39 protein-coding genes, 6 tRNA genes and 1 pseudogene are annotated in these 47,959 nt (G+C 35.4%); 22 read left to right on the forward strand and 24 right to left on the reverse strand.

What is annotated here, in order from left to right:
- Positions 1 to 11: 11 nt before the first annotated feature.
- The 6 genes from HMPREF1052_RS08000 to HMPREF1052_RS11395 all read right to left on the reverse strand — a co-directional run bounded on the left by HMPREF1052_RS08000 (position 12) and on the right by HMPREF1052_RS11395 (position 5,182).
- Positions 12 to 88 (reverse strand) — tRNA-Pro (locus HMPREF1052_RS08000).
- 23 nt (positions 89 to 111) lie between these two features.
- Positions 112 to 187 (reverse strand) — tRNA-His (locus HMPREF1052_RS08005).
- Positions 188 to 219: 32 nt separating this feature from the next.
- Positions 220 to 296: transfer RNA gene (locus HMPREF1052_RS08010), tRNA-Arg, on the reverse strand.
- Between the two features lie 129 nt (positions 297 to 425).
- Positions 426 to 2,369 carry an ABC transporter ATP-binding protein gene (locus tag HMPREF1052_RS08015; protein WP_005761204.1) on the reverse strand — a complete coding sequence of 648 codons (1,944 nt, stop codon included), beginning with the start codon at positions 2,367 to 2,369 and terminating at the stop codon, positions 426 to 428.
- Positions 2,370 to 2,475: 106 nt separating this feature from the next.
- Positions 2,476 to 4,680 (reverse strand): copper-translocating P-type ATPase, encoded by a 2,205-nt coding sequence (locus tag HMPREF1052_RS08020; RefSeq protein ID WP_005761197.1) that lies wholly within the window; start codon positions 4,678 to 4,680, stop codon positions 2,476 to 2,478.
- A gap of 103 nt (positions 4,681 to 4,783) precedes the next feature.
- Positions 4,784 to 5,182 carry a cation transporter gene (locus HMPREF1052_RS11395; protein WP_005761194.1) on the reverse strand — a complete coding sequence of 133 codons (399 nt, stop codon included), beginning with the start codon at positions 5,180 to 5,182 and terminating at the stop codon, positions 4,784 to 4,786.
- A 116-nt stretch (positions 5,183 to 5,298) separates the two neighbouring features.
- On the opposite strand from HMPREF1052_RS11395, the gene cueR reads away from it, so the two are divergent.
- Both cueR and HMPREF1052_RS08035 read left to right on the forward strand, forming a co-directional pair.
- Positions 5,299 to 5,703, forward strand: a complete 405-nt coding sequence (gene cueR / locus HMPREF1052_RS08030; protein WP_040596467.1) for a Cu(I)-responsive transcriptional regulator — start codon at positions 5,299 to 5,301, stop codon at positions 5,701 to 5,703.
- 8 nt (positions 5,704 to 5,711) lie between these two features.
- On the forward strand, positions 5,712 to 6,563 hold the full coding sequence (locus HMPREF1052_RS08035) for a DMT family transporter (protein ID WP_005761229.1): 852 nt from the start codon (positions 5,712 to 5,714) through the stop codon (positions 6,561 to 6,563).
- Between the two features lie 98 nt (positions 6,564 to 6,661).
- Here HMPREF1052_RS08035 and HMPREF1052_RS08040 read toward each other — a convergent pair whose 3' ends face one another.
- The 3 genes from HMPREF1052_RS08040 to map all read right to left on the reverse strand — a co-directional run bounded on the left by HMPREF1052_RS08040 (position 6,662) and on the right by map (position 10,801).
- Positions 6,662 to 7,225 carry a hypothetical protein gene (locus tag HMPREF1052_RS08040; protein ID WP_005761233.1) on the reverse strand — a complete coding sequence of 188 codons (564 nt, stop codon included), beginning with the start codon at positions 7,223 to 7,225 and terminating at the stop codon, positions 6,662 to 6,664.
- 65 nt (positions 7,226 to 7,290) lie between these two features.
- Positions 7,291 to 9,867 (reverse strand): bifunctional uridylyltransferase/uridylyl-removing protein GlnD, encoded by a 2,577-nt coding sequence (glnD, locus tag HMPREF1052_RS08045; RefSeq protein WP_005761239.1) that lies wholly within the window; start codon positions 9,865 to 9,867, stop codon positions 7,291 to 7,293.
- Between the two features lie 130 nt (positions 9,868 to 9,997).
- Positions 9,998 to 10,801: a type I methionyl aminopeptidase gene (gene map / locus HMPREF1052_RS08050; RefSeq protein WP_005761225.1), complete on the reverse strand. Its 804-nt coding sequence runs from the start codon at positions 10,799 to 10,801 to the stop codon at positions 9,998 to 10,000.
- Positions 10,802 to 11,002: 201 nt separating this feature from the next.
- On the opposite strand from map, the gene erpA reads away from it, so the two are divergent.
- The 5 genes from erpA (at position 11,003) to mrcB (ending at position 17,298) form a co-directional block, all read left to right on the forward strand.
- The gene (erpA, locus tag HMPREF1052_RS08055; RefSeq protein ID WP_005761246.1) at positions 11,003 to 11,344 is read left to right on the forward strand and encodes an iron-sulfur cluster insertion protein ErpA; all 342 of its coding nucleotides are present in this window, start codon (positions 11,003 to 11,005) and stop codon (positions 11,342 to 11,344) included.
- A 9-nt stretch (positions 11,345 to 11,353) separates the two neighbouring features.
- Entirely contained in the window at positions 11,354 to 11,740 is a 387-nt protein-coding gene (locus tag HMPREF1052_RS08060) for a YacL family protein (protein ID WP_005761245.1), read from the forward strand.
- A 278-nt stretch (positions 11,741 to 12,018) separates the two neighbouring features.
- The gene (locus HMPREF1052_RS08065) at positions 12,019 to 13,269 is read left to right on the forward strand and encodes an HAAAP family serine/threonine permease (protein WP_005761199.1); all 1,251 of its coding nucleotides are present in this window, start codon (positions 12,019 to 12,021) and stop codon (positions 13,267 to 13,269) included.
- Between the two features lie 90 nt (positions 13,270 to 13,359).
- Complete coding sequence (locus tag HMPREF1052_RS08070) at positions 13,360 to 14,724, forward strand: L-serine ammonia-lyase (protein WP_005761241.1); 1,365 nt, start codon at positions 13,360 to 13,362, stop codon at positions 14,722 to 14,724.
- 162 nt (positions 14,725 to 14,886) lie between these two features.
- Positions 14,887 to 17,298, forward strand: a complete 2,412-nt coding sequence (gene mrcB, locus HMPREF1052_RS08075) for a penicillin-binding protein 1B (protein WP_005761219.1) — start codon at positions 14,887 to 14,889, stop codon at positions 17,296 to 17,298.
- A 55-nt stretch (positions 17,299 to 17,353) separates the two neighbouring features.
- Here mrcB and HMPREF1052_RS08080 read toward each other — a convergent pair whose 3' ends face one another.
- Positions 17,354 to 17,965, reverse strand: coding sequence for a riboflavin synthase (locus tag HMPREF1052_RS08080; RefSeq protein ID WP_005761227.1), 612 nt, complete (start codon positions 17,963 to 17,965; stop codon positions 17,354 to 17,356).
- Positions 17,966 to 18,043: 78 nt separating this feature from the next.
- On the opposite strand from HMPREF1052_RS08080, the gene HMPREF1052_RS08085 reads away from it, so the two are divergent.
- Positions 18,044 to 19,441 (forward strand): MATE family efflux transporter, encoded by a 1,398-nt coding sequence (locus tag HMPREF1052_RS08085; RefSeq protein WP_005761213.1) that lies wholly within the window; start codon positions 18,044 to 18,046, stop codon positions 19,439 to 19,441.
- Positions 19,442 to 19,585: 144 nt separating this feature from the next.
- Here HMPREF1052_RS08085 and pyk read toward each other — a convergent pair whose 3' ends face one another.
- A complete protein-coding gene (gene pyk / locus HMPREF1052_RS08090; protein ID WP_040596463.1) occupies positions 19,586 to 21,025 on the reverse strand; it encodes a pyruvate kinase in 1,440 nt (479 codons plus the stop codon).
- A 206-nt stretch (positions 21,026 to 21,231) separates the two neighbouring features.
- Between pyk and sixA the strand changes: the two genes are divergently transcribed.
- Positions 21,232 to 21,699: a phosphohistidine phosphatase SixA gene (gene sixA, locus HMPREF1052_RS08095; protein ID WP_005761208.1), complete on the forward strand. Its 468-nt coding sequence runs from the start codon at positions 21,232 to 21,234 to the stop codon at positions 21,697 to 21,699.
- 86 nt (positions 21,700 to 21,785) lie between these two features.
- Positions 21,786 to 21,862 (forward strand) — tRNA-Val (locus tag HMPREF1052_RS08100).
- Between the two features lie 140 nt (positions 21,863 to 22,002).
- Here the strand turns inward: HMPREF1052_RS08100 and glmM are convergent.
- The 4 genes from glmM to rlmE all read right to left on the reverse strand — a co-directional run bounded on the left by glmM (position 22,003) and on the right by rlmE (position 26,985).
- Entirely contained in the window at positions 22,003 to 23,337 is a 1,335-nt protein-coding gene (glmM, locus tag HMPREF1052_RS08105) for a phosphoglucosamine mutase (protein ID WP_005761216.1), read from the reverse strand.
- A 20-nt stretch (positions 23,338 to 23,357) separates the two neighbouring features.
- On the reverse strand, positions 23,358 to 24,185 hold the full coding sequence (gene folP, locus HMPREF1052_RS08110; RefSeq protein ID WP_005761217.1) for a dihydropteroate synthase: 828 nt from the start codon (positions 24,183 to 24,185) through the stop codon (positions 23,358 to 23,360).
- Between the two features lie 121 nt (positions 24,186 to 24,306).
- Positions 24,307 to 26,214, reverse strand: a complete 1,908-nt coding sequence (ftsH, locus tag HMPREF1052_RS08115; RefSeq protein ID WP_005761196.1) for an ATP-dependent zinc metalloprotease FtsH — start codon at positions 26,212 to 26,214, stop codon at positions 24,307 to 24,309.
- A 144-nt stretch (positions 26,215 to 26,358) separates the two neighbouring features.
- Positions 26,359 to 26,985, reverse strand: a complete 627-nt coding sequence (gene rlmE, locus HMPREF1052_RS08120; protein ID WP_005761242.1) for a 23S rRNA (uridine(2552)-2'-O)-methyltransferase RlmE — start codon at positions 26,983 to 26,985, stop codon at positions 26,359 to 26,361.
- 118 nt (positions 26,986 to 27,103) lie between these two features.
- Here rlmE and yhbY point away from each other — a divergent pair, with 118 nt between their 5' ends.
- Positions 27,104 to 27,406, forward strand: a complete 303-nt coding sequence (gene yhbY / locus HMPREF1052_RS08125) for a ribosome assembly RNA-binding protein YhbY (RefSeq protein WP_005761230.1) — start codon at positions 27,104 to 27,106, stop codon at positions 27,404 to 27,406.
- A 68-nt stretch (positions 27,407 to 27,474) separates the two neighbouring features.
- On the opposite strand, the gene greA is transcribed toward yhbY, so the two are convergent.
- Positions 27,475 to 27,951, reverse strand: a complete 477-nt coding sequence (gene greA, locus HMPREF1052_RS08130; RefSeq protein WP_005761214.1) for a transcription elongation factor GreA — start codon at positions 27,949 to 27,951, stop codon at positions 27,475 to 27,477.
- A gap of 169 nt (positions 27,952 to 28,120) precedes the next feature.
- Between greA and dacB the strand changes: the two genes are divergently transcribed.
- From dacB to HMPREF1052_RS08150, 4 genes are all read left to right on the forward strand, one after another.
- Entirely contained in the window at positions 28,121 to 29,548 is a 1,428-nt protein-coding gene (gene dacB / locus HMPREF1052_RS08135) for a serine-type D-Ala-D-Ala carboxypeptidase (RefSeq protein ID WP_005761210.1), read from the forward strand.
- A 159-nt stretch (positions 29,549 to 29,707) separates the two neighbouring features.
- Positions 29,708 to 30,265 (forward strand): CDP-diacylglycerol--glycerol-3-phosphate 3-phosphatidyltransferase, encoded by a 558-nt coding sequence (gene pgsA, locus HMPREF1052_RS08140; RefSeq protein WP_005761200.1) that lies wholly within the window; start codon positions 29,708 to 29,710, stop codon positions 30,263 to 30,265.
- Between the two features lie 180 nt (positions 30,266 to 30,445).
- A tRNA-Gly gene (locus HMPREF1052_RS08145) sits at positions 30,446 to 30,521 on the forward strand.
- A gap of 11 nt (positions 30,522 to 30,532) precedes the next feature.
- A tRNA-Leu gene (locus tag HMPREF1052_RS08150) sits at positions 30,533 to 30,619 on the forward strand.
- Positions 30,620 to 30,797: 178 nt separating this feature from the next.
- Here the strand turns inward: HMPREF1052_RS08150 and uvrC are convergent.
- The 7 genes and pseudogenes from uvrC to HMPREF1052_RS11260 form a co-directional block, all read right to left on the reverse strand.
- Positions 30,798 to 32,624 (reverse strand): excinuclease ABC subunit UvrC, encoded by a 1,827-nt coding sequence (gene uvrC, locus HMPREF1052_RS08155; protein WP_005761203.1) that lies wholly within the window; start codon positions 32,622 to 32,624, stop codon positions 30,798 to 30,800.
- Positions 32,625 to 32,724: 100 nt separating this feature from the next.
- Positions 32,725 to 33,354: a YidB family protein gene (locus HMPREF1052_RS10965; RefSeq protein ID WP_081484409.1), complete on the reverse strand. Its 630-nt coding sequence runs from the start codon at positions 33,352 to 33,354 to the stop codon at positions 32,725 to 32,727.
- A gap of 83 nt (positions 33,355 to 33,437) precedes the next feature.
- Positions 33,438 to 34,211 (reverse strand): 3-deoxy-manno-octulosonate cytidylyltransferase, encoded by a 774-nt coding sequence (kdsB, locus tag HMPREF1052_RS08165; protein WP_005761202.1) that lies wholly within the window; start codon positions 34,209 to 34,211, stop codon positions 33,438 to 33,440.
- The gene (locus HMPREF1052_RS08170) at positions 34,208 to 34,402 is read right to left on the reverse strand and encodes a Trm112 family protein (RefSeq protein ID WP_005761243.1); all 195 of its coding nucleotides are present in this window, start codon (positions 34,400 to 34,402) and stop codon (positions 34,208 to 34,210) included. The genes kdsB and HMPREF1052_RS08170 overlap by 4 nt, the downstream gene beginning before the upstream one ends.
- Positions 34,392 to 35,369: a tetraacyldisaccharide 4'-kinase gene (lpxK, locus tag HMPREF1052_RS08175; protein WP_005761209.1), complete on the reverse strand. Its 978-nt coding sequence runs from the start codon at positions 35,367 to 35,369 to the stop codon at positions 34,392 to 34,394. The genes HMPREF1052_RS08170 and lpxK overlap by 11 nt, the downstream gene beginning before the upstream one ends.
- An 81-nt stretch (positions 35,370 to 35,450) precedes the next feature.
- A complete protein-coding gene (msbA, locus tag HMPREF1052_RS08180; protein WP_370446576.1) occupies positions 35,451 to 37,199 on the reverse strand; it encodes a lipid A ABC transporter ATP-binding protein/permease MsbA in 1,749 nt (582 codons plus the stop codon).
- Between the two features lie 75 nt (positions 37,200 to 37,274).
- Positions 37,275 to 39,665, reverse strand: a pseudogene (locus HMPREF1052_RS11260) (DNA internalization-related competence protein ComEC/Rec2).
- A gap of 300 nt (positions 39,666 to 39,965) precedes the next feature.
- Here HMPREF1052_RS11260 and dksA point away from each other — a divergent pair.
- The 3 genes from dksA (at position 39,966) to folK (ending at position 42,554) form a co-directional block, all read left to right on the forward strand.
- Positions 39,966 to 40,415, forward strand: a complete 450-nt coding sequence (dksA, locus tag HMPREF1052_RS08190) for an RNA polymerase-binding protein DksA (protein ID WP_005761238.1) — start codon at positions 39,966 to 39,968, stop codon at positions 40,413 to 40,415.
- A gap of 301 nt (positions 40,416 to 40,716) precedes the next feature.
- Entirely contained in the window at positions 40,717 to 42,069 is a 1,353-nt protein-coding gene (gene pcnB / locus HMPREF1052_RS08195) for a polynucleotide adenylyltransferase PcnB (protein ID WP_005761226.1), read from the forward strand.
- Positions 42,069 to 42,554: a 2-amino-4-hydroxy-6-hydroxymethyldihydropteridine diphosphokinase gene (gene folK / locus HMPREF1052_RS08200; RefSeq protein ID WP_040596472.1), complete on the forward strand. Its 486-nt coding sequence runs from the start codon at positions 42,069 to 42,071 to the stop codon at positions 42,552 to 42,554. The genes pcnB and folK overlap by 1 nt, the downstream gene beginning before the upstream one ends.
- A gap of 184 nt (positions 42,555 to 42,738) precedes the next feature.
- Here folK and metX read toward each other — a convergent pair whose 3' ends face one another.
- A complete protein-coding gene (gene metX, locus HMPREF1052_RS08205; RefSeq protein WP_040596465.1) occupies positions 42,739 to 43,818 on the reverse strand; it encodes a homoserine O-acetyltransferase MetX in 1,080 nt (359 codons plus the stop codon).
- A gap of 193 nt (positions 43,819 to 44,011) precedes the next feature.
- Between metX and HMPREF1052_RS08210 the strand changes: the two genes are divergently transcribed.
- The 4 genes from HMPREF1052_RS08210 (at position 44,012) to rsxC (ending at position 47,958) form a co-directional block, all read left to right on the forward strand.
- Complete coding sequence (locus tag HMPREF1052_RS08210) at positions 44,012 to 44,710, forward strand: SanA/YdcF family protein (protein ID WP_005761198.1); 699 nt, start codon at positions 44,012 to 44,014, stop codon at positions 44,708 to 44,710.
- 124 nt (positions 44,711 to 44,834) lie between these two features.
- The gene (rsxA, locus tag HMPREF1052_RS08215) at positions 44,835 to 45,416 is read left to right on the forward strand and encodes an electron transport complex subunit RsxA (protein ID WP_005761212.1); all 582 of its coding nucleotides are present in this window, start codon (positions 44,835 to 44,837) and stop codon (positions 45,414 to 45,416) included.
- A gap of 13 nt (positions 45,417 to 45,429) precedes the next feature.
- The gene (rsxB, locus tag HMPREF1052_RS08220; RefSeq protein ID WP_005761195.1) at positions 45,430 to 46,020 is read left to right on the forward strand and encodes an electron transport complex subunit RsxB; all 591 of its coding nucleotides are present in this window, start codon (positions 45,430 to 45,432) and stop codon (positions 46,018 to 46,020) included.
- A gap of 3 nt (positions 46,021 to 46,023) precedes the next feature.
- A complete protein-coding gene (gene rsxC, locus HMPREF1052_RS08225; protein ID WP_005761218.1) occupies positions 46,024 to 47,958 on the forward strand; it encodes an electron transport complex subunit RsxC in 1,935 nt (644 codons plus the stop codon).
- Position 47,959 lies beyond the last annotated feature (1 nt).

The raw sequence follows: 47,959 nt of genomic DNA on the forward strand, positions 1-47,959 counted from the left end.
AAAAAATAAATTGGTCGGCGAGATAGGATTTGAACCTACGACCCACTGGTCCCAAACCAGTTGCGCTACCAAGCTGCGCTACTCGCCGATACTTACCTTACGGTAGAAGGTTGGGGTGGCTAATGAGGCTCGAACTCACGACAACTGGAATCACAATCCAGGGCTCTACCAACTGAGCTATAGCCACCACTGTTTAAATCAGTTGCAATTACGCTGACCTGGCGCGCTCGACAAGATTTGAACTTGCGACCTTTGGCTCCGGAGGCCAACGCTCTATCCAACTGAGCTACGAGCGCTCATCGCGTCGTTGCGGGGCGTATATTAATGGGTTAAGCAATACTTGTCTAGTCTTTTTTTTAAAAATTTTATTGTTAGAATGTAAAATATACAAATTGAGTGATTTTCACTATTATTTTGCTTGATTTTTAATTAACTCTCCCATTTTTCTTTTCTTCTAATTCTTCCCATCTTATAAATACATTCTCTAACTCCATCTCTTTATCAGCTAATTCTTGTAATTTTGTTGCAGTATATTGATGAGGTTGTTGAAAAAATTCTGGATTAGCTACTTCTTCTTGTAGTAAAGAGATAGCTTCTTCTAATTCTTCTAATAATTGTGGTAGCCTTTCTAACTCAAGTTGTTCTTTATAGGATAGCTTTATTGCTCTAGGTTTATTTTGTGCTTTCTCAGAAATTTTTGATTTTTCTACCGCACTTTCGATTACCACTTTTTTTACTTTAGACTGTTCAACTTCAGCTCGATCAGCAAACACATTGGCTTGTTGCTGCTTTGCATCAAAGTAGCCACCAATATATTGGCTTAATTGGCCATTACCTTCAAAGATATAACATTCCGTTGCCACATTATCAATAAATTGACGATCATGGCTAACGATTAATAATGTACCTTGATAATTTGCAAGAATTTCTTCTAATAGCTCTAAGGTTTCTACATCAAGATCATTGGTAGGTTCGTCTAGAATCAATAAATTGTTTGGTTTTAATAGCAATTTTGCTAATAATAAACGGTTACGTTCCCCTCCTGATAATGCTTTAACTGGTGTCATTGCACGTTTAGGTGGAAATAAGAAATCTTGTAAATAGCCTAATACATGACGTTTTACCCCATTTACTTCAATATCCTGTTTACCATCTGCAACATTATCCATTACTGTTTTTTCAAGATCGAGATCAGCTCGATATTGATCGAAGTAAGCAATCTCTAATTTGGTACCACAACGAATGCTTCCTTGGGTTGGTTGAAGTTCATTAAGTAGTAATTTAATGAAAGTCGTTTTGCCACAGCCATTTGGTCCAACTAAAGCAATTTTATCACCACGTAATATTGTGGTACTAAAATTAGATAATAATTGCTTACCTGCAACCGTATAGCTTGCATTTTCTACTTCAAAAATAATTTTGCCTGAACGGCTTGAAGTATCTAATTGCAATTTGACAGTACCTAACACATCACGACGTTGGCGACGTTCTTCACGTAATGCTTTTAATGCACGGACTCGCCCCTCATTTCTTGTACGACGAGCCTTGATGCCTTGACGGATCCAAACTTCCTCTTGAGCTAGTTTTTTATCAAACAAATCATTTTGAAGAGCTTCAACACGTAAGTTTTCTTCTTTCGCTGTCAAATACAAATCATAATTACCTGGGTAAGATACTAATTTACCGCGATCTAAATCCACTATTCTAGTCGCCATTTTACGAATAAATGAACGATCGTGAGAAATGAAAACAATACTTCCACTGAAAGTCATTAAGAATTCTTCTAACCACTCAATAGCATCAACATCTAAATGGTTAGTAGGTTCATCCAATAATAATACATCTGGATTGCATACTAACGCACGTGCTAGTGCGGCTTTGCGTAACCAACCACCAGATAATTCAGATAATAAGGTATTTGGATCTAATTCTAACTTAACCAAAACTTCATTAATTTTGTTTTCAAACTGCCAGCCATTCTCATGTTCTAAACGGCTTTGCACTTGAGATAATTGACTTAATAAGGCTTCGCTATAATCGCTTTCTAATTGAGTAGAAATATGATGATATTCTTTTAATAGCTCGGCTAGATGTTCAATACCCTCAGCCACATAATCAAAAATATTGCCTTCTGCATGACGTGGCGGATCCTGCTCTAAACGGGAAACGATTAAATCTTTTTCATATTGTACTCGACCATCATCCATCGTTACTTCACCTGCTATAATTTTTAGCAACGTGGATTTTCCAGTCCCATTTCTTCCCACCAAACAAACTCGTTCATTAAGTTCAATATGTAAGTCTGCGTGATCTAATAGAGGATGATCGCTAAAAGAAAGATAACCGTTAGTTAAACTAATTAATGCCATTTTTATCTCGAATAGGTTTATATAATAAAAAAGTAGAAGGATTTTAGCAGTTTTAGCTATAAAAGGGAAAAAAGAAAGGCGCTAATTATTAGCGCCTGATATTTGATTAGTCTTCGGGCACAAATCTTAAGAGTCGATTTGCATTAGTCGCCACAGTGATTGATGAGCAAGCCATAGCCGCTCCACCAAACATTGGATTCAATAGAAAACCAAAGGCTGGATATAACACACCTGCTGCAACAGGAATGCAAATGATGTTATACACAAAAGCAAAAAACAGATTCTGTTTCATATTATGTAGTGTAGCTTTAGCCAATGAAAGCGCATCTGCAACAGCATGAATGCTATGACGCATTAAAGTTAATTCAGCAGTTTCAATGGCAATGTCACTGCCACTACCAATAGCAATACTGACATCTGCTTGGGCTAAAGCTGGTGCATCATTGATACCATCCCCAACCATTACAACTTTATGACCTTGCTTTTGCAAGTCTTGAATCACTTGAGCTTTACCTTCAGGTAATACGCCCGCAATGACTTGATCAATACCTAACTCTTTAGCAATCGCTTGTGCAGTTTTTTCTTGATCACCAGTTAACATAATTAGGTGGTAACCTTGTTTATGTAAACGTTTTAGGGCTTCAACAGAATCATCACGCAATGGATCTATAATGGCAAACACCGCTGCAAGTTGGTTATTCACTGATAAGAATACTACCGTCGAACCTTTAGCTGTTTCTAATTGGAAGAACTGTTCTGCTAATTCAGTTTGCACATTATGCTGTTGTAATAAAGTGCGGTTCCCTAACAAGATTTTTTGTGTTCCTAGATTTGCAGTTACGCCAAGACCTTTTAAGGTACAGAAATCTGTCATTTTTTGATTTACTGTGACCTGACTATCCTTAGCAAAATCTAAAACGGCTTTTGCTAATGGGTGATTTGCACCTTGCTCTAACATTGCAGCATATTCAATTGCTTGAGTATCATTAAACTCATTAAAACTTGCCATTACCGTAACCTTAGGTTCTCCTTTAGTTAAGGTACCAGTTTTATCGAAAACTACAGTATCTACATTTGAAGCTTTTTGTAATGCATCGGCATTACGAACTAACGCACCTAATTCTGCTGCTCGTCCCACGCCACCAATAATAGACATTGGTGTTGCTAGACCTAAAGCACAAGGACAAGCAATAATTAATATGGTGGTAAGTACCACTAATGAATAGGAAATTTGAGGTTCAGGCCCAATAAAATACCAAATCAATGCAGCAATAATTGCAATGCTAATTACCACAGGCACAAAAATACCTGCAATTTTATCCGCAAGTTGACCAATTTCAGGTTTACTACTTTGTGCTTGGCGAACTAAACGAATAATATTAGCTAAAGTAGTTTTGTTACCTACTTGTTCTGCTATAAACTGCAAGGTACCGTCTGAGACTAATGTTCCTGCACTGACTTTATCGCCCACTTGTTTTTGTACGGGTATCGGTTCACCAGTAAGCATACTCTCATCAATCCAAGCCGCCCCCTGTAATACTATACCATCCACAGAAACACGATTGCCTGTTTGTAAACGGATAACCATACCTTCTTGTACATTTCTAATTGGTATCTCATGCTCGCCCTGTTGATCAATAATTCGTGTGGTTTTCGGCGTCAAATCTAACAATCGTTCTAAAGCTTGTGATGATCTTTGTTTTGCTTTGGCTTCTAGCATTTTCCCCACATTGATTAACCCAATAATCATCACACTTGATTCAAAATAAAGATGTCTTGAACCCTCAGGAAAAAAATCAGGTTTCAATGAGATAAACATAGAGAACAACCAAGCCACTCCCGTTCCTAAAGCTACAAGGGTATCCATTGTGGCATTTCCTTTTAGTAAATTACGCCATGCACGCTCAAAAAAATGCCATCCCGTCCATAACATAGCTACTAATACAGCTAAGCCAACAACAACCCAATTCCAATGATTTTCTGTGGTTGCAACCATAGTCCCACCGAAAATCCCCCAAAAGAACAAACCAAAACCAACAATTAATGCAACAATTGCTTGCCACTTACGTTGTTTAATTTCATGTCCTGCCTGTGCATTTTGCTTTTCACGTCGAAGATTCTCATCTTCTACGAGTTCCGCTCCATAGCCAGCCTCTACAATAGCTTCTATCATAGTTTTAGGGTCAACCTTACCATACACAAGTGCGGTACGTTCTGCTAAATTAACTTGAGCTTTTGCTACTTCTGGAATATGTAATAAAGCTTTTTCCACTTTACTGACACAAGCAGCACAACTTAACCCTTCTAACATCAAGGTCGTTTGCTGTGTATTCTCATCTACCTTAATATTTTTCTCAGTTTTAGCTTCAATTTCTTTTACAGGTTGAGGAATTTCAACAATTTCAGGTAGAGGATTATTTCCTGGCTAAGCTCGCTTGGAAATCGGCATCAACGACTGCTTTGATTGCAGCTTCTGGATCTGCTGAACCATAAACTTTAGCATGAGTCAGTTCCACATCTACGGCTTCTACATTTTCAACAGAATTTAATGCTTTGATTACAGATTTAATGCAATGACCGCAATTTAAACCAGCTAAATCTAATTCAAAACTTGGTGTGGCTACTTTTGCCTGAAAACCTGCATTAACGATAGCATGAATAAATTCTTGTGGATCTTTGTCGCTATTAATTTTTGCAAAATTTAAAGTCACTTCAGCTGTTTCTGGACCACTAATTGCTTCAATTGCTTTAGTAACTGATTTAATACAGTGACCACATGAAAGATCACCTAATGCTAAAATAATATTTGCCATAATGAACTCCTTTTGTTTTTAACTAGTTTTTGACGATATAAGGATAAAGCTTGACGCAAGGGGAGGGTCAAGCGTAAATTACAAAAATGATTAAAAATAATTCAATAGAAAATAAAATGAATATTAATGAAATTGCTAAACAAACTAATCTCACTGCCAAATCCATTCGTTTTTATGAAAAAAAAGGATTAATCACCTCACCACAACGTGCGGCCAATGGCTATCGTCAATATGGCCAACAACATATCAATGAATTAAATCTTATTCATCAAGCCCGTCTAGTAGGATTTTCTTTACCTGAATGTAAAGAATTAATCGAACTCTATAATAATCCTCATCGGCGCAGTGCAGATGTGAAGGCAAAAACCTTAGCTCGTATTGAGGCAATTAATGAACAAATTGAAAAACTACAACAAATGAAAAATCAATTATTAGATCTTGCTAATCAATGTCCTGGTGATGGTTCTGAGCATTGTCCAATTATTGAAGGTTTGACCTGCCCTAAATGCGCTGCTAACTAGGACATTCAATGCTTAATCAATACAACCTTGCACTTTTTAAAGTTCACTGTGCTGCGGTTTTATTCGGTTTAACAGGTGTTTTAGGGGCTATCATTCAAAGTAGTTCTGAAGTATTAGTCTTTGGCCGAGTACTCATTGCATTTGTAGCCCTTAGCCTCTTCTTATTAGTGAAATCCCAAAGAATAATTAAATTATCAACTAAAGATATGCTAATACAGGCCATATTAGGCACAATGCTGATTTCTCATTGGATCACCTTTTATATTGCGATCAAAGTCGGCGGTGTTGCCGTTGGCACATTAGGTTTTGCGAGCTTTCCAGCCTTTGTCGCATTATTTGAAGTTTTAATCCTTAAAGAAAGTATCAAACGACGTGAAATTATTTTATTAATGGCAATCACCTTAGGATTAGCCTTAATTACACCTAAATATGAATTCAGTAATCAAGCTACTCAAGGTTTATTGTGGGGGATTTTCTCAGGTGCTATTTATGGTGCTTTAGCTATTTTCAATCGCTATAATGCTGAAAAACTCTCAGGTACGCAAGCTAGCTGGTGGCAATATCTCGCTGGAGCACTGGTACTTGCGCCATATTGTCTCACTGAATTACCAAAAGTTACAGCTATAGATTGGTTTTGGATTGGTTGTTTAGGATTATTATGTACTAGCCTTGCTTATACAATATTCATTTCTAGTCTGAATATTATTAAGGCTCGTACCGCAGCCATGATCATTTCATTAGAGCCTGTTTATGCCATCTTAATTGCATGGTTATGGCTAGATCAAGTGCCGACTATAAGAATGATTATTGGAGGTTTAATCATACTAATATCGGTGGCGATTGTGAATTTTAGAAGATAACGCTTCTTATCTTATAAAAGTGCGGTCAGAATTAAAAAAATTTTATCTGTTATAATTTAGTGGCATGTTTCCTCTTTCACATGCCTACTATCATTGTGCTAAATTAAATCAGATATTATTTCATCAATCGTTTTTATTATATCTGGATCTTCACATATATAAGGATCCAAATGACAAATTAACTGCCAATCACCGTTATCCTTACAGACCATAATCGCTTCCCCATCTTCTGAACCTAAATATTGTCTTTCAACCTTAAATCCTTGCTCCTCTAGATGTTGTTTAATTATTCTATAAGTCTTTTCTCTGCGTAAAATATATTCTTTAACATCCTTATTATCGATAATATAAGCATCTACTTTTGTAGTTCCCTCCACCATCCCCGTTCCTTGCGCTGATAAAACAGGCATTTCTTTCCAAAAAATCTCAATTCTTGTTTTTTCAAAAAACATAAATCGAGTAATAGGAACAATATTCCCATTAAAATTAATTTCAAAATAATCTGGCAATTTATCGGGACAGAGATATTCATATAACTCATCATCTTCTTCATCGCAGCTATAAGCGGCTATTTGAGAAATAAACCCTCTACCATCTGAAATACTGTTAAAAATACCTAACTCAATTTTATGATCATCTTGACTCAGTTCTAAAACATACATATTAGATTTCCTATGATTTTTATTTATAATCGCTGATTTAATTTTTCCAAATGTAACACATCTATTTAACTCAATTCAGCTTTCAGTTGTTGACTAAGCAAGAAACGTTGTTGCTCTGTGAGTGCTTTATTCTCAGCATTCGTTAAAATAAAAAAGTCTTCTACCTTTTCACCAACCGTGGTAATTTTCGCATTTTGTATATTCAGATTATGTTCACTAAAAATACGACTGACATCTGCCAGTAACCCTGTTTTATCTAAAGCATACAATTCCATCTCTGTATGCGTATTTTTTATTGTATTTAAAAAGCGAACCTCAGTAGTGACATAGAAATGTTGCAATCGATGATTATTTATACCCTGTAACTTTGGCAAGTCATTCGATTTTAATACTTCAACAATTGACTTTTCCAGTTTTCTTCTTCTATCAAAATTGAGTAACGAACCATCTATTTCTGTCACAATAAAAGTATCAAATGCATAACCATCTAAACTTGTCATAATTTGCGCATCATGAATACTCAATTTTTTATTACTAATCACACAAGCCACTTTATAAAAAAGACTCGGTTGATCTTTACAGTAAATAAAAATACCTGTACCGCCAGAAGAAAAACGATTACTCACTTTAACCACAATTTGAGAATCAACACCTAACAATAAATTTGCATGCCAAGCTAATTCTTGTGGAGTATTTCTCAAAAAATATTCTTCTGGGCAACGAGCCCATAATTCTTGAATATTTTCATTGATGCCTTGATTATGTAATATTTCTAATGCAAGTTTAGCATTATATTGAGCATGCTCTTTACTATCCCGCAAGCTATCCATTCCTTGTTTAAATTGCTCTTTTGTATAATGATACAAACTAGTAAACAATGAACGTTTCCAACTATTCCATAATGCTACATTTGTAGCACAAATATCCGCTACAGTGAGACAAATTAAATAATCTAACCGCACTTGATTCTTTACATCTTCTGCAAAACGCATAATCACTTCTGGATCATGAATATCACGACGCTGAGCGGTTATAGGCATTAATAAATGTTTTTTTACCAACCATTTCATGGTATCAATTTCACGTCCATTAAAACCATGTTGTACAGCAAATTGTGCAACCTCTAGCGCACCTAATTCTGCATGATCACCCCCTCTTCCTTTGGCAATATCATGAAATAATGCTGCGATATAAATTAAACTGCGATCAGGTAATTTTGGAAAGGTATAAGCACAAATAGGATGAGATTCCATGCTACTATCATCAAGAAAACTTTCTAGTTTCGATAATAAACGCATAGTATGTTCGTCCACAGTATAAATATGGAATAAATCAAATTGCATCAGCCCTTCTATACCTTTCCAAGCTGGAATATAAGCTGTTAAAACCCCATATTTATGCATCGGGATTAAAGCTCTTTCTACCGCTTTTGGCTTGGTAAGTATTGCTAAAAACTTTTCACGTGCAGCAGGGATTTCGCAAAGATAACCTGTTAATTGTCCTAATGCTAAATGTAATTGACGTAATGTATTAGAATGAATATCAATTTTAGGATGTTCAATCAAATGAGCAAAAAGATCTAAAATACTTTCAGTTTTTTCCATCAAACAAGTTTGATTATGTAAATATAAGCTATTATTTACTATTTCAAAATGTTCATCTAATACATCACGCTGATGTGTTATCATCGGTTGTAAAAAATGCTCTTTATAATGTTTTGCTAGAATATCACTGGCTAATGAAATAGCTTGAAGGGATTGGAAAAAATCTTTCATCATGGCTTCCACGCCTTGATTACCCTCACCTTGATAACCAAGTAATTGGCTTACTTTTACTTGAAACTCAAATAACAAACGATTGTCATAACGTTTGATAATTAAATGTAATGCAAAACGCACTTTAAATAAAAATTGTTGATGTTTTTCTAGTTCTTCAAATTCTTCTGGATAAATAAAACCTGTTTGAAAAATATCTTCTAAGTTTAAAACATTGAAATGACGCAAAGCGATCCAATAAATGAGATGAAGATCTCGTAAACCGCCTGGGCTATATTTAATATCAGGTTCTAGATTATAACTAGTGTTGTTATAACGTTGATAACGCTCAATTTTCTCTTGTATCTTAGCATTATAAAAATCTTCCTTCTTCCAAAAGTCAGGCGCTTGCAATAAATGACTTAACTCACAATGCAATGATTCATTACCACATAAGAAACGGCTCTCTAGTAAATTAGTCGCAATGGTTATTTCATTACGTCCTTCTACATCACACTCAGCTAATGTTCTGACACTTGCTCCTACTTCAAATCCACAATCCCATAAAAATTGAATATATTCACTTATTTTTTCAGCTAAAACCGTGGGTAATGTATACTTGCTTAAAATCAGAAAATCAATATCTGACAAGGGAAACATCTCTTTACGTCCATACCCACCAACCGCAATTAAAGCTAAATCTTGAATTTGTTCAAAACCAAATTGCTTCCATAATTCAACCAACAACTTATCGTAGGCTAAAGTGCGGTTAGAAATTAGAAAATTTATATCCGATTGAGCAAAATTTTCTAATTCTATCTGCTTAAGTTGTGCCTTCTGTTGTTTCACATTGTCAACTGTCAACGGCATATTAAAAAATTCAAACATAGCCTTACCTAAAATCATTACATTAATAGAAAGTACGTAAATATTATGGCGAAGAACCTAAATTCAATAAAGGAAAATATTTAGCCCAAAAAAGCCCCGTATAAAACGGGGCATTAAAAAATACAACTGATTAGCTATTAATCATAATACGAGTAATGCGACCTTCTCGCTCTTCTTCCTCACGGATGGTCATCACTTCACAGCCCTGTTCTGTCACCACTAACTCATGTTCATATTGCGCTGAATGGCTACGGTCTTTAGTTTTCACCGTCCAACCATCGCCCATTAAACGAACTTCTTTTTTACCTGCATTAACCATAGGTTCAATCGTAAATACCATACCTGGTTTTAAAATAACACCACCATCGTCACCAAAATAATGCAATACTTGTGGTTCCGTATGATATTCATCACCAATCCCATGTCCACAATATTCACGCACTACAGAAAAACCTTGTTTTTCAACATACTGTTGAATAGCTTTACCAATAGTGTTCAAACGAACTCCCGCTTTCACCGCACGGATACCTACATATAATGCTTCTTGTGTAACATCGCATAATAATTTACTTCTTACGCTAGTTTCACCCACAATATACATTTTGGAGTTATCTCCGTAGTAACCATCTTTGATTACCGTAACATCTAAGTTTAAAATATCACCTTTTTTCAAGATCTTATCTTCACTTGGAATGCCATGGCATACTACATCATTTAATGAAATGCAGGTTGCTTTAGGAAAACCATGATAACCAACATTTGCAGGAATGCCTCCTTGAACTTGCTCAATATATTCATGACAAATACGGTCAAGCTCTCCAGTAGAAATACCTTCTTTAATATGAGGTTCAATCATTACTAAAATATCAGATGCTAATTTACAGGCAATACGAATTTTTTCTAATTCTGCCTCTGTTCTTAATGGAATAGCCATTTTTATCTCTCTTATAAAATCGGTTAGACGTTGTCTTCTATATTAAAAATCGTTCGTATATGATAACACTTTTTATTTACATGCTCCACATTCTAAAAATTACTAATATCTGAAGATTTTTTGTTGAACGATTTAGTCGGTTATACGATAATATAAAATTATTTTTCGGAACATTTAGATTAGAAATGTGGGATATAGATTATGACAGATATAGCAGTGCCGCTAACATTTACTGATGCAGCAGCTAATAAAGTAAAAAACCTAATTTCAGAAGAAGAAAATCCAGAATTAAAATTAAGAGTATATATTACTGGTGGTGGTTGCAGTGGCTTCCAATATGGTTTTACTTTTGATGAAAAAGTTAATGATGGAGATTTAACCATCGAAAATGCAGGTGTTCAATTAGTAATTGATCCAATGAGTTTACAATACTTAATTGGTGGAACAGTAGATTATACTGAAGGATTAGAAGGCTCACGTTTCATTGTGCACAATCCTAATGCAACAACAACTTGTGGTTGTGGCTCATCATTCAGCATTTAATATGGTCATATGGATTTTAGATTTACCTATGATTTAGGTTCTGTTATTGCCAAATGTTCCATGGGACATGAAGCAGTAGCTAACTGGTTCAATACAGAAGTGCGGTGTGATTTTCAGAAAATTCATACCGCACTTATTGCTCTTAAACAAGCTAAAATAGGCTTACCACAACATCAAGAAATTCGATTAATTGGTGCCGAATATAGCGTATTTATTCACTCCGATGAAGTATTAATCAAAGCCAATAACCTTGATATTGCTGACAGTAATGAACAAGAGATGGAACAAGATTTTAATTACTATAATGAAGAAAGTATTGCTTTCTGTGGATTAGAAGACTTTGAAAGATTTCTTCTCTCTTATCTCGAATTTATGGATATGCCCTCTTCGACTTAAATATACTTCAAAAGAATCATACGATGTGTTCTAGATAAAAATTTTTCAATTTAACACCGCACTTAATTCGTTTTCCATTAAGAGCATAATTAAGCATAAATATTAATCAACTATTTTCCTTTTCGCACATTTACCGATTAAAAAGCATCCATTTTAAAAAAATTTTTATATGTAGATCACATTTTTACATTTCCCTTTTTGAAATTTTTATTTCATTCTCCTAGTATAGCTGCCACGATTTCACATTAAATTTCAAAATAAAATACTAAGGGGATATTATGTCATTAGACAATAATTCTAAAAAATGGAGCAAGTTCGATATTACTTGGATGTTAAACTTATTCGGTACAGCCGTTGGTGCGGGTGTATTGTTTCTGCCAATTAATGCAGGGATGGGAGGATTCTGGCCGCTTGTATTAATGGCAATATTTGTTGGTCCTATGACCTATTTAGCTCACCAAGGGCTTTCACGCTTTGTACTTTCATCATCAAAACCAGGAAGTGATATTACAGAAGTAGTAGAAGAACACTTTGGTAAAACAGCAGGAAAACTTATTACTTTATTATACTTCTTTGCTATTTTCCCAATCCTATTAATTTATGGTAATGGTATCACGAATACTATTGATTCATTTATTGTGAATCAACTTGGTCTACCTTCACCAAATCGTGTTATTCTTTCTTTTGTTTTAATTGCATCATTAATTTCTGTTATGTTAATGAATGAGAAAGTGATGTTGAAATTAACTGAGCTTTTGGTTTACCCATTAGTATTCATTCTTTTTGCTTTATCAATTTATTTGATTCCTGAATGGAATACCTCAATGCTTAGCCAACTTCCAACCACAGGAGATTTTATCAAGACATTGTGGATCACTATTCCAGTATTAGTCTTTTCCTTCAATCACTCTCCTGCTATTTCTGCATTCTCTCAATCACAACAACGAGAATATCAAGATCCTGAATTAGCCGAAAAACATGCAAGTAAAACCTTAAAAGGTGCTGCAACTATATTATTAGTATTTGTGATGTTCTTTGTTTTCAGTTGTGTACTTACCTTAACACCAGAAGAACTTGTAGCCGCTAAAGCACAAAATATTAGTATTTTATCCTTTTTAGCAAATAAATTTGATAATCCTTATATTTCTTATCTTGGTCCATTGGTTGCATTCTTAGCAATTACCAGTTCATTTTTTGGTCATTACTTAGGTGCACGTGAAGGCTTAGAAGGTTTATACATTAAATTACAAGGTGAAAATGCGAAATCTATTAATCGTAAAAAACTTAATTATGGTGCAGCAATTTTCTTCTTATTCACATTATGGGGAGTGGCTATTATTAACCCAAGTATTTTAGGTTTAATCGAATCACTTGGTGGTCCAATTATTGCGATGATCCTATTTATTATGCCAATGTATGCTATCCGTAATGTTCCAGCAATGAAACGTTATCAAGGTAAATTCAGCAACGTTTTCGTAACTATTATGGGATTAATTGCAATTTCTGCAGTTGTCTATGGACTCTTTTAAAAATTAGTCTAAAATCTCTCAACTTATAAAAATAAAAAATCCCCTTTAATGAACATAGTTAAAGGGGATTATACATATGAGAATAATAATATGATTAGTGTATTTGACATGTTTAAAGTGGGCATTGGTCCATCAAGCTCGCATACTGTTGGGCCAATGAAAGCAGGTAAACAATTTATCGACGATTTAATTGCACAGGGAAATCTAGAAAAAACAACCCATATTCGTGCAGATGTGTATGGTTCACTTTCTATGACGGGACGAGGTCATAGTACTGATATTGCGATTATTATGGGGTTAGCTGGTTATCTTCCTCATAATGTGGATATTGATAATATTCCAGATTTTATCTCTCAAGTAAAACAAACAGCACATTTACCTATTGCAGAGGGAAAAGCTTTAGTTGAATTTGATTTTGATAAAGATATGGTTTTCCATAATACTTTTCTTTCTTTACATGAGAATGGTATGACATTAACTGCGTTTAATGGAGATACCTCCATTTATAACCAAACCTATTATTCAATTGGTGGTGGTTTTATTGTTGATGAAGCACATTTTGGTGAAGTTCAAGAAGAAAGTATAAGCATTCCTTATCCTTATAAAAATGCAGCTGATATTCTTCAACATTGTAATGATTCAGGCTTACCAATTTCTACGGTTATCTACAAAAATGAAATCGCATTACATAGTCAAGAAGATCTTGAACATCATTTAGCCTGGGTATGGCAAACCATGCAAGATTGTATTGCTCATGGCTTAAAAACAGAAGGTTTATTACCAGGGCCTTTAAAAGTCTCTCGTAGAGCACCAGCTTTACATCGTTTATTACAAGCGAATAGCAATTTAAATAATGATCCAATGCAAGTAATAGATTGGATTAATATGTATGCACTGGCTGTGAATGAAGAAAATGCTGCGGGAGGACGAGTTGTTACAGCACCAACCAATGGCGCCTGTGGCATTGTTCCTGCGGTGTTGTCTTATTATGAAAAATTTATTTCACCTTTAACTGCCGAAACTGTACAACGTTATTTATTAACTTGTAGTTTTATTGGTTCACTTTATAAAATGAATGCATCAATCTCTGGAGCGGAAGTCGGTTGTCAAGGCGAAGTTGGTGTTGCTTGTTCCATGGCAGCGGCTGGATTAACTGAAATTCTTGGCGGCACTCCAGAACAGGTCTGTATCGCAGCTGAAATTGCAATGGAACATAATTTAGGATTAACTTGCGATCCTGTCGGAGGTCAAGTACAAGTGCCTTGCATTGAGCGTAATGCAATTGCCTCAGTAAAAGCAATTAATGCGGCTCGCATGGCTGTGCGTCGTAGTACAAACCCTCGTGTAAGCCTAGATAAAGTCATCGAAACAATGTATGAAACGGGTAAGGATATGAATGCAAAATATCGTGAAACCTCACAAGGTGGCTTAGCAATTAAAATAGTATGTAGCTAATTTCCTAGCATATAAAATTTTTCCAGAATGAACCGCACTTTGAGCGATATTCTACTCAAAGTGCGGTTACTTTTTCGTTAATTTACATATATTTTTAAGGTTCTTTACAAATTCTATGATAGAATTTCTCCTGTGATTTTATGAGAATTAGGTCAATAAATAATGTCAAAAGAACAAGATCAAGATGATTTAGCACAGCAAAATGATATTGAGCAAGAAGACGTAAAAAAAAGTAGAAAAAAACGTTTTACACTTTTTATCGCAAAAGTTGGATTTACTGCTGCGTGTCTAATTACCGCTTATGGCATTTATTTAGATGGACAAATTCGTTCTAAAATGGATGGACAAATTTGGCGTTTGCCCGCTGAAGTCTATAGCCGTATCGAAAAAATACGCTTAGAAGATCATTTCTCTTTAGAAAAAATTAAACAAACCTTATTAGAAAATGATTACCGCCAAACCACGATGGTTGCTGCACCTGGTGATTTCAAAATTGAAGACAATACCATGGTACTTATTCGTCGTGCCTTTCCTTTTCCTGAACAACCTGAAGCTCAACGAGTCTTCCGTTTACGTTTTGTGGACAATAAGCTTGATGTCATTGAGGATCTCATTAATTTAAAAGCGATTGATGAATTCAAGCTTGCTCCAAGATTAATTGGGATGCTTCAGTCTGAAAATGAAGAACGTCTTGCTATCCCATTACAAAACTACCCTCGTTTACTTATTGATGCATTACTCTTGACAGAAGATAGAAATTTTTATGAACACGAAGGAATTAGCCCACTTGGAATAGCTCGTGCCATGATCACCAATATTCGTGCAGGTCATACTGTACAAGGCGGAAGTACATTAACTCAGCAACTAGTGAAAAATTTATTTCTTAGTAACAAACGTTCTATTTCTCGTAAAATCAATGAAGCACTAATGGCTGTGCTATTGGATCTTCGCTATGATAAAAATACCATTTTAGAAACCTATTTAAATGAAATCTATTTGGGTCAAAATGGTGATACACAAATTCATGGTTTTGAATTAGCCAGTCATTTCTATTTCGGGCTACCAATACGGGAAGCAAGCCTTGATCAAATTGCACTATTAGTAGGCATGGTAAAAGGACCTTCTCTTTATAATCCATGGCGTAATCCCACTTATGCGTTAGAACGTCGCAATGTAGTATTAAAATTATTATTAGATCATAAAGTTATTGGTAATGAACTTTATGAAATGTTAATTAAACGTCCTCTAAATGTTCAAGAAAAAGGTAAAATTGCTCGTAATTACCCGGCTTTTATTCAAACTTTACAAACAGAACTACGGGATACCTTTGGTGAAGATCGTGAATCAAAACTAATGGGAGCACGTATTTTTACCACACTTGATCCGAAACAACAAAACTATGCGGAACAAGCAGTCGTTAATGCGACCTCTGAGTTACAGCTTAAAACCAAAAATCCTGCATTAGAATCCGCGATGATCGTAGCTGATTACAAGCATGGTGAAATTCGAGCGCTCGTAGGAGGAACACAAATTCAATATGCAGGGTTTAACCGTGCCTCTATGGCAAAACGTCAAATTGGTTCATTAGTAAAACCTTCTGTTTATTTGGCGGCTTTATCCGGTCCTGAAAAATTCCGTCTTAATACACCATTAAATAACCATCCTATTACTATCACAATCAAAGGAAGCCAACCTTGGTCACCTCGTAACTATGATAAAAAGTTTAGTGGTTCTGTGATGGTAATTGATGCATTGTCTCGTTCTTTAAATATACCTACTGTAAATCTAGGAATGAAAACGGGATTAAGCAAAGTTATAGAAACTCAAAAAGCCATGGGATGGGATAAGGTAAACATTCCTAAAGTTCCTTCAATGTTATTAGGTTCTTTACAAGTATCACCTTATGATGTTACGAGATTATTTCAAACTATTGCGAATAATGGCGGAAAAATTCAATTAACAACTATAGATAGCATTACTGATCGTCAAGGAGAAGTTTTATATCAGCATTCAACGCAACCAGAACAAGTTGTTCCTGCCGAAGCCGCTTATCAAACTCTCTATGCTATGCAAGAAGTTGTAGACAGAGGGACTGCTCGTAGCTTAATGAATGATTTCCCTCAATATCATCTTGCAGGTAAAACAGGAACAACTAATGATGCAAGAGATACATGGTATGTTGGAATTGATGGCAAACATTTAGTGACTGTGTGGGTTGGACGTGATGATAATGGTGAAACAGATTTAACGGGTTCAAGTGGTGCATTATATGTTTATAAAGATTATTTGAAACGTACTCCAATTACTAGTTTAAGACTGGATAAACCTAAATCTATCAAATTTGTTGGTATCAATAGCTATGGAAGTTGGGATTGCTATACTCCAACAAAAACCATTCCAGTTTGGATAAATAAAGATCAAAACTTCTGTAATTATTCACCTAAACCTGCGCCAATCATAGATGCTCAACCGTCGGGTTTACCTTTGGTACCTTCTATACCACAACAAGAAAATCCATCTATTAGGCACACTGATCAAGGTGCCACAGTTGAAGAAGCAAAACCTGCGGAGTAGATGAAAAGTGCGGTATATTTTTAAAAAATAGACCGCACTTTTATTATTTTAATAATTAAATTCTGACTGCTAAATATCTTTCAACCGTGTCTACAATAGCTTGTGTTTGAGAATTAACTTCAATATTTACTTTTGAACCCACTATTCGTTCACCGATCAAAGTACGTTGGATGGTTTCTGGAATTAAATTCACACAAAAAGTATTCTGCTCTACTTCGACAACCGTTAAACTAATACCATCGATAGCAATAAAACCTTTAGTTAAAATATATTTCATCGCTTCGGTATTTAATAATTTAAACCACAATCTTAAATTATTCTCAGAAGAAACCTTTTCTACCACCTCAGCCATACAATACACATGACCTGAAAGAATATGTCCTCCAATTTCAGTGCCCATTTTCATAGCTCGTTCAATATTAACAAAGTCTCCTGCTTTTAATTGCCCAAGATTAGTGATATTTAATGTTTCCATCATTAAATCAAAGCTGACTAAATCATCTTCAATAGAAGTAACCGTTAAACAAACCCCATTATTTGCTACAGATGCACCAATTTCTAATCCATCTAATAATTCCTGTGGCATTTTAATTGTCTGTGTTCTAAAATCTTTTTTTGATACAATAGATTGGATTTGAGCAGTACCCTGTACAATTCCTGTAAACATATTTCTCTCCGATAAATGTGTAAATTTCAATATCTATAAAATCATTTTTACTATTATAAATTATAATTACTCATTTTTATGCAAAAAATTACCCACTGGCAAGAATATAAGCAAGAAACAAACACATTAATTAAACTATCTCTTCCAATTTTGTTCGCACAAATTGCACAAAACTCTATGGGGCTAGTGGATACTATTATGTCAGGCCGTGTGAGCGCTGCCGATATGGCTGCCATTTCAATCGGCGCTTCTATTTGGATGCCATTAGTGTTATTTGGACAAGGCTTATTATTAGCATTACCGCCAACAATTTCTTATTTAAATGGCTCAAATCAACGCCATCGTATCGCTCACCAAGTCCGCCAAGGGATTTGGATTATTGCATTATCTATTATTCCTCTCGCATTATTAATTTATCATAGTGATATTATTATTAATCGCATGGGTATGGAAAAGCACTTAGCAAAAATTACTATCGAATATTTACATGCAATGTTATTTGGCCTACCTGCTTATTTATTACTCGTAAACTTTCGTTGTTTGAATGATGGTCTAGCCAAAACCAAACCCGCAATGATCATTACCTTCTTTGGCTTATTATTAAATATTCCTCTTAACTATATTTTTATCTATGGAAAATTAGGATTACCACCTTTTGGAGCCGTTGGTTGTGGAATTGCTACAGCCATTGTTAATTGGGTAATGTGTATAATGATGATCGGTTATAGCAAATCTGCACAAAATCAACTAGATCTTAAAATATTTGAGAAAATTATTGAAAAACCTAATGTAATAACTTTAAAAAAACTGCTCAAACTTGGCTTACCCATTGCTATAGCCTTATGCAGTGAAGTGGCGCTTTTTGCTTTAACGTCATTACTTCTATCACCTTTAGGTACAAATGCAGTTGCAAGCCATCAAATTGCACTCAATACGAGTTCTTTTATTTTTATGTTACCCATGTCTCTTGGTATAGCGACAACCATTCTTGTTGGACAAAGTCTCGGTGAAAAATCCCCATTAAAAGCTAAACATATTAGTTATGTTGCTCTTTTTGTAGGATTAGCAACTGCAACTATTACCGCTTTTATTACTGTTGTTCTGCGTTATGAAATTGCTGGTATTTTCGTTAAAGATCATGAAGTCATTGCCTTAGCCGCATCTTTATTATTACTCAATGCCTTATATCAATTTTCAGATGCGATACAAGCCGTTATAGGTGGAGCGCTAAGAGGCTATAAAGATACCAAAGCAATTTTATATATTACATTATTCTGCTATTGGGGAGTTGGAATGCCTATTGGCTATGCATTAGCTCGCACAGATTTAATAATAACCCATATCGGCCCAACAGGATTTTGGATAGCCTTTGTTGTAAGTCTCACTATAGCCGCCATTCTGTTATATTATCGAATGCACAAAATTCAATCTCAATCAGATGAAGATTTGCTAACTCATCTAGAAAAACTGAAATAATTCAATGAAAGTAAATGTATCTTTGATAATGATTTAATTTTTTTATTTTATACCGCACTTTATTGTGCAAGATATTCTATGGTTTACACAAAAAAAGCGATGCATTAAATAATGCATCGCTTTCTATTTAAATAATATTAATGATTACTCAACAACTAATGTACGGCAGGTATTAGTTGCACCACCATTTAATGGATCGCCTTGAGTAAGAAGCACTAAATCGCCAGCAATTAAATAACCTTTTTCTTTTAAAAGATTAATTGCATCTTTAGCACCTTGTGAATTACGTGTCTGACCATCAAAACGTACTGGTGTTACACCGCGATATAAAGCACATGCATTTAATGTTGATTCATTACGTGATAAAGCAAAAATTGGTAATCCAGAACTGATACGAGACATTAAACGAGCTGTACTACCAGTACTAGTTAACGCAATAATAGCGGCAACCCCTTCCATATGGTTAGCTGAATACATTGCAGATAAAGCAACTGATTCTTCAATCGTTTGGAATTTAACATCCATACGGTGACGAGAAACATTAATACTTGGCATTCTTTCAGCGCCTAATGCCACTTTTGCCATTGCAGCAACTGTTTCAGAAGGATATTGTCCAGCAGCGGTTTCAGCAGAAAGCATTACTGCATCAGTACCATCTAAAACGGCGTTAGCAACGTCCATAACTTCTGCACGAGTTGGCATTGGATTGCTAATCATAGATTCCATCATTTGTGTAGCTGTAATCACAACACGATTTAATTGACGTGAACGACGGATCAATTTTTTCTGAACACCAACCAATTCTGCATCACCGATTTCAACACCTAAGTCACCACGAGCAACCATAATAACATCAGAGGCTAAAATAATATCATCCATCGCTTCTGGTGTTTGAACAGTTTCTGCACGTTCTACTTTAGCAACGATTTGTGCTTTTAAGCCGGCATCACGAGCTAATTGTCGAGCATAGTTTAAATCTGCACTTGAACGTGGGAATGAGACAGCTAAATAGTCAACACCAATACGTGCAGCAGTGATAATATCTGCTTTATCTTTTTCAGTTAATGCATCAGCTGATAAACCACCGCCTAACTTATTGATCCCTTTATTATTAGATAAAGGTCCACCTACTGTTACTTCAGTGAAAACTTTAGCGCCTTCAGCTGATAATACTTTTAATTGCACACGTCCATCATCTAATAATAGGATATCGCCAGGAACAACATCTTGTGGTAATTTTTTATAATCTAAACCCACTGCATCTTGATTACCTTCGCCTTTAGGTAGATCTGCATCTAAAATAAATTTATCGCCGATACTTAAGAAAATTTTGCCTTCTTTAAAAGTAGAAACACGGATTTTTGGACCTTGTAAATCACCTAAAATTGCTACATGCTTGCCTAATTTTTTAGCAATTTCACGCACTTTTTCAGCACGTTGAATATGATCTTCTGGAGAACCATGAGAAAAGTTCATACGCACAACATTAGCGCCTGCTGCAATAATTTTTTCTAGGTTATTGCCTTTATCTGTTGCAGGTCCCATTGTACATACGATTTTGGTTCTTCTTAATTTTCTGGACATTAATTACTCCGTAAATATTTATACCGTTTGATTTTAAAATAATCTTTTTACTCCGATTTAGCTATAAAAATTAGCCACAGAGAAAAAACTGGCGGATATTATACGCTGAATTTCAATTTAAAGCGAGCTTACAAAGTAATAAATTTTTCTTTGACTTTTTTTACGAAATCTTATTAGATAAGATCCTATTTCTTTAAGGAGCAAACATGAAAATTTTTGTAATGCGTCATGGCGAAGCTGAAATGCTAGCCAAATCAGATAAAGCACGAGAATTAACAGAGAAAGGCCGCCAACAATCCTTACAACAAGGTCAATGGTTAAAAGATAATTTCCCAACGCTTGATTACGTGATTGTTAGCCCATATAGTCGAGCACTACAAACCTTAGAGCAAATTGATAAAATTTATGAAGGGCAACTGGCAAATAAAACTGAAATTTGGGATGGTATTACACCTTATGGTGATGCAGAAATTATTTCTGATTATTTACTCGCTTTATATGAACAACACTCAATTGAATCTTTACTCATTATTTCTCACTTACCATTAGTGGGTGAAATTGTGACTGAGCTTTGCCAAAAAAATCCCATTAACTACCAAACATCGACTATTGCTCAAATTGAATGGGACACAGAAATAGGCATCATTGAACAAATTAAATATGCGGACAAATAATTCGTTTAAAAAACAGGCAACCTCATATAAAAGATAAAAAATACCTTGTCGTCACTTCTAAAAATCTATATTATTACAACCAATTTGCGACTATAGCTCAGTTGGTTAGAGCACCACCTTGACATGGTGGGGGTCACTGGTTCGAGTCCAGCTAGTCGCACCATTTCATCCCAAGTTATATAACTTGGGATTTTTTATGAAAAATAACTATTCTCACTAGAAAATTTTTTTAAAATTAACCGCACTTTTCTATAAAACTAAAGCCGAAATAAATTTTCGGCTTCAGATAATCAGTGGAAAGAATTAATTATTCTTTACTACTTCTGCAATTTCCTCTGCATACTGCTGAGCCAAATTACCGTCAGAACATTCTACCATAACACGAATTAAAGGCTCCGTTCCTGATTTACGTAATAAAATGCGACCTATTCTAGCTAAACGCTTTTCAACACTGGCTGAAACGGTTTTTACAGCTTCACTTTCCAATGGGTTTTTACCACCACTAAAACGAACATTTATTAAAACTTGTGGGAATAATTTTACTGCACTGGCTAATTCATTCAATGATAACTTATGGGTTGCCATCGCTGTTAATACAGCTAAAGAAGCAATGATACCATCCCCTGTAGTATTTTTTTCAGCAATGATAATATGACCAGAATTTTCGCCGCCTAATGACCAATTATTTTCTTGCATTTTTTCTAGTACATATCGATCTCCCACATTGGCACGAATGAATGGGATACCTAAGGTCTTAAGTGATAATTCTAAACTCATATTACTCATCAATGTACCAACAACACCGCCTTTTAATTTTCCAGCACGTAAAGCTTCACGAGCAATAATAAATAAAATTTGATCGCCATCAACAGTATGACCTAAATGATCAATCATCATAATACGGTCACCATCACCATCATATGCAAGTCCTAAATCTGCTTTAGTTTCTAGTACTTTAGCTCTTAATGCACTTACATCTGTTGCACCACATTTATCGTTAATATTCATTCCATTTGGAGAAGTTCCAATCTCAATGACTTCTGCACCTAATTCACGCATGACATTAGGTGCAATTTGGTAAGTTGCACCATTTGCACAATCTACGACAATCTTATATCCAGATAGACCGAGATGTGTTGGGAATGTCCCTTTGCAGAATTCAATATAACGCCCTGCTGCGTCATTAATACGACTTGCCCGACCTAACTCAGCAGACTCAACACAATCAATAGGCTGCTCTAACATCGCCTCTATAGCTTCTTCTACTTCATCTGGTAATTTTGTGCCCTGAGCAGAAAAAAACTTAATACCATTATCATAATAAGGATTGTGTGAAGCAGAAATAACGATGCCTGCTTCTGCACGGAAAGTTCGAGTTAAATAGGCGACTGCTGGGGTTGGCATTGGACCAATAAAGGCTGCCGATAATCCAGCTGCAGCAAGTCCCGCTTCAAGTGCTGATTCCAACATATAACCCGAAATACGAGTGTCTTTACCAATTAATACTTGTCGAGAACCTTGTGAAGCAAGCACTTTACCTGCTGCCCAACCAAGTTTTAATGCAAAATCTGGTGTAATAGGAAAGGTACCTACTTTTCCTCGAACACCATCAGTACCAAAATATTTACGTTCTGCCATTTATCATTCCTTATTTAATTCTAGGCTTGTAAGGTTGCTTGCCAAATTTTCAATGCATCAGCAGTTTCATCTACATCGTGAACACGCAAAATTGTTGCACCATTCATTGCAGAAATTAATGCTGCTGTTGCACTACCTACTGTACGTTCTGTAACTGTTTTATTTAATACTGCACCAAGCATAGACTTCCGAGAAAGTCCTGCCAGCACGGGATATCCATGAACAGCAAAACGAGCAAGTTGTTGTAGTAGTTTATAATTGTGTTGGACTGATTTCCCAAATCCAAATCCCATATCCCAAATGATATTTTCTGATTTCATGCCTGCCTGTAGACAAACTGCGGTACGATTTTGTAAAAAATTTAATACATCAGTGACCACATCATCATATTGAGGATTTTGTTGCATGGTTCTTGGCTGCCCTTGCATGTGCATAATACAGGTAGGCAATCCTAATTCGACTGCCACTTCAAGTGCATGAGGTTCTTGTAACGCACGAATATCATTAATCATATCCATTCCTACTTTTGCACTTTCTTTCATAACCGGTGGTTTAGAGGTATCCACAGATATCCAGCAATCAAATCGCTGAGAAATAGCTTCAACTACAGGAACAACACGATCTAACTCTTGTTCTAAGCTAACTTCCTCGGCATTCGGTCTGGTTGATTCCCCCCCCACATCAATAATAGATGCTCCCGCTTTTAGCATTTTTTCTGTCTGTTCTATAGCCTTATCTAATTGATAAAACTTTCCGCTATCAGAAAATGAATCTGGGGTAAAATTCAATATACCCATAATTTGGGGAGTGGACAAATCTAATACTTTATTATTTGCATAAAGTTTCATGAATAAATGATCTCAATAAGTAAGAAGCCATAATAAAAAGTCTGTTTATTATAATCAAAATATAAATAAAAATAAAAAAGCCTTTTTAGTTATTCACTAAAAAGGCTTCGTTGACACATACTTATTGTACAGAAGAATTATCTGAAGTTTGCGTTTCTTCAAATTTATTTTCTTCAGAAGAATTTTCACTCTTCGTTGATGAATTAGTACCTGAATGATCTTCCCAACCTGAAGGAGGTGTAACAGGTTCACGATTCATTAATTGTTTAATCTGCGTTTCTTCAATGGTTTCATATTTTACTAATGCATCTTTCATTGCATGTAAAATATCCATATTATCTATTAATATCTGTCTTGCACGACCATAGTTACGAGATACAATTTCACGAACTTCTTCATCAATAATATGAGCAGTTTCATCAGACATATGTTGTGCTTTAGCCATTGAACGTCCTAAGAAAACTTCGCCATCATCTTCAGTGTATAAAATCGGACCTAATTTATCTGAAAATCCCCATTGGGTCACCATATTACGTGCAATATTAGTTGCTACTTTAATATCATTTGATGCCCCTGTAGATATATTTTCTTCACCATAAATTAAATCTTCAGCTAAACGTCCAGCATAGAGAGTAGATAATTTGCTTTCTAACTGTTTCTGACTAACGCTAATTTGATCGCCTTCTGGTAAGAAGAAAGTAACACCGAGTGCTCGACCACGAGGGATAATAGTCACTTTATGTACAGGATCATGTTCTGGCACTAAATAACCGACAATCGCATGCCCTGCCTCATGATAAGCTGTGGACTCTTTTTGTTTATCCGTCATAATCATTGTACGACGTTCAGGCCCCATATTAATCTTATCTTTTGCCTTTTCAAATTCAAGCATTGTAACAACTCGTTTATTGGTACGAGCGGCAAATAATGCAGCTTCATTGACTAAATTGGCTAAATCAGCACCAGAATAACCAGGTGTTCCACGAGCTAATGTCATAGCATCAACATCAGAAGCAATAGGCACCTTACGCATATGCACTTTTAGAATTTGTTCTCGACCTCGTACATCTGGTAGCCCCACAACAACTTGGCGGTCAAAACGTCCAGGTCGGGTTAGTGCTGGATCTAATACATCAGGACGGTTAGTTGCGGCAATCACAATCACACCTTCATTACCTTCGAAACCATCCATTTCAACAAGCATTTGGTTCAAAGTTTGTTCACGTTCATCATGACCACCGCCAAGGCCAGCACCACGCTGACGACCTACTGCATCAATTTCATCAATAAAAATTAAGCATGGGGCATTTTTCTTAGCCTGTTCAAACATATCACGCACACGAGATGCACCAACCCCAACAAACATTTCAACAAAGTCAGAACCTGAGATACTAAAAAATGGTACTTTTGCTTCGCCAGCAATAGCTTTAGCAATTAAAGTTTTCCCTGTTCCTGGAGGTCCCACCATTAAAATACCTTTAGGAATTTTACCGCCTAATTTTTGAAACTTGCTAGGATCACGTAAGAAATCAACAATTTCGCCCACTTCTTCCTTCGCTTCATCACAGCCTGCGACATCTGCAAATGTGGTTTTAATTTGTTCTTTTGTCAGCATTTTAGCTCGACTTTTACCAAAGCTCATTGCCTTACCGCCACCGCCTTGCATTTGACGCATAAAAAATATCCATACACCAATTAAAAAGAGCATTGGAAACCAAGAAATTAAGATCTGTGATAATAAACCTCTTTTTTCTGGCATAGTGCCTTCTACTTTGACTTTCTTATTTAAAAGATCATTTAAAATTTTATCATCGTAAAGAGGCATTACGGTTGAGTATTTCGTACCATCTGTCTTAGTGACAATAATTTCAGAATCTTCAAAACGTGCTTGTGCCACTTGATTGTTACCTACATCCGTTACGAAAGTAGTATAATCTGTAGCATTGCCATTTGCACTAGAACTAAAACCTTGGTATGCCGTCATCATGACAACTGCAATAACAACCCAAAGTATTATGTTTTTAACCATATCGTTCAAGGTTCGACCTCGTTTTCTCGTTAATAAATTAGTATTAGTATGTAGCTTACTATAATTTTATAATTACATAAAACTATTAGTAAAATAGTCAGACTTAAAAAAATCTAAAATAGTTTAAATTAATGGCTATCATAGTTAACCGCGATAACCAGTTGCCACAATATAGACTTCACGAGAACGATCTCGAGAAGCTTCTGGCTTACGTACTTTTACCGTAGTAAATAAAGAACGAATCTCTTTTAAATATTCATCAAAGCCTTCTCCTTGGAAAACTTTTACTACAAAACTTCCCTTTTGTGCTAAAACTTGCTTACACATATCTAAGGCTAATTCCACAAGATACATTGCTCTTGGAATATCCACAGAAGGTGTACCACTGAAATTAGGTGCCATATCTGACATCACGACATCCACTTGTTCATCACCAACACGCTCTAACAATGCGGCAAGTACATTTTCATCACGGAAATCACCTTGTAAAAAATCTACACCAACAATTGGATCCATATCTAAAATATCACAGGCAATTACCCTTCCTTTATCTCCAATTTGGGTGACCACATATTGCGACCATCCTCCTGGTGCAGCACCAAGATCCACCACTGTCATGCCAGGTTTAAATAGACGATCAGTTTGCTGAATTTCGTCTAATTTAAAATAGGCACGAGAGCGTAATTTCTGCTTATGTGCTTTTTGTACGAAAGGATCTTTAAAATGTTCATTTAACCAACGGCTTGAACTTGCCGAACGTTTTTTTCCCATAATTTTTATAAATCTTTTGGTGTTTCTTGAATATAAGGTTAAAATTCATAAGTTCAAGTGCTTAAATTAGAAATTTTTCATTTTTCTACCGCACTTTTTTATTATTTTAGGATTAAATATGTCAATTACATTATCAACTAAACAAAAACAATTTCTTAAGAGCCTTGCTCATCATTTAAATCCAGTTGTTATGCTCGGTGGCAATGGTTTAACCGAAGGTGTATTGGCTGAAATTGACAATGCATTAGCTCATCATGAATTAATTAAAGTAAAAATTTCAGGCTCTGATCGTGACACAAAACAATTGATCGTTGATGCCATTGTACGAGAAACCCAATCTACCGCTGTGCAACTTATCGGCCATGTACTGATACTTTATCGTCAAAGTGAGAATAATAAAATTATTCTTCCTAAAAAATAATTTATACTATACATGTTACTGGCACCTCAATTGGTGCCAGTTTTTATTGATTAAATTTAATTCAAAAATTAAAGATAATTCACTTCGACAATATCAAATTCCACGGTACCACTTGGTACGGCTATATTCACCGTATCATCCACTTCCTTGCCAATAAGCCCTCGAGCAATAGGTGAATTCACTGAAATTAGCCCTGACTTAATATCCGCTTCATCATCTCCGACAATTTGGTAAGTAACTTCTTCATCAGTCTCCGTATTCACTAATACTACTGTTGCACCGAAAATCACTTTGCCATTATTGGGAATTTTAGTGATGTCAATAATTTGGCAATTTGATAATTTACTTTCAATTTCTTGAATACGTCCCTCACAAAAACCTTGCTGCTCACGAGCAGCATGATATTCTGCATTTTCTTTTAAATCGCCATGCTCACGAGCCTCGGCAATAGCTTTAATAATCTCAGGACGACGCGTATTTTTTAAAAAATCTAACTCTTGCTTTAATAAATCTGCACCACGCACAGTCATTGGGATTTGATTCATAGTTATCCTTTTTTAGTAAAACAAAACCACAATATTGCTAAGCAATATTGTAGTTAAATTAAAAATTTGCTATTTATGAGAAAAAATCATTTACTCAATGTTATTCGAGTTCTATTATTGTTCGTCTAAAAAAAAATAGCAACAATAACGCAATTTTATCTGTATTAATATGCCAAAATTCACTCGAAAATTTCTTATAACTAGCCTCTTTTTTGCTAGTTCTGCTTTTGCTCAAGTTGATATTCAATCAATCAGTCAAGAACTTCCACCAGGTGCCAGCCTCGGATTTATGGCTGAAAATATCAACCAAAATAAAATTATCGCCAATTATAATGGCTCAACTTTTATGTTACCCGCTAGTACACAAAAGGTTTTTACCGCATTAGCGGCAAAATTAGCACTTGGTGACCAATTTCAATTTGAAACTAGCTTGCAAACTACGGGTAAAATTCAAAATAATAAATTAGAAGGCGATCTAATCGCAAAATTTACAGGGGATCCTGATCTCACAACAGGTCAGCTTTATCAACTGTTTGCTCAGCTAAAAAAACAAGGCATAAATAAAATTACTGGGAATTTAATTTTAGATACCTCTGTATTTGCTAGTCATGACCGTGGTTCTGGTTGGATTTGGAATGATTTAACCATGTGTTTTAATTCGCCTCCAGCCGCAGTTAATTTGGACAGTAATTGTTTTTCAGTAAATATTGATGCTAATAAAGCTATTGGTGAACTCGCACAATTTAATGTTCCAACTCAATATCCAATTCAAGTTTTTGGGCAAGTAAGGATTGTTGGCTTAGATGAAGCACCTTACTGCCAATTAGATGCTGTGGTTCATGATAATAATCGCTATCAAATTAAAGGCTGTATTACTCGCCAAACTCAGCCCTTTGGATTAAGCTTTGCCGTACAAGACACAGATGCCTATGCAGCTGCAATTATTCAACGTCAATTAAAACAAGTTGGAATTGAATTTAATGGTAAAATTCAACAACCTCACCATCCGCAAACGGGAACAATGTTAGCACAACACTTATCGAATCCCTTACCTGATTTACTAAAAAAAATGATGAAAAAATCAGATAATCAAATTGCAGATGCTCTATTTCGGACAATTGCCTATAAAACTTTTAATCGTCCAGCTTCTTTTCAACTAGGCACATTGGCAATAAAACGGATTTTAAGTTCACAAGCTAAAATTAAGTTTGGTCATACGATCATAGCCGATGGCTCTGGTCTTTCTAGACATAATTTGATTGATCCGAACACAATGCTTCAAGCATTACATTATATTGCTGAAAATGAAAATACCTTACATCTAATGGAAACGTTCCCTATTGCTGGAGTCGATGGCACGATTAGCGGTCGTGGATCACTTATTAATCCTCCATTAGTAAAAAATATTTTAGCCAAAACGGGTTCTCTTAAAGGCGTTTATAATCTAGCGGGCTTTATGACAAATGCAAGAGGTGAAAAAATAGCATTTGTACAGTTTATTAATGGCTATTCTACAGGTGAATTAGAAAACAAAACTAAGCGTGCTCCATTAGTACAATTTGAAAGTAAACTCTATAATGCTATTTATGTAGAATAATTTATTATAATTAAACTCTTAAGCCCTTAATCAAAAAGAAATAAATAGATTAAGGGCTTTCTTTTGTAAATCTATCTAAATATTCAAAATTCCATTTTTCAAACTCCAAAATATGTTTTAGAATGATGTCATCGCTTACTCTATCATGCTTATAAAACTATGAAATTAAATTTTCCAACATTTCTAACATTATTCAGAGTTGCATTGATCCCCTTTCTGATTATTGCTTTCTATCTGCCATTTACATGGGCACCATTCTTAGCAACAATCATCTTTTTTATTGCTTCAGTAACCGATTGGTTAGATGGATATTTAGCTCGAAAATGGAAACAAACTACTCGTTTTGGTGCTTTTCTTGATCCTGTAGCCGATAAAGTTATCGTGGCAACCGCTTTAGTTTTAATTGTAGAATATTATCATGCCTTTTGGATTACAATCCCAGCTATTGTCATGATTGCACGAGAAATTATTATTTCTGCCTTACGGGAATGGATGGCTGAAATTGGTAGCCGTACTACTGTTGCTGTATCTCATTTAGGTAAAATTAAAACAACCTCTCAAATGCTTGCTTTAGGCGGATTATTGTGGCGAGCTCAACCTTGGATGGAAATATTAGGTATTATTTTACTTTATATTGCAATGATTTTAACTGCATGGTCAATGATGCAATATTTAAAAGCAGCGAAAGGTCATTTACTTGATGATGTCAATTTCTAAATTAATTTAATTTATCAAAACAAATTAATTGTTTTAAATAAATAACTTAATTCAAGTTGCTTCATTTTTACTCAAACAATATTAAATTTAGTAAAAACTGATAAATACCGTTTGACATCCCCTCAGAAATCCGTAAAATTCACTCTCGTTGATTAACGATACGTTGTTATGTAAATCAATGCGGGAATAGCTCAGTTGGTAGAGCACAACCTTGCCAAGGTTGGGGTCGCGAGTTCGAGCCTCGTTTCCCGCTCCAAATTAAAATCTGCCCGGGTGGTGGAATCGGTAGACACAAGGGATTTAAAATCCCTCGCTTTCCGAAGCGTGACGGTTCAAGTCCGTCCCTGGGCACCATTTTAAAAAACCAATAAATTCAAAAATATAGTCGCTTAATGCGGCTTTTTTTTATATCTAAATTTTTCCTCTTTCAACGCTAAACCGCAATAAGCAATTAACATTTATATTTTAAATAAAATAGACTGAATTTGAGTATACTTTTACCGTGAAAATTTTTTCTAATCAGACCGCACTTTTAATGGCGTAATGCCTCATAAATTTTCTCAGCTAGAGATTCTGAGATGCCTGGCACAGAAGCAATTTCATCTAGCGTGGCATTTTTAACACCTTGCATCCCCCCTAGATATTTTAATAATGCTTGGCGACGTTTCGCACCAATTCCCTCAATAGTTTCCAAACCACTTTGAGTGAAGGCTTTTTGACGTTTTTTACGATGACCTGTAATAGCATGATTATGACTTTCATCACGAATATGCTGAATCAAGTGCAAAGCTAGACTATCAGCAGGCAAGTTAATTTCACGCTCTTGTTTACTGATAATTAAGGTTTCTAAACCAGCTTTTCGATCTACACCTTTAGCAACTCCAATTAAGTGCGGTCGATTTTTATCCCATTTCACGTTCAGTTCACTAAAGACTTTTAAAGCACGATTTAGCTGACCTTTTCCCCCATCAATAAATATAATATCAGGAATTTTTTCAGACTCTAAATCACGGTCATAGCGTTTTTTGAGTGCTTGTTCCATCGCTGCATAATCATCTCCTCCCGTAATACCTTCAATATTAAAACGACGATAATCAGATTTTAGAGGTCCCTCTTCATTGAAAACGACACAAGAAGCTATCGTTTGTTCACCCATTGTATGGCTAATATCAAAACATTCCATACGGTGAATTTTGCCAATATTGAGTAGCTGTTGTAGTTCTTCATAACGTTCATGAATAAGAGAAGATTGCTTTAACTGCAATGCTAAAGCGGCTTGTGCATTCATTTGTGCTAAATACAAATATTTACTCTTGCTACCTTTCGTCCTATCTTGAATAGAGACTTTTCGACCTGCTTGATCAGACAATAACTCTTCTAATTCTATTTTCTCTGCAAGTTTATGATCCACAATAATACTATTAGGAATAGTTCTACCTTGATGTCCTTGTAAATAAAATTGCCCTACGAAAGTTTCCGTTAATTCATTTAATGTTGTATTAGCTGGTACTTTCGGAAAGTAACTGCGATTACCCAAAATTTTACCTTGGCGAATAAACAACACATGCACACATGCAATGCCTAATTTATAGGCAATAGAAATAATATCCATGTCATCTAAGCGTTCATTAGAAACAAATTGTTTTTCAATCACAGAGCGTACCGCTTGAATTTGATCACGATATTGAGCGGCCTCTTCAAAATTTAACTCTTGACTCGCAGTTTCCATTTTAGTGATAAGATGATCCAATACTTGTTGATCCTTACCTTGTAAAAATAAACGTGCATAATTCACTTGTTGATTATATTCTTGATCAGTCGTGTAGCCTTCTACACAAGGTGCAAGACAGCGTCCAATCTGATATTGCAAGCAGGGGCGTGAACGATTTCGATAAACAGAATTTTCACATTGACGAATAGGAAATAGTTTTTGCAATAAGGATAAAGTTTCTCGCACCGCACCTGCATGAGGATAAGGTCCAAAATACTCTCCTTGCACTTTTTTACTACCACGATGAGAAGTAATACGAGGGTGTTGTTCTTTGGTTAATAAAATATAAGGATAGGACTTATCATCTCGCAATAGTACGTTATAACGAGGTTGAAAAGTTTTAATATAATTATGTTCAAGCAATAGCGCTTCTGTTTCAGAAGTCGTTATGGTGGTTTCTATATGATGAATAGAGTCCACCAATGCTTCTGTTTTTTTACTACTTAGATTGGCTCTAAAATAGCTAGATAAACGTTTTTTAAGATCCTTCGCTTTTCCCACATAAATGACCGTATCTTTGTCATCAAACATACGGTAAACACCAGGATCATGAGTTACATTTGCTAAAAATGTTTTGAAATCAAACATTACTTTATATTCTAAAAATTTTTACTTCCTAAGATACTATCATAGAAATAAATAAGGCACGAACAGAAATGCACGTGCCTTACTAAAATCAAGTTATTAATTAGGAACGATTACCAAAGAAACCATTTAAGATTGAACCTATATCTTGTGCTAATTCACTATTTGAACTTGGTGCACGAGTTTGGCTTGTGCGAGTTTGTTGGTTTAATACTTGATTTAATAAATCACCTAAACCGCCTTCTGTACCTTGTTGCATTGGTTGTTGAGGCTGTTGAGGTTGTTGGCTCACGCCACCCCCTAATACACTACCTAATACCCCGCCAAGTAAATCATCTAAACCAAAACCCTCTTCTTGTTGTGCTCGTTGAGTTGCTTGAGCAAGGCTATCAGTTTGGACACCACCTTCACGTCCATTAGGTGTTAACATATCAATAATTTGTGGTAATACTTGAGATAAAATATCTTGTGCTTGTGATTTATCTACACCCGCTTGTTTAGCCACATTTGAAATAGTATCCTCACCAAATACTTCTGACACCTGATTTGAATGCATTGGCTGATTGCGTTCTGTACCAATCCAAGATTCTAATACATCACCTAATCCACTTTTTTGTAATTGATTAAAAATACCTTCCATACCACCTTGTAATTGTAGTAATGAACCTAATACATTGGTTATTAATGATGAATTTTGACCATTATTTGAATTACCGCCTAATGCATTACTAATTACCGCCTAATGCATTACTAATTACCGCACCAATAATTTTTTCTAACATGATAGATGTTCCTTAATAGAGATAAACTTTAGGATTAAGCTAAAATAGCTCTGACTTTCTCAAGATCTTCTGGTGTATCAACACCTACTGCGGGAACTTCTTTAGCTAGTTCTACATGAATCTTTTCACCATACCAAAGTACACGCAATTGTTCTAGGCTTTCTATTTGCTCTAATGCGCTAGGTTGCCATTGCACATATTGTTTAATGAAACCCGCACGATAAGCATAAATACCTATATGACGTAAATAATGATCTGATAATTTTAATTGTGCCAGTCCAATTTGTCCTGATTGTAACTTCGCAAATTGATCTCGATCCCAAGGAATCACTGCACGAGAAAAATATAAAACATACCCATCTTTATCGGTCAACACTTTGACGGCATTGGGGTTGAAAAGTTCTTCAGACTCATGAATTTTCACTCCCAAAGTTGCCATATTTACATTAAATTTACATAAGTTCTCTGCTACCTGAGAAACAATTACTGGTGGAATCAAAGGTTCATCCCCTTGAATATTCACGATAATCTCATTATCTGAAATATTTAATTTATCCACTACTTCAGCTAAACGCTCAGTTCCAGAATTATGCTTTTCGGAAGTCATACAAACTTCACCACCAAATTGTTCTACTACTTTTTTCACATCTTCATTATCTGTAGCGACAATAACTCTGCTAGCACCTGATAATTTAGCCTTCTCAAGCACATGAATAATCATTGGTCTGCCTGCAATATCTGCAAGTGGTTTACCAGGTAAACGACTCGATGCAAAACGGGCAGGAATAATTACAGTAAATTTTGTCATTTTATATCCTTAGAGATATGATTATCTTCATTAAGCATAACCGCTGTTTCAGGCAGTAAAACAGGGATACCCTCTTTAATTGAATAGGCGACATGATCAAAACGGCAAATTAAACGCTCATACTGTTTATCATATTGCAATCGACCTTGGCAAATTGGGCAAGCAATAATTTCCAGTAATCTACCGTCCATCATTCACCTTCTGCGTAATTTTTTTTATAAATTCTACCGCACTTTTTCCCTTAATTTCAGCCTCAACAGGCACATACCACCAGTTTTCTTGAGCAAAAGGAAGACATTTAACAGCATCTTTTTCAGTCATAAAGTGCGGTTCGTTTTTAACAAATTTTTCGAATAATTCAGCACTAAATTTCTGGTGATCTTGAAACTCATAGGTGTTATTCAATTGAATACCTAAATTTTGTAACATTAAAAAGAAACGTTGTGGATTACCAATTCCAGCAAAGGCAGAACCTGATTTAAATTCAGTTAAAGAACGTTTTTCATTTGTTAGTAAATTAATCGCATATTGAGGCACTAAATTCATTATTACTTGGCTATATTGATTTGCTTGACCATTAGCAATAATTAAATCTACTGAATCCAAACGACTTGATAATTCTCGTAGCGGGCCCGCTGGCAATAGAAAACCATTACCTAAACCTCGCACAGCATCCATTACTACAATTTCAAAATCACGTTGAAGTTTATAGTGTTGTAAACCATCATCACTCACAATGACATCACAAGGAAATTTTGATAATAATAATTCTATCGCTTGTTGACGATTTGGAGAAATACAAACGGGTACTTCTGTACGTTTGGCAATAAGAACTGGTTCATCGCCTCCTTTTACAGGATCTGTTTCACTGGTGACAAGTAACGGATAAACCTCAGTCTGACTACCATACCCTCGAGAAATCACACCTACCTTTAATCCTTCAGCTTGTAACGCTTTAACTAGCCAAATCACCACGGGGGTTTTACCATTGCCTCCCACAGATAAATTACCAACGATTACAACAGGAACAGGGGCTTTATAGGATTTGGAAATACCAGATTGAAAAAGCCAGCGGCGACAACTGCTCACTAGCCAAAATAGACAAGAGAATGGTAATAATAAATAGGCGATCCAGGATTTTGAATACCAAAAATTCATTGTAAATTCTCTTCAATAGATGATTTAATTTAAAAGGCACAAGCCAAAATATCTAACGGCTTGTACCATTATATATAATAATTAACCGTTAAACTGCATGCTATGCAACTGTTTATAGGCACCATTTAAAGCGAGCAATTCAGTATGATTACCACGTTCACAAATTTCACCATGGTCAATCACTAAAATTTCATCGGCTTTTTCAATAGTTGATAAACGGTGTGCAATGACCAATACAGTTCGATCTTTTTGTAACACTTCAAGTGCGGCTTGAATTGCACGTTCTGATTCTGTATCTAAAGCTGAAGTTGCTTCATCTAAAATCAATACTGGTGAATTACGTAATAACGCACGTGCAATAGCTAATCGTTGACGTTGACCACCAGATAAACTTGCCCCATTCTCGCCAATGACAGTATCAAAACCTTGTGGTAGCTGTTCGATAAATTCATAAGCATAAGCGGCTTTTGCTGCCTTAATAATTTCTTCACGGCTATATTTATCTTTTGCCGCATAAGCAATATTGTTAGCAATAGTATCATTAAATAAATGCACTTGTTGTGATACTACAGCACAGTTTTCACGTAAATTAGCTAACTGATAATCTTTAATATTAACGCCATCTAACAAAATTTCACCCTGTGAAACATCATAAAAACGTGTCATTAAGTTCGCAATAGTGGATTTACCTGAACCTGAACGTCCAACTAATGCAAAAGTTTTGCCTACAGGCAAGATAAAAGAGATATTTTTCAATGCTAATTCATCTTTATCTGCATAAGCAAAACTGACATTTTTAAATTCGACTTCACCTTTAGCAGGCTCTGCTTTATAAGTTCCTGTATCCTTTTCAATTTCTAAATCAAGTAACCCAAATAAGGTTTGGCAAGCAGCCATACCACGTTGAAACTGAGCATTTACATTGGTTAGAGATTTAATTGGACGTAACATCGCAAGCATTGATGAGAATACAACCGTAAAGGATCCCGCAGTCAAATTATCATCCATAATGGTTGGTAAAGTTGCAAGATATAACACAGCCGCTAACGCTAATGAAGCAATAACTTGTACAACACCATCAGAAATTGCATCTGCTGTGACCATTTTCATACCTTTACGACGCATATCATTACTTACATGATTAAAACGTTCTTCTTCGATAGCTTGGCCACCAAAAGATAAAACTTCTTTATGGCCTCTTAGCATTTGTTCGGTGGCAGAAGTTAACTCCCCCATAGAGTCTTGCATGTTTTTACTTAACTTACGGAATATCTTAGAAACCATGCGCACTAAAACCGCAATAATTGGACCGATAACAAAAAGAACGAGGGTTAATTTGACACTGGTATAAAACATAACCACTAGCAATGAAAGTACATAAGCGCCTTCACGAACGATAGTAATTAATGAGCTAGAAGAGGAATTCGCAACCATTTCAGAATCATAGGTAATTCGAGAAAGTAATTTACCCGCAGAATTTTGATCAAAGAATGCAACGGGCATAAACATTAAATGTTTAAACATTCGACGACGAATTGTCATCACTACTTTGCCTGATACCCAGCTAATGCAATAAGATGCCACAAAGTTTGTCAATCCTCGAGCAAAGATAATAGCAACTACAGCAAATGCCATAATTCTCAGAAATGTATGATCTGCTTGACCAAAGCCATCATCTAGTAAAGGTTTAAGCAAATAAATGAGACCTGAATCTGCCAAGGCATTAAATATTAATGCTATACCTGCAACAATTAAGCCTAATTTGAAAGGTGCAATGGTTGGCCATAAACGTTTAAATGTCTGACTCGTTGACAGATCTTTTTTTTCCATTTCTTGCATAAATTCTCAATGTCCGAATGATATAATTTGGCGCATTGTACCCTATATTAGACAATGATCCAAATATCAATCAGGGATCTTGCCTACAACTTGTTCAAACCAAGGAGAATAGGGATTCCTAGCAGAATCCAATTCTATTTTATCTGGATAAAATAGTAAGGATATTTGCCCCAATATTGCCGTATTATAGACCGCACTTTGATACTGTTTTAATCGTTCTGTGACTACCTTATGAGGAAAATGCCATTGATTCCAACGCCCAGCAGAAATGATTGCAATTCGGGGATGAGTTTTATCTAACAAGGCTTTGCTAGTTGATGTTTTACTACCATAATGGCCAACCTGTAGAACATCTATTTTATCTAATTGAGAAATAAATTGAGTTTCTTCTGCTATATCAGCATCTCCTGTTAATAATAGTTTATGCGAACCATCATCCACTAATAACACACAGGAATGTGTATTTTTTGCTCTTTGTACTATTTGTTTTGGTGCTAATGCCTTAATTTGTAAACCTTGCCATTGAAATTCAACACCTTGTTGGCAAAAAGTGCGGTCAGTTTTGCCATAATTTTGTTGTGATGACATCATTAGCTTGACTTCTGGATAAGCTTGTAACACAGCGCTCGCACCACCTGAATGATCATTATCATCATGGCTCAGAATCAACCAATCCAATTGCAAACCTTGCCTTTTTAGATAGGGAATCACTTCAATTTCTGCCATATTACTTTCTTTCCAGCCTGCACCTGTATCATATAAAATCGCATGTCTATCTTTAATTAACAGATTAGCAAGACCTTGACCTATATCTAAAGTTTCAAATTGCCAATTAGGTTTATTCAATAACTGTAGAGCAAATCCAATAGAAGCGGAAATAACGCCTAATAATGCAATAAAACAAATATTCCGATATAAGATTGGGGATAAACTGCGGTCGGATTTTAAGGAAAATCTTCTAGGTTTTAAGTAATCATATACACCTCGAGGTTGATGCTTTCTCTGATAAACCCAATACATTAGCAAGATAAATAAACCGCCTAGCATGACAGAAACCCAGCAAGCTATGGGATGGCTAATATTGATCCAATAATTTTGAAAAAAACTTAATAATGCGGTGAAATAATCTATTAATTGATTAGCGAGCCACCAACTCGATAATGCGCCATTTGTGAATAAAGCAAAAAGTATCAATGGCACTAATAACAAGCTGAATAAAGGCACGATAAGCAAATTTGCCTAAAATGCAGTTAAAGAAATACCATTAAATATAAATAACTGAATAGGTGTAAATAGCCAGAATAACCCAATTTGTAAATGAATTAATCCTAAAAACCAACGCCACATTCCTTTTATCGGTTGACCTTTCCATTCAATTAAACTCAGAGGGAAAACTTGATACCATAAGATAAGACAAAAAACAGCACCAACGGAAAGCCAAAAGCTACTAGATAAAACCATTAAAGGATCAAACAATAATAAAACCGCAATAACCCGAATAAACAGTTGCCACGGATTATAATGAAATCGCAATAATTTCAAACTGCTAACAACTAGCAAGGCAATAAAGGCCCGTAATGTCGGAATAGCAAAACCTGCCAATCCCGCATAAATAAAAGATAAAACTAATCCGACAATAAGCGGGAACTGAGGTTTAATCAAATGTGTAGGAAGTAAAAACTGAATCCCCTTCCCTAGCATCACACCAATAAACATCGCTAAACCAATATGCAAGCCTGAAATTGCAATCAAATGAGCCGTATTCGTTTGTTGATAAACTTGCCAGACATTGGGCTCTAGCCAAGCTCGCTCACCGAAAGATAAAGCCATCAATAAACCTTGATGAGATAAATTTTGAGTCTGTTCAAAATAATGGTTAAACAATCTTTGCCGAAGAGATAAATTTTCTTCAATTTTGACCGCACTTTTAATACTTGCCCAAGCAGTTATACCATGTGAATAGTACCATTTCTGCTTATCAAAGCCACCTTGATTTAACCTGGAGGAAATTGCCCGTAAGCGTAATTCACCTTGCCAAGTCTCCCCTACTTTTACGGGTTCATTCACACGCCAATTAGCATAAATACGCTGTTCTGGATATTCTGGAGATAATCTCGTGGTAATAATTAAAGTTTGATAATTTTGCTGATGCACAATTTCATTAACGGTAAACTTCGCATTCATTTTTTGTGGAAAATTTTGTACCGCATCAACCTGATGAATTAATAATAATGGTTTGGAATGAATATAAAAAATAATCCCTAGCGCGATAAATAAATAGAAAACAATCCGCCGCCAAAATTGATACTTAAAAACGATAATAATCAGAAATGTAAAGCAACTAAAAAGAATTAGAAAAGCCTTTGTTGTAATTAACAAATCTAAAGGTAAATAAAGTAATAACAAACAGTTAACGATAATAAACAGACAAACTACTTCCAACTTAAAGTAACCCATATTCAATCCATGAATAAAAAAATTCCAATACCAATCTAAAATTAGAAAGAAATGATGTTAACCAGCAAATTTTATTTTCATTTTTGAGGGAAAGATCACAAAAAAAACAAATTAATTAAAATTTTTATCAGTTCAGGTAAATTTGTTTGCCAAATGAGAAAAGTTCTGCTATTTATAACGCCTTTCAAAATACCTATTAAGTTAGTTTTTGTATTTTTGAGTTTAATTTTTCTGATCACTTAAGCAAATGCCAATAAGGTGCAGTTAAATTAAATGGATGATTTATATTAGGAGATCAAAATGACTGCAAATACAAACAAAGCATCTTTAAGCCTTTTAGCTTTAGCGGGCGTAGAGCCTTATAAAGAAAAAGTAGGCGAAGAATATATGAATGAAGCACAATTACTTCATTTCAAAAAAATCTTAGAAGCTTGGCGCAGCCAAATTATTGAAGAAACTAACCGTACGGTTAATCATATGCAAGATGAAGCTGCAAATTTCCCAGATCCCGCAGACCGTGCAACTCAAGAAGAAGAATTTAGTTTAGAATTACGTACAAGGGATCGTGAACGTAAACTTATGAAAAAAATCGAAAGTACATTAAAAAAATTAGAAACAGAAGACTTCGGTTACTGTGATTCTTGTGGTGTTGAAATTGGTATTCGTCGCTTAGAAGCTCGTCCAACCGCAGATCTTTGCATCGACTGCAAAACGCTTGCTGAAGTACGTGAAAAACAAATGGGACACTAATTTAAAAACTAATCTCTTCACTATCTCTCATATACCTCCTATTTAGGAGGTATAGGTATATTTATAAGAGAGCAATTTCTAGAATTATGATTCGCTCCATTTTATTCATATCAAGCGAAACGAGTTTCTAATTTTAGATCAATAAACGAGGCAAATTATTTTAAGTTATATTAAAAACCTGTTTAATAAAAAAATAAATAAACAGGCACATCATCTCAGTCAAACAACGATTAAAACTGAACGAGTAGAAACTAAACTCGAGCAGCCTAAAAAACATACCCCAAAAAAAGTTGCTAAAAATATGCAGAATGCGCAACGTCTGCAAAATAAGCATGCGATTAAAGCAACACAATTAGGCATTAATCCAAGAATGATTAGTAAAAATGCGCTAGCTGTGGTGGAAAAACTTAATCGTAATGGCTATGAAGCTTATATTGTTGGCGGATGTTTAAGAGACTTACTTTTAAATAAAAATCCTAAAGATTTTGATGTAGCGACTAATGCACGTCCCGAACAAATTCAAGCAATTTTCCAACGTCAATGCCGTCTGGTAGGTCGTCGTTTTCGTTTGGCACACATTATGTTTGGACGTGACATCATTGAAGTTGCGACATTCCGAGCAAATCATACCAATATTGCAAATGAAAATGCCTCTAAGCAAAGTGACGAAGGAATGCTATTACGTGATAATGTGTATGGAACATTAGAGCAAGATGCAGAACGTCGAGACTTCACTGTTAATGCACTTTACTATAGCCCTAAAGATAATCTTATTTTTGATTACTTCAATGGTATTGAAGATTTAAAATCTGGAAAATTACGTTTAATTGGTGATCCCGTTACTCGTTATCAAGAAGATCCAGTACGTATGCTACGTGCTATTCGTTTTATGGCAAAATTAGATATGTTCTTGGATAAACCAAGTGAAAAGCCAATTCATGAGTTAGCATATTTATTAAAAAATATTCCACCTGCACGTTTATTTGATGAAAGTTTAAAACTTTTACAATGTGGGTTTGGGGTAAAAACATATAAATTATTGCGTGAATATCATTTATTCGAACAATTATTCCCTGCATTGATGCCATATTTTACAGAACGTGAAGACAGTTTTGCTGAACGTATGATTATGATTGCATTAGCTTCAACAGATGAACGTATAGCTGACAAATTACGGATTAATCCTGCGTTTTTATTTGCTGCTTTCTTTTGGTATCCATTACGAGAGAAAGTGGAAATCTTGAAAAATGAAGGTGGATTAAATAACCATGATGCTTATGCTTTAGCTAGTAATGAAATTCTAGATTTATTCTGTGCAGCATTAGCTGCTCCACGGCGTCACACTAGTGTAATCAGAGATATTTGGTTTCTTCAATTACAACTATTAAAACGTCATGGTAATGCACCTGAAAAAACAATGGGACATCCTAAATTCCGTGCTGCATTTGATTTAATTGCGATGAGAGCCGAAATTGAAGGCGGTGAAACCATTGAATTATCTGCATGGTGGCATGAGTATCAATTGAGTAATGGCGAACAACGCAATATGTTAGTAAAAGAGCAAGATAAGAATCACCCTAAACCGAAGAAAAAATTCTATCGCTCACGTAAGCGTAAACCAAAAAACAAACCTATGGTAAATAATCATCTATGATGAAAGATGCTTTTATTGCTCTCGGGAGTAATCTTAATACCCCCGTAGAACAACTCAAATCAGCATTAAAGGCTATTGATGAGCTAACTGAAACCAAATTAGTAAAAGTTAGCTCGTTTTATCAAAGCAAACCGCTTGGACCTCAAGATCAGCCTGATTATGTCAATGCTGTTGCACAGATAAAAACAAACTTATCAGCATTAAGCTTATTAGATTCTTTACAACATATTGAAAATGAACAAGGTCGAGTAAGATTGCGCCGTTGGGGAGCAAGAACCTTAGATTTAGATATTTTGCTATATGATAATCAAGTGATTAGTTCTGAAAGGCTTACTGTTCCTCACTATGACATGAATAATCGAGAATTTGTTATTGTGCCATTATATGAAATAGCGCCCAATCTAGTGCTACCTAATCAGCAAACACTGATGCATTTAATGAAAAATTTCAAATCACATCAAATGATTATCCTAAATGACAAATAATACTTCTAATTAAAAAATAAATTACAGCTTAGTCATTAAAAGTATATCAGGATGAATCTAGTCCAACATGTTAGTCTACATAGACTTACTAACTGAGTATTTATTTATAACCCTTTAAAATATAAATAGAAAAATGCAGTCAGAGGAATGCATTTTTCATTTATATGATTAAATCAGTTAGCATCTACACTAATCCATTTCTAATTTTTTGTTCGAAAATATCATAGTCCACTAAAAAAGCATCATGCCCATAGTCCGACATAAATTCATAATAATGTAAATCAACATCCGCTTGCTCAAGTAAAGTTTTACTTTTATGTAAATCTGCCACTTTAAATAATTGGTCATTGGTCACTGAAACTAAAGTATATTTTGCTTTAATACGAGATAATGCCTGCTTCATATTTTCAAAGCCAATACTTGGATCATATAAATCTAAAGCTCCCAATAAGTGCAAATAACTATTAGCATCAAAACGAGCTAAGAATTTTTTGCCTTGATAGCTCAAATAAGATTCAACTTGGAAAAAATCTCCCCAAAACTCACCTTCTGTTTTAATTGCACGTCCAAATGCTTTGGCTAATTGAAGATCAGTTCGATAAGTTAACATGCCTATCATACGAGCAATAGACAAGCCTTTATCTGGTGGATTCCCATCATAATAATCGCCATGATTAAAATTAGGATCATTAATAATTGCCTGACGCATCACATGATTAAAACCTATTGCTTCGGCACTAAATGTTAAAGAAGAACAAAGGTTTATCACTCGTGCAACATCATTTGGATATTCTATTGCCCACTGCGTTGCCTGCATTCCGCCAAAAGATCCGCCAATGACAGCATGTAATTGAGAAATATTTAAATAAGTAAGTAAAGCTTTTTGTACGTGAACAATATCTTGAACAGTAATATTAGGAAATTGGCTACCATAAGGCTTTTGAGTAACAGGATTAATAGAGGCTGGGCCCGTTGTACCTTTACAACCTCCTAATACATTTGAGCAAATAAAGAAATATTTAGCCGTATCTAATGCCAGCCCATCGCCCATAAAACTCTGCCACCAGCCTTCAGCATGCTGTTCATTTTTAGATAAATAAGGTTCAGCATCACCTGTTAATGCATGGCAAATTAATACAACATTACTTTTATTCTCATTTAATCTACCATAGGTTTGATAAGCCACTTCAACATTTTCTAGTTGACCGCCTAAAGTGAGTTTTAAAGTGTTTTCGGTAAAGAGCTTAACTATTTTTACTGACATTAAATAACCCATAAATTAAAAAATACTTCTCTGTCTTTGCAGAGTTCAATATAAACTATCTCTAAGCATAAATATTGTCAAGAAATTTTAGACGTTTAGACGTCCAAAATTTATTTATCAAAAATTGCACTTGAACTTAAAAGAATTTTTGATTAATCTCCACTTAACGATTAATCGAGTGAGAGATGTTTAAATGTCAGGATATAAAGGAATACAATCAAACATTGTTTCTTTTCTAGCCCCTTTGAAGCTTCTTATTAAAATTTGTTCTATTCTATTTGCTATCAGTATTCTTAGCTTAATCGCTATTGACCAGGGTATTGCATATTATGTCCGCCATGACGTTTATACTGATATAAATAAACTACCTTATCGTCCTTATGGGTTACTTTTAGGCACATCAAAATATTTTGCTAAAAATACACCAAATTTATTCTATGTTTATCGTTTAGAGGCTGCGGAAAATTTATTTAAATCAGGTAAAGTTAATCACTTATTACTAAGTGGTGATAATCGTACTTTGCAATACAATGAACCTCGAACAATGTTTAAAGATCTCCGACAAAAAGGCATTGAAGAAGAATATCTACATATGGATTTTGCAGGATTCAGAACGCTAGATTCAATTATCCGAGCAAAAGAAATTTTCCACGCCACACCAATGACAATTATTACCCAAAAATTTCATTGTGAAAGAGCTTTATTTATCGCCAAATTCAATCATATTGATGCTATCTGCTATAGTGCAGAATACCCTAAAGACTACCCAATGGTTCGCTTTAGAGAAATCTTTGCTCGAGCCTTGATACTTTGGGAAATTTTTACTGAAAAAGAACCGCACTTTTTAGGTACACCAGAACCTTTACCTTCTCCGACTCAAAATACCCCATAATAAACCTCTATTTAGGGATAAAAATTATCTTGAAAATCTGTTATATTTAGCTGTTAAAATTCTTATTGTTCTAAAATCTTAAAACGAGGATAATAACTCGCTTACTCAAACGAATTACACTGATATGACAGATTATATTTTATTAATTATTGGTACAGCTCTAATAAACAACTTTGTCCTAGTTAAATTCTTAGGGCTTTGTCCATTTATGGGAGTATCCAAAAAAGTTGAAACAGCTATTGGAATGGGGCTCGCAACCACCTTTGTATTAACTGTTGCTTCACTTTGTTCGTATCTCGTGGATACCTATATTTTAGTACCACTAAATGCAACCTTTTTACGTACCCTAGTTTTCATTTTAGTGATTGCTGTTGTGGTTCAATTCACCGAAATGGTGATTAATAAAACTAGCCCTACTTTATATCGCTTATTAGGTATTTTCTTACCATTGATTACAACAAACTGTGCGGTTCTTGGTGTGGCATTATTAAACATAAACTTAGCACATAATCTTACTCAATCTGTTATCTATGGATTTGGAGCATCACTGGGTTTTGCTTTAGTACTAATTTTATTTGCTTCTTTACGAGAAAGACTGGTTGCTGCGGATGTTCCTGTTCCATTTAAAGGTGCATCAATCGCCTTAGTGACAGCAGGACTAATGTCATTAGCGTTTATGGGTTTCACGGGTCTTATTAGACTCTAAGGCAACAAAGCTAATGACAACTTTCTACTACGTTCTTATTGCCATTGCAGTGTTAGCACTTATATTCGGTGCTATTTTAGGTTTTGCATCGATAAAATTAAAAGTTGATGCCGATCCGATTGTCGATAAAATCGATGCGATTCTTCCACAAAGTCAATGTGGACAATGTGGCTATCCTGGTTGTCGACCTTATGCAGAAGCTATTGCCAATGGTGATCAAATCACTAAATGTGTTCCTGGCGGTCAAGAGACTGTCGTCAAAATTGCTGAATTACTTGGCGTTGATGTACCTGATGCTGAATTTGCTGAAGATAACAGCCCTAAAGTTGCTTTTATCAATGAAGATATGTGTATTGGCTGTACTAAATGTATTCAAGCTTGCCCTGTTGATGCCATCATTGGCACCAATAAATCTTTACACACTATTATTCCTGACCTTTGTACAGGCTGTGAACTTTGTGTCGCCCCTTGCCCAACGGATTGTATTGTGATGATAAAAGTTGAAAAAACTGTTGATAGCTGGGATTGGAAAATTAATCCAGATCTCGTTATTCCTGTTATAAATACCACAGATGGTAATAAAAAATTAGTGGTGGGGAAATAACAGATGGCTGATGTATTAACAAGATTTAACTCTGGTAAACTTTGGGATTTTGATGGAGGCATTCATCCTCCTGAAATGAAATCACAATCTAACCAAACACCTATTATTCAAGCCCCACTGGCTGAAGATTTTTATGTGCCTATAAAGCAACATGCGGGCTCTGCGGGTAATTTATTAGTTAAACCAGGTGATAAAGTGCTTAAAGGTCAGCCCCTCACCCAGGGTGATGGTTTACGAGTATTACCTATTCATGCGCCAACCTCAGGAACGGTAATCGATATTGCGCCTTATATTGCTGCACATCCATCGGGTTTATCTGAATTAGCCGTGCATATCCATGCTGATGGTAAGGATCAATGGCGTGAGCAAAATCCAATTGAAGATTTCCTCACACAAACGCCTGAAACTTTAATTGAAACTATTTATCAAGCAGGGATTGCAGGGCTTGGTGGTGCTGTATTCCCAACTGCGGCGAAAATAGACTCTGCTCAAAAACAAGTTAAATTACTGATTATTAACGGAGCTGAGTGCGAACCTTATATTACCTGTGATGATCGTTTAATGCGAGATAACCCTGAGGAAATCATTGAAGGGGTTCGTATTCTACGTTATATCTTGCGCCCAGAAAAAGTGGTTATTGCTGTTGAAGATAACAAACCAGAAGCTGTAGTTGCACTTAAAAATGCATTACATGGGGCTAATGATATGGAAATCCGAGTCATTCCAACAAAATATCCTTCAGGTGCCGCAAAACAATTGATCCAAGTATTAACAGGTATGGAAGTGCCTAGTGGTCAACGTTCTTCAAGTATTGGTGTATTGATGCAGAATGTTGGAACTGCCTTTGCTATTAAACGTGCAATCATTGATGATGAGCCGTTAATTGAACGTGTTGTTACTTTCACTGGTGATAAAATTCCCAATAAAGGTAACCAGTGGGTTCGCTTTGGTACCCCTATTTCATTCTTACTAAAAAATGTAGGTTACGAATACGATGAACGCTTACCAGTTTTCCTCGGTGGACCAATGATGGGCTTAAGCTTATCTAACCTTGATGCACCTATCACAAAATTGGGTAACTGTGTTTTAGCACCAGATCATTTTGAATATGATCACAAAGCGGAAGAACAAGCTTGTATTCGCTGTTCTGCTTGTTCTGATGCCTGCCCCGTACATTTAATGCCTCAGCAGCTCTATTGGTATGCCCGTTCAGAAGAACATGAAAAATCTGAAGAATATCATTTAAAAGATTGTATCGAATGTGGATTATGTGCCTATGTTTGCCCTAGCCATATTCCATTAATTCAATATTTCCGCCAAGAAAAAGCAAAAATTTGGGAAATTAAAGAGAAAGCTAAAAAAGCAGAAGAAGCTAAAGTTCGTTTTGAAGCAAAACAAGCCCGTATGGAACGTGAATTGCAAGAACGACAAGAACGTTCAAAACGTGCAGCAGAAGCTCGCCGGGAAGAATTAGCGAATCAAAAAGGTATCGATCCAGTACAAGCAGCACTTGAAAGATTAAAAGCCAAAAAAGCAGATATTACGACTAAACCAACAATTTCTAGCATGAAAACGATTGTCTCTGAAAAAGGTGAAATCTTACCTGATAACTCAGAGATAATGGCATTACGCAAAGCTCGTCGTTTAGCTCGTCAACAAGCTGAAAAAGCAGAAAATATTGGTTCAGAAATAAACTCAATTAATACAGAAAACTCCCCGACTGATGATAAAAAAGCCGCGATTGCTGCAGCATTGGCTCGAGCTAAAGCCAAAAAACAGGCGAGTCAAGGCGCTAGTGAGCAATCAGAAGTCTCCCAAACTGCGGTGCAAAATACAGAAATTTCTACGGCTACTGAATCAACAGAAATGGATCCTAAAAAAGCGGCGATTGCTGCTGCCATTGCCCGTGCTAAAGCGAAAAAACAGGCGGCTCGCTAGT

It is taken from the genome of Pasteurella bettyae CCUG 2042 (assembly GCF_000262245.1).
Taxonomy (GTDB): domain Bacteria; phylum Pseudomonadota; class Gammaproteobacteria; order Enterobacterales; family Pasteurellaceae; genus Basfia; species Basfia bettyae.

Coding starts and splice junctions, on each gene's coding strand:
- msbA (WP_370446576.1), bottom strand. CDS start 37,199: ATGGAAAAAAAAGATCTGTCAACGAGTCAGACATTTAAACGTTTATGG.
- pyk (WP_040596463.1), bottom strand. CDS start 21,025: ATGTCCAGAAAATTAAGAAGAACCAAAATCGTATGTACAATGGGACCT.
- kdsB (WP_005761202.1), bottom strand. CDS start 34,211: ATGACAAAATTTACTGTAATTATTCCTGCCCGTTTTGCATCGAGTCGT.
- HMPREF1052_RS08020 (WP_005761197.1), bottom strand. CDS start 4,680: ATGTTAGAAGGGTTAAGTTGTGCTGCTTGTGTCAGTAAAGTGGAAAAA.
- glnD (WP_005761239.1), bottom strand. CDS start 9,867: ATGTTTGAATTTTTTAATATGCCGTTGACAGTTGACAATGTGAAACAA.
- HMPREF1052_RS08080 (WP_005761227.1), bottom strand. CDS start 17,965: ATGTTTACAGGAATTGTACAGGGTACTGCTCAAATCCAATCTATTGTA.
- HMPREF1052_RS08060 (WP_005761245.1), top strand. CDS start 11,354: ATGGATTTTAGATTTACCTATGATTTAGGTTCTGTTATTGCCAAATGT.
- sixA (WP_005761208.1), top strand. CDS start 21,232: ATGAAAATTTTTGTAATGCGTCATGGCGAAGCTGAAATGCTAGCCAAA.
- HMPREF1052_RS08070 (WP_005761241.1), top strand. CDS start 13,360: ATGATTAGTGTATTTGACATGTTTAAAGTGGGCATTGGTCCATCAAGC.
- dacB (WP_005761210.1), top strand. CDS start 28,121: ATGCCAAAATTCACTCGAAAATTTCTTATAACTAGCCTCTTTTTTGCT.
- HMPREF1052_RS08015 (WP_005761204.1), bottom strand. CDS start 2,369: ATGGCATTAATTAGTTTAACTAACGGTTATCTTTCTTTTAGCGATCAT.
- HMPREF1052_RS08085 (WP_005761213.1), top strand. CDS start 18,044: ATGCAAAAAATTACCCACTGGCAAGAATATAAGCAAGAAACAAACACA.
- greA (WP_005761214.1), bottom strand. CDS start 27,951: ATGAATCAAATCCCAATGACTGTGCGTGGTGCAGATTTATTAAAGCAA.
- yhbY (WP_005761230.1), top strand. CDS start 27,104: ATGTCAATTACATTATCAACTAAACAAAAACAATTTCTTAAGAGCCTT.
- glmM (WP_005761216.1), bottom strand. CDS start 23,337: ATGGCAGAACGTAAATATTTTGGTACTGATGGTGTTCGAGGAAAAGTA.
- HMPREF1052_RS08035 (WP_005761229.1), top strand. CDS start 5,712: ATGCTTAATCAATACAACCTTGCACTTTTTAAAGTTCACTGTGCTGCG.
- folK (WP_040596472.1), top strand. CDS start 42,069: ATGAAAGATGCTTTTATTGCTCTCGGGAGTAATCTTAATACCCCCGTA.
- HMPREF1052_RS08210 (WP_005761198.1), top strand. CDS start 44,012: ATGTCAGGATATAAAGGAATACAATCAAACATTGTTTCTTTTCTAGCC.
- HMPREF1052_RS11395 (WP_005761194.1), bottom strand. CDS start 5,182: ATGGCAAATATTATTTTAGCATTAGGTGATCTTTCATGTGGTCACTGT.
- cueR (WP_040596467.1), top strand. CDS start 5,299: ATGAATATTAATGAAATTGCTAAACAAACTAATCTCACTGCCAAATCC.
- mrcB (WP_005761219.1), top strand. CDS start 14,887: ATGTCAAAAGAACAAGATCAAGATGATTTAGCACAGCAAAATGATATT.
- uvrC (WP_005761203.1), bottom strand. CDS start 32,624: ATGTTTGATTTCAAAACATTTTTAGCAAATGTAACTCATGATCCTGGT.
- metX (WP_040596465.1), bottom strand. CDS start 43,818: ATGTCAGTAAAAATAGTTAAGCTCTTTACCGAAAACACTTTAAAACTC.
- rsxB (WP_005761195.1), top strand. CDS start 45,430: ATGACAACTTTCTACTACGTTCTTATTGCCATTGCAGTGTTAGCACTT.
- rsxA (WP_005761212.1), top strand. CDS start 44,835: ATGACAGATTATATTTTATTAATTATTGGTACAGCTCTAATAAACAAC.
- HMPREF1052_RS08065 (WP_005761199.1), top strand. CDS start 12,019: ATGTCATTAGACAATAATTCTAAAAAATGGAGCAAGTTCGATATTACT.
- folP (WP_005761217.1), bottom strand. CDS start 24,185: ATGAAACTTTATGCAAATAATAAAGTATTAGATTTGTCCACTCCCCAA.
- pgsA (WP_005761200.1), top strand. CDS start 29,708: ATGAAATTAAATTTTCCAACATTTCTAACATTATTCAGAGTTGCATTG.
- HMPREF1052_RS08170 (WP_005761243.1), bottom strand. CDS start 34,402: ATGGACGGTAGATTACTGGAAATTATTGCTTGCCCAATTTGCCAAGGT.
- lpxK (WP_005761209.1), bottom strand. CDS start 35,369: ATGAATTTTTGGTATTCAAAATCCTGGATCGCCTATTTATTATTACCA.
- erpA (WP_005761246.1), top strand. CDS start 11,003: ATGACAGATATAGCAGTGCCGCTAACATTTACTGATGCAGCAGCTAAT.
- pcnB (WP_005761226.1), top strand. CDS start 40,717: ATGCAGAATGCGCAACGTCTGCAAAATAAGCATGCGATTAAAGCAACA.
- rsxC (WP_005761218.1), top strand. CDS start 46,024: ATGGCTGATGTATTAACAAGATTTAACTCTGGTAAACTTTGGGATTTT.
- HMPREF1052_RS08040 (WP_005761233.1), bottom strand. CDS start 7,225: ATGTATGTTTTAGAACTGAGTCAAGATGATCATAAAATTGAGTTAGGT.
- ftsH (WP_005761196.1), bottom strand. CDS start 26,214: ATGGTTAAAAACATAATACTTTGGGTTGTTATTGCAGTTGTCATGATG.
- rlmE (WP_005761242.1), bottom strand. CDS start 26,985: ATGGGAAAAAAACGTTCGGCAAGTTCAAGCCGTTGGTTAAATGAACAT.
- map (WP_005761225.1), bottom strand. CDS start 10,801: ATGGCTATTCCATTAAGAACAGAGGCAGAATTAGAAAAAATTCGTATT.
- dksA (WP_005761238.1), top strand. CDS start 39,966: ATGACTGCAAATACAAACAAAGCATCTTTAAGCCTTTTAGCTTTAGCG.